Source organism: Kitasatospora sp. NBC_01539, assembly GCF_045040525.1.
Classification (GTDB): Bacteria; Actinomycetota; Actinomycetes; order Streptomycetales; family Streptomycetaceae; genus Kitasatospora.
The window spans coordinates 1,089,083-1,146,753 of the sequence record NZ_CP109390.1 but is presented as its reverse complement, the minus strand read 5'-3'; the positions used below and the strand labels follow the sequence as shown (position 1 = coordinate 1,146,753).

General features: G+C 72.3%; 30 protein-coding genes and 3 pseudogenes (2 of these 33 running past the window's edge). 15 read left to right on the top strand and 18 right to left on the bottom strand.

What is annotated here, in order from left to right:
- The 4 genes in view from OG335_RS04875 to OG335_RS04860 are tightly spaced (at most 35 nt apart) and all read right to left on the bottom strand, a layout consistent with a single transcriptional unit that may run on beyond the window.
- Window positions 1-12, bottom strand: partial view of an ABC transporter ATP-binding protein gene (locus OG335_RS04875; protein WP_405009740.1) — the 5' portion only. It extends 765 nt beyond the left edge of the window; 12 of the gene's 777 nt are visible here — the first part of the coding sequence; the start codon lies at window positions 10-12; its stop codon lies beyond the left edge, outside the window.
- Window positions 13-23: 11 nt separating this feature from the next.
- Window positions 24-1,856 carry a dipeptide/oligopeptide/nickel ABC transporter permease/ATP-binding protein gene (locus tag OG335_RS04870; protein ID WP_405015309.1) on the bottom strand — a complete coding sequence of 611 codons (1,833 nt, stop codon included), beginning with the start codon at window positions 1,854-1,856 and terminating at the stop codon, window positions 24-26.
- Window positions 1,857-1,891: 35 nt separating this feature from the next.
- Complete coding sequence (locus OG335_RS04865; RefSeq protein ID WP_405009739.1) at window positions 1,892-2,860, bottom strand: ABC transporter permease; 969 nt, start codon at window positions 2,858-2,860, stop codon at window positions 1,892-1,894.
- 12 nt (window positions 2,861-2,872) lie between these two features.
- On the bottom strand, window positions 2,873-4,453 hold the full coding sequence (locus OG335_RS04860; RefSeq protein WP_405009738.1) for an ABC transporter substrate-binding protein: 1,581 nt from the start codon (window positions 4,451-4,453) through the stop codon (window positions 2,873-2,875).
- 542 nt (window positions 4,454-4,995) lie between these two features.
- On the opposite strand from OG335_RS04860, the gene OG335_RS04855 reads away from it, so the two are divergent.
- The 8 genes from OG335_RS04855 to OG335_RS04820 all read left to right on the top strand — a co-directional run bounded on the left by OG335_RS04855 (window position 4,996) and on the right by OG335_RS04820 (window position 35,886).
- Complete coding sequence (locus OG335_RS04855; protein ID WP_405009737.1) at window positions 4,996-5,346, top strand: DUF5132 domain-containing protein; 351 nt, start codon at window positions 4,996-4,998, stop codon at window positions 5,344-5,346.
- A 191-nt stretch (window positions 5,347-5,537) separates the two neighbouring features.
- Entirely contained in the window at window positions 5,538-7,835 is a 2,298-nt protein-coding gene (locus OG335_RS04850) for an ABC transporter ATP-binding protein (RefSeq protein ID WP_405009736.1), read from the top strand.
- A 95-nt stretch (window positions 7,836-7,930) separates the two neighbouring features.
- A complete protein-coding gene (locus tag OG335_RS04845) occupies window positions 7,931-32,092 on the top strand; it encodes a non-ribosomal peptide synthase/polyketide synthase (protein ID WP_405009735.1) in 24,162 nt (8,053 codons plus the stop codon).
- Between the two features lie 3 nt (window positions 32,093-32,095).
- Window positions 32,096-32,311, top strand: coding sequence for an MbtH family protein (locus tag OG335_RS04840; protein WP_405009734.1), 216 nt, complete (start codon window positions 32,096-32,098; stop codon window positions 32,309-32,311).
- A 10-nt stretch (window positions 32,312-32,321) separates the two neighbouring features.
- Window positions 32,322-33,575, top strand: coding sequence for a cytochrome P450 (locus tag OG335_RS04835; protein ID WP_405009733.1), 1,254 nt, complete (start codon window positions 32,322-32,324; stop codon window positions 33,573-33,575).
- A 26-nt stretch (window positions 33,576-33,601) separates the two neighbouring features.
- Window positions 33,602-34,360: an SRPBCC domain-containing protein gene (locus tag OG335_RS04830; protein ID WP_405009732.1), complete on the top strand. Its 759-nt coding sequence runs from the start codon at window positions 33,602-33,604 to the stop codon at window positions 34,358-34,360.
- Window positions 34,360-34,566 (top strand): hypothetical protein, encoded by a 207-nt coding sequence (locus OG335_RS04825; protein ID WP_405009731.1) that lies wholly within the window; start codon window positions 34,360-34,362, stop codon window positions 34,564-34,566. The genes OG335_RS04830 and OG335_RS04825 overlap by 1 nt, the downstream gene beginning before the upstream one ends.
- Before the next feature lie 204 nt (window positions 34,567-34,770).
- A complete protein-coding gene (locus tag OG335_RS04820) occupies window positions 34,771-35,886 on the top strand; it encodes a transposase (protein WP_405009730.1) in 1,116 nt (371 codons plus the stop codon).
- A 36-nt stretch (window positions 35,887-35,922) separates the two neighbouring features.
- Here the strand turns inward: OG335_RS04820 and OG335_RS04815 are convergent, their stop codons facing one another.
- From OG335_RS04815 to OG335_RS04785, 7 genes and pseudogenes are all read right to left on the bottom strand, one after another.
- Window positions 35,923-36,249: an integrase core domain-containing protein gene (locus tag OG335_RS04815; RefSeq protein WP_405009729.1), complete on the bottom strand. Its 327-nt coding sequence runs from the start codon at window positions 36,247-36,249 to the stop codon at window positions 35,923-35,925.
- Window positions 36,230-36,829, bottom strand: a pseudogene (locus OG335_RS04810) (IS30 family transposase); the annotation flags it as partial. The pseudogene OG335_RS04810 and the gene OG335_RS04815, both read right to left, overlap by 20 nt.
- A gap of 38 nt (window positions 36,830-36,867) precedes the next feature.
- Window positions 36,868-38,120 (bottom strand): IS3 family transposase gene (locus tag OG335_RS04805; protein WP_405009726.1). Its coding sequence is split into 2 segments (ribosomal slippage): window positions 36,868-37,778 and window positions 37,778-38,120, totalling 1,254 coding nucleotides; the frame shifts between segments, so codons are not numbered across the junction.
- Window positions 38,121-38,192: 72 nt separating this feature from the next.
- A pseudogene (locus OG335_RS04800) lies at window positions 38,193-38,795 on the bottom strand (transposase); the annotation flags it as partial.
- Between the two features lie 74 nt (window positions 38,796-38,869).
- Window positions 38,870-39,655 (bottom strand): IS3 family transposase, encoded by a 786-nt coding sequence (locus OG335_RS04795; protein ID WP_405009728.1) that lies wholly within the window; start codon window positions 39,653-39,655, stop codon window positions 38,870-38,872.
- Between the two features lie 154 nt (window positions 39,656-39,809).
- A pseudogene (locus OG335_RS04790) lies at window positions 39,810-39,983 on the bottom strand (transposase); the annotation flags it as partial.
- Window positions 39,955-40,419 (bottom strand): hypothetical protein, encoded by a 465-nt coding sequence (locus tag OG335_RS04785; protein WP_405009727.1) that lies wholly within the window; start codon window positions 40,417-40,419, stop codon window positions 39,955-39,957. The pseudogene OG335_RS04790 and the gene OG335_RS04785, both read right to left, overlap by 29 nt.
- 46 nt (window positions 40,420-40,465) lie before the next feature.
- Here OG335_RS04785 and OG335_RS04780 point away from each other — a divergent pair.
- Window positions 40,466-41,718 (top strand): IS3 family transposase gene (locus OG335_RS04780; RefSeq protein ID WP_405009726.1). Its coding sequence is split into 2 segments (ribosomal slippage): window positions 40,466-40,808 and window positions 40,808-41,718, totalling 1,254 coding nucleotides; the frame shifts between segments, so codons are not numbered across the junction.
- Here OG335_RS04780 and OG335_RS04775 read toward each other — a convergent pair.
- From OG335_RS04775 to OG335_RS04760, 4 genes are all read right to left on the bottom strand, one after another.
- Complete coding sequence (locus OG335_RS04775; RefSeq protein WP_405009725.1) at window positions 41,702-42,088, bottom strand: hypothetical protein; 387 nt, start codon at window positions 42,086-42,088, stop codon at window positions 41,702-41,704. The genes OG335_RS04780 and OG335_RS04775 overlap by 17 nt on opposite strands.
- 288 nt (window positions 42,089-42,376) lie before the next feature.
- Window positions 42,377-43,381, bottom strand: a complete 1,005-nt coding sequence (locus OG335_RS04770; RefSeq protein WP_405009724.1) for an IS3 family transposase — start codon at window positions 43,379-43,381, stop codon at window positions 42,377-42,379.
- A gap of 20 nt (window positions 43,382-43,401) precedes the next feature.
- Complete coding sequence (locus OG335_RS04765) at window positions 43,402-43,785, bottom strand: transposase (RefSeq protein WP_405009723.1); 384 nt, start codon at window positions 43,783-43,785, stop codon at window positions 43,402-43,404.
- Window positions 43,786-43,884: 99 nt separating this feature from the next.
- Window positions 43,885-44,106 carry an integrase core domain-containing protein gene (locus OG335_RS04760; RefSeq protein WP_405015308.1) on the bottom strand — a complete coding sequence of 74 codons (222 nt, stop codon included), beginning with the start codon at window positions 44,104-44,106 and terminating at the stop codon, window positions 43,885-43,887.
- A gap of 258 nt (window positions 44,107-44,364) precedes the next feature.
- Here OG335_RS04760 and OG335_RS04755 point away from each other — a divergent pair, with 258 nt between their 5' ends.
- The 4 genes from OG335_RS04755 (at window position 44,365) to OG335_RS04740 (ending at window position 50,152) form a co-directional block, all read left to right on the top strand.
- Window positions 44,365-45,741, top strand: a complete 1,377-nt coding sequence (locus OG335_RS04755; RefSeq protein ID WP_405009722.1) for a DUF1254 domain-containing protein — start codon at window positions 44,365-44,367, stop codon at window positions 45,739-45,741.
- A gap of 585 nt (window positions 45,742-46,326) precedes the next feature.
- Window positions 46,327-47,715, top strand: coding sequence for a DUF1254 domain-containing protein (locus tag OG335_RS04750; RefSeq protein WP_405009721.1), 1,389 nt, complete (start codon window positions 46,327-46,329; stop codon window positions 47,713-47,715).
- Window positions 47,716-48,294: 579 nt separating this feature from the next.
- Entirely contained in the window at window positions 48,295-49,899 is a 1,605-nt protein-coding gene (locus OG335_RS04745; RefSeq protein ID WP_405015307.1) for an IS1182 family transposase, read from the top strand.
- A 73-nt stretch (window positions 49,900-49,972) separates the two neighbouring features.
- Complete coding sequence (locus OG335_RS04740) at window positions 49,973-50,152, top strand: hypothetical protein (protein ID WP_405009720.1); 180 nt, start codon at window positions 49,973-49,975, stop codon at window positions 50,150-50,152.
- A 301-nt stretch (window positions 50,153-50,453) separates the two neighbouring features.
- Here the strand turns inward: OG335_RS04740 and OG335_RS04735 are convergent, their stop codons facing one another.
- The 3 genes from OG335_RS04735 to OG335_RS04725 form a co-directional block, all read right to left on the bottom strand.
- Window positions 50,454-51,236 (bottom strand): SURF1 family protein, encoded by a 783-nt coding sequence (locus tag OG335_RS04735; protein ID WP_405009719.1) that lies wholly within the window; start codon window positions 51,234-51,236, stop codon window positions 50,454-50,456.
- A 96-nt stretch (window positions 51,237-51,332) separates the two neighbouring features.
- The gene (locus tag OG335_RS04730) at window positions 51,333-51,959 is read right to left on the bottom strand and encodes a TetR/AcrR family transcriptional regulator (protein ID WP_405009718.1); all 627 of its coding nucleotides are present in this window, start codon (window positions 51,957-51,959) and stop codon (window positions 51,333-51,335) included.
- Between the two features lie 32 nt (window positions 51,960-51,991).
- Entirely contained in the window at window positions 51,992-53,410 is a 1,419-nt protein-coding gene (locus OG335_RS04725; protein ID WP_405009717.1) for an MFS transporter, read from the bottom strand.
- 357 nt (window positions 53,411-53,767) lie between these two features.
- On the opposite strand from OG335_RS04725, the gene OG335_RS04720 reads away from it, so the two are divergent.
- Entirely contained in the window at window positions 53,768-56,017 is a 2,250-nt protein-coding gene (locus OG335_RS04720) for an MMPL family transporter (RefSeq protein ID WP_405009716.1), read from the top strand.
- A 156-nt stretch (window positions 56,018-56,173) separates the two neighbouring features.
- Window positions 56,174-57,671 carry the beginning of an amino acid adenylation domain-containing protein gene (locus OG335_RS04715; protein WP_405009715.1) on the top strand. The gene runs 2,108 nt beyond the window's last position, so 1,498 of the gene's 3,606 nt are visible here — the first part of the coding sequence; its start codon is at window positions 56,174-56,176; its stop codon lies beyond the right edge, outside the window.

Here is a 57,671-nt window from a genome sequence, read left to right as displayed (position 1 = left end):
GAGGTCGGTCACCCGGAGGACGGTCATGACGCGGCCGCCGTCTCCGGGGCCGCTGCCACCGGTACCGGGTACCAGCAGGCGACCCGGTGGCCGGCGTCGAGGTCCTCCAGCGGCGGGGCCTGCTCGGCGCAGTGGTCCCGGCGGTGCGGACAGCGGGGCTCGAACGGGCATCCCGGTGCGGGTGCCAGCGGGTCCGGCGGTGCGCCCCCGATCGTCGGCAGCGGCCGGTCGCGGTCGGCGGCGAGGTCCGGTACCGAGGCGACCAGGGCCCGGGTGTAGGGGTGCCGGGCGCGGTCGGCGAGGCGGTCTGCGGGCAGGGTCTCGACGATGGTGCCCGCGTACATCACCAGGACGCGTTCGCAGAACTCGCCCACGAGCGCGATGTCGTGGCTGATGAACAGGATCGCGGCGGAGGTGTCCCGCCGGATGTCGGTGAGCAGCCCGGTGATCTGCCGCTGCACGGTGACGTCGAGCGCGGCGGTGGGTTCGTCGGCGATGATCAGCCCGGGCCGCACCATCAGCCCGGCGGCGATCAGCACGCGCTGGCGCTGGCCGCCGGAGAGCTGGTGCGGACGCGAGCGCAGCAGCGCCGGGGGCAGGGCCACCCGGCGCAGGGCGTCGGCGGCCTGCGAGGCGGCCTGTGCACGGCTGGCGCCGCGGTGGGCCCGGACCGCCTCGGTGAGCTGGGTGGCGACCCGCAGGGACGGGTTGAGCGCCGAGGCCGGATTCTGGAAGACCACTGCGAGGCCCGTCGCGAGGTGCCTGTCCCGTTCCCCCGGGGGCAGGACGGCGAGGTCGGCCCCGCGCAGGCGCAGGGTGCGCCGGGAGACCCAGGCGCCGTGCGGGAGCAGGCCGGCGACGGCGAGCGCGGTGAGCGACTTGCCCGACCCCGACTCGCCGACGAGCCCGACGATCTCGCCCGGCCGCAGCGACAGGCCGACGTCGCGCACCGGCCGGATCGGGCCGTCCCGGGTGGGGAGTTCGACGGTGAGGCCCTCGACCTGGAGGACCAGCCCGTCCTCGGCGGGGCCGCTCGGGGCAGGCGTCGGCACGGGCGTGCGCGGCGCCGGGCCGCGCCGGGCGGCGCTCCCGGCCAGGACCTCGCCGAGCAGTTGGAAGGCCAGGGCCGCGTAGAGGACGGCCAGGCCCGGGGCGAGTGCGGGCACGGGCTCGACATAGATCCGGTCGAGCCCCTGGTTGAGCAGCTGACCCCAGTCGTAGCCGGGCGGTTGGACGCCCAGCCCCAGGAAGCTCAGCCCGGAGAGCGCGACCAGGGTGCTGCCCGCCGCCGTGGTGATGCTCAGCAGCAGCGGCTCGGCGATGTTGGGCAGGACGTGCCGCCACAGCAGCCGGTGGCGGCGCAGGCCGAGGACCCGGGCCGCGGCCAGGTGGTCGGTGCCCGCGACGCCGGCGGCGAGGGTCTGGGCGAGCCGGGCGTATCCGGCGACGCCCGCGGCGGCAAGGGCAAGCACCGCCCCGGCCGCGCCCGCGCCGGACACGACCGCGAGGAACACGGCGACGAGCAGCGCCGGGAAGGCGAGCAGGAGGTTGATCAGCCCGGCGGTCAGCCGGCGGGCGCGCCGGCCGAGGACGGCGGTGCAGGCCCCGAGGAGCACCCCCGCGGCCGCGCCGAGCAGGACCGCCGCCAGCGCGAGCAGCAGGGAGGGCCGGGTGGCCGTCAGGACCCGGGCGAGCAGGTCCCGGCCGAGGTTGTCGGTGCCGAAGGGGTGTTGCCCGGAGGGGCCCTGGAGCACGGCCGCGGGGTTCGGGCGGTCGGCTGCCGCGCCCCAGACCAGTGGGCCGATCAGCGCGAGCGCGACGAGTGACGCCAGCATGACGGCGGTGGTCCAGGCCATGGGCGAGCGCCGGAGGCCGGGTGGAAGGCTCATGGTCACATCTCCCGGATCGCCGAACGGGGGTCGAGCACGGCGAGCAGCACGTCGACCAGGAGGCCGGCGAGCAGCACGGCGGTGCCCAGCACCAGCACCACGGCCTGGACCACCGGGTAGTCCTGGGCGACCACGGACTGGGCCATGGCGGAGCCGATGCCGGGCCAGGCGAAGACCTTCTCGACCAGCACGGTGCCGGCGATCAGGGCGGGTAGCAGGTTCCCGGCGACGGTGAGTGCGGCAGCGGCCGTGTTCGGTGCCGCGTGGCAGAGGTAGCGGCGCGCGCGGGACAGCCGTTTGCTGCGCGCGGTGCGCAGGTAGTCCTCGTCCAGCACCTTCAGTGCCTCCACCCGCACGATGCGCAGCAGGACGGCGGTGGGGGCGAGCGCGAGCGCGAGGACGGGCAGCACGAAGGACTCGGCGCCGGTCGCGCCGGCCACCGGGAGCAGTCGGAGGCCGACGGCGAGCAACGCGGTGAGTCCGGTGGCCAGGACGAAGTCCGGTACTCCGGCCACGGCGGCGGTGGCCACGGTGAACACGAGCTCGGTGCGCGGGCGGCGGCCGTCGCGGGTGCGGACGGCGGCCAGCAGGCCGCCGGGCAGTGCGACGGCGAGGGTGGCCAGAAAGGCGAGCCCGGCGATCTCCAGCGTGGCCGGCAGCCGGCCGCGGACCAGTTCCGCGACCGGTGTCCCGGTGATCAGCGAGGTGCCGAGGTCGCCGTGCAGGAGGCCGCCGAGGTAGTGCCGGTACTGGGACAGGAAGGGCGTGTCGAGCCCGAGGGCGTGCCGGCGGGCGGCCACCAGGTCGGGGGCGGCGTCGACGCCGAGCGCGGCCCGGACCGGATCGCCGGGGATGAGGCGGACCATCGCGAACGACGCGGTGAGCACGGCCGCGAGGGAGAGGAGCAGCCGGATGCTGCGGCGGCCGAGGAACACCGTCCAGGGGTGCCGCAGCAGCTGGGGTACGGACATGGTGGCCCCGGGTCACTCGTGGAGGCGGATGCTGGTGGGAACGAGCTGGCCGCCGAAGGTGGTGGTGAAGGTGGTGCGGTAGCCGTACACACTGCTCCGCCCCTCGGCGATCGGCAGCGCGTCGGCCGAGCGGAAGAGCGAGGCGGCGGCGCGGTTCCAGGTGTCGCAGCCCGCCGTGTCGGTCTCCCGGAGGGCCCGGGCGACCAGGGCGTCGTACTCGGGGTTGGCCACGGCCGCGAAGTTGAGGCCCCGGGCGGGGGTGGGGCCGGAGAAGAAGGGGACGAAGCCGACCGGCAGGGCGAAGCCCGGGGTGCTGCCGACCACCACGTCGAAGTCGGCGCTCCGGTACATGGCGTTGACGAGGGCGGGCAGGCTCTCGGTGACCAGCTCGACCTCGGCACCGAGCGCCGTCCACTCCCGGGCCATCAGCTCGGCGACGGAGGCGAGGGTCGGGCCGAGGTCGGAACTGGTGATCAGGCGGAGCCGGAGCGGTCGGCCGTCCTTGGTCGGCGGGCCGTGGGCGGAGCGGGTCCAGCCGGCGGCGCGCAGGGCCTCGGTGGCGTCCTGCGCGGGCAGGTTGGCGTCGGCGAGGTCGGCGTGGCAGACGGCGCCCACCGCGCCGAAGTCGGTGGCGGGGCTGCCGGTGCCGCCGACGGCGACGTTGGCGAGCCCCTGGCGGTCGAGGGCGGAGACCAGGGCGCGGCGCAGCGCCGGATCGGCGAGTGCCCGGCCGGGGCGCTGGTTGAAGAAGGTCAGCCCGATGACGGTCGCCACGTCGGTGGTCGCCAGGCCGCGGCCGGTGAGCCGGGCCCGCTCGGGCCCGCTCACGCCCGCGATGTCGACGCCGCCGGTGAGCAGCAGGTTCGCCACCGTGGAGGCCTGGGGCACCACCGAGATGACGACCCGCGCGGGGAGCCCGGGCACGGCGGTCGTCGCCCCGGCGGGCCCCCAGGCGTAGCCCTCGCGGACGGTGAACTCGTACGGCCCGCCGGGGGTGTAGCGGGTCAGCACGTAGGGGCCGGTGCCCCGGGTGGCGCGGTCCAGCGCACGGGGCCGGTCGAGGCCGGCGGGGCAGACGATCGGCAGCAGGCCGAGGGTGCGGGTGAGGAACGGGAAGGGGGCGGCGGCGTTCACCGACACCGTGCCCGTCCCGTCGTCGGCGCTCGCGGTGAACGGAACGTCCGGGAGGACCGTCCGGGCGCCGGCGAGCTGGTGGGCCGGGTCGCCCGCGTAGGTGAGTGACCCGGCCACGGCCGAGGCGGTGAGGGGGGTGCCGTCGGAGCAGGTGATGCCCGGGCGGAGGGTGAAGACGGCCGCGGTGGCCGTGGCCTGCCAGGAGGAGGCCAGGCCGGTGACCAGGGTGCCGTCGGGGGCGAGATTGACCAGCGAGTCGTAGGCGTAGCGGGCGTGGGAGGCGCCGAAGGCCGAGTACGGGTCGAAGCTCGGCGTCTCGCTGGACTCGGCGATCCGGACGGTGACGCGGTCCGCCAGGGGGGTGGTCGTCGAGGAGGCGGCGCCGCCGCAGCCGCCCAGTGCGAGGGCCGAGGCGGTGAGGGCGGCTGTCAGGACGACCGGCGGGGTACGTCGGGGCATGACGTCATGGTGTCACCGGGTCCTGGTCGTGGTGAATCAACTGACGTGCACGGCAGAAGTGTTCGAGCATCCGAAGGTGCCTGGTGGCTGGGCCGCGAGCCGTCCGGGGCGGCGGGGCGGGCGATCCTCGTTCACCCTCACGAGGGGGTGGCGGGGCTCGCTGCCGCGAGTCCGACGGGGGCGGGAAGCCGCCGTTCCCGGGGGCTGCGGCGGTGGGCGGCGCGGCAATGTGATGCTCATTCGAAGCGGATAACCGGGTCATAGTACAAAATGGCGTTCGAGTGCGCGGGGATTCGAATTTCACGGGAAAGTCGTGACCACTCGCACGAGTGAACCCGGCCGAATCCATTTGGCTCAGGCCGGCATGGTTCGAGTACGGTGGCCACGGGATCGGACGGCGCGTTCCGGTGTCCGGGAAGCCGATTCGTTAGGTGATTCCCGGATTCCGAGATGGAATGCTTCCATCCGCCCGGCTGTGCGCTGCTCCGGTGTTCGCCGTGCCCGGGTTCCCTGTCATACATGCGTAGAGAGGACGGAGCATCATGCCACCCCTGGTACCCCCATTCCTGGTCGGTCTCATCGTCGCGCCGCTGGCCAAGCGACTTCTCAAGCCACTGGTGCGCGGAGTCGTCAAGACATCCGTCGGCATCGCGATGGAGGTGAAGAAGGCGGCCCAGGAGGCCGGGGAGAACATCCACGATCTCGCGGCGGAAGTGGCCGCCGACGTGGTGGCCGCCCAGATCGCCGCCGATGAAATCGAGGACCACTCCGGTGACGGCCGGCACGCCGCCGGGAACGGTGCCAAGGGAGGGGCTGTTGGCCACGCCGAGGGGGACGCGAGGACCCCGAAGATCCGGGCGACCGCCGGCACCGCCGCCGGAAAGTCGCACTGACGGTCCGTGAGGACCGCGGCCGCCGCCAGGCGCGCCCGCCGATCGAGTTCGGCGGAACGCGCCCCGGCGGCGGCCGTTCGCAGGCCGTTCGGCCGCAACAGAACCGCTCTCCAGAATCTCCCGCTCCGTCGCCGTGATCCGTCGTTCCCGTGACAGTTCTCCGTGACCTCCGCAAACAGGTGATCGTACACATGCCATCGCTACGAGGTGCCGCAGCCGGATTCGGCTCCGTGGAACCGGGCGCGAGCCCCCGCTCGGTCACCCCGGGCCGCCAGCGCTGGGACGTCAGGCTGGTGCTCGGACGGCCCCGGACGGCCGAGGCCCTCGCCGCCGCGCTGCGCCGCGTTCCCGGGATCACCGAGGCCCGGGCCAACCCGGTCACCGGCGGGGTGCTCGTCCGGCACGACGCGCGGCTGCGCGCCGCGGAGGTCGGCCGGATCGTCCGCAGGGTCGTCGCCCGGGTCGCGGAGGATCCGACCGGGGCGCGAGGCCAGGCGCCGGCCCGGCCCGCCTCGGCGTCGGCCCCGCAGACGGGCCGCGGCCTGGTCGTGCGCCCCGTGCTCGCCGTCGGCGGCGGGGTCGCGGCCGGGGTCGCGCTGATCAGAGGATCGGCCTTGAGCAGGCAGCTGGTGGCGGTGGGAGGGGTGGCCGTGGCGACCGCGGTCGTCCTGCGGAAGGCATGGAACAGAACGGTCGACGCGCCCCGGGACGCGGCCGCGCCTGGCACCGAACGCCACCCCCTGCTGGAGATCGTCGGACCGCACCGCCGCCGCCTCCACCGGGCCGCCGCCCTGTCCGTCGCCTGCCAGGCCGCGGAAGTGGCACTCGGCACCTTCCTCGGATGGACCGGCCTGGTCCTCATCAAGGGTGAGGCGGCTCCCCTGGTCAGCCTCGGCCTGACCACGGCCTCCGCCCAGCTCTGGGGGCTGGCCGGGCTGGTGGCTGCCGCCTGCGCCGCGGTGGCGGGCCTCTCGTACGCCTCGAACCTCCAGTGGCGCCGACTCGGCCAGGACATCGAGCACGACTGGCGCGGACGCACCTACCGACACGTCCAGCACCTCGAACTGGGACACCTGGAGGGCGAGCGGACCAGCCGGGTGGCCGGCGCGCTCACCAACGACGTCGGCCAGCTGGGCGCCTTCTTCGCCGGCCCGGCCAACGACGTGCTGCAACTCGGCACCAGCCTGGCCCTCCTGGTACCGGCGTTCCTCCTGCTGGCACCGCAGATCGCGTGGATCGCGTTCCTGCCGATCCCGGTCATCGCCTGGCTCTCGCTGCACCACCAGGACAAGGCCGCCGCAGACTACGCCGCCGCCGGCGAGCACCGGGCCAGGCTGGGCAGCCAGGTGATCAACTCGCTCGAAGCCGGCGCGACCGTCAAGAGCTTCTGCACCGAGGACTACGAGGCCGAGCGCATCGACGGGCTGAGCGAGGAGGTCCAGGAGAGCGGTCGGCAGACCGATCGGAGCACGATCCGCCACGCCGAGACCGTCCGGGCCTGCACCACCGCGTCGATGGCCGGCACCCTGCTGATCGGCGGCCGTGCGGTGCTCGACGGCACCCTGCGCTTCGAGGTGTTCAGCCCGCTGATCGGGCTGCCCCAGATGCTGCTGATGCGGATGAGCCGGCTCGGCGGCATCGCCGACCAGTACCAGCGCACCCTCGCCTCCTACGACCGGGTCCAGCGGCTGCGTGCCCTGCCCGTCGAGGCGGACGGCGGCGACGGGACACTCGACCCCGCGGACGTGCGGGGCGAGATCGTCCTCGACGGGGTCACCTTCGCCTACCCCGGCCGACCGGCGACCCTGGAGAACCTCTCGCTGACCATCCGGGCCGGGCAGGTGACCGCCCTGGTGGGTGCCACCGGATCGGGCAAGACGACGATCGCCAGACTGCTGATGCGCTTCCAGGACGCGGAGTCCGGCCGGGTGCTGCTCGACGGACAGGACGTCCGGGACCTGCGGCGGCACGACCTGCGCCGCGCCATCGGCTTCGTCGCCCAGGACCCGTTCCTCTTCGACGGGAGCATCGCCGACAACATCCGCTACGGCAGCTTCGGAGCCCCGGACGAGGCCGTGGTCCAGGCCGCCGCCATGGCCGAGGCGCACACCTTCATCGCGACGCTGCCGGACGGCTACGACACCCTGATCGGCGAACGCGGCACCGCGCTCTCCGGCGGCCAGCGGCAGCGGATCGCCCTGGCGCGCGCGATCCTCAAGGACTCGCCGGTCGTCATCCTCGACGAGGCCACCTCCGCCGTGGACAACGAGACCGAGGCCGCCATCCAGCGCACACTGCGCAGCTTCGCGTCCGACCGGACGATGGTCGTCATCGCCCACCGCCTCTCCACGGTCCGCCACGTCGACCGGATCTACGTCATGGACAAGGGCGGCATCGTCGCCGAACAGGGCACCCACGACGAACTCCTCGCCCAGCACGGACTCTACGCATCCCTCTGGCAGCTCCAGGCCGGCGAACTCGCCGCCTGACCGTACAGAGCCGCCCCCCGGCCGCCGACCGCGTGACGCCACCGCGGTCGGCGCGGCCCTGCGCGCCCGCCCGCCCACACTTCTGGAGGTACCCCATGTCCCGCCCGCCCCGCCGCGACGGCGACGTCCTGCCCCTGACCGCGGCCCAGCGGGAGATCTGGCTCGCCGAGCAGAGCTCCCGGACGGCGGTCCCGGGCTACCGCGTCGGTGAGTGTCTGGAGATCCACGGACCGGTCGATCCGGAGCTGTTCGAAGCCGCGCTGCGCCGGGTGGTCGACGAGGTCGACGCCCTGCACGTGACCTTCGTCGACGGCGGTGAGGGCCCGCGCCAGATCCTCCGCGAGACCTGGGACTGGGCACCCGCGCACCTCGACCTCGGCGCGGAACCGGACCCCCGGGCGGCGGCCATGGCATGGATGGAACGGGACCTGGCCCGCCCGCTGGACCTCACCCGGGACCCGCTGTTCGGCCACGCGCTGATCCGGCTGTCGCCGACCGAGTTCCTCTGGTACCTCAACTACCACCACGTGGTGCTGGACGCGATCAGCAGTTCCATGGTCCGGCAGCGGGTCGGCGAGGTGTACTCGGCACTGGCCGAGGACGTCGCGGTTCCGCCCTGCCCGTTCGGCCCGCTGCGGGACCTGGTCGACAGCGACGCCGCTTACCGTTCGTCGGCCGACTTCACCGCCGACCGCTCCTACTGGACCGGGCGCTTCGCCGACCTGCCCGCCCCGACCCGGCTCGCCGGCACCTCCGTGACCGACCCGCACCAGGCCCTGCGCCTGGCCGGGGAACGGGAACTGCGCAGCCCCGAGGCGCTGCGGGCGGCGGCGGGCCGGGCCGGTGTCCGGTGGTCCCGGCTGGTGGTCGCCGCGACGGCGCTCTACGCCCACCGGCTGAGCGGCGCCCGGGACGTGGTGCTCGCCCTCCCCGTCACCGCCCGCCGGGGCACCGACCGCCAGCTGATGTCCGTGCCCGGCACGATGTCCAACGTGGTGCCCCTGCGGCTGACCGTGCGACCGGACATGCCGTGGGGCGAACTCGTCGCACAGGTGGCGGGGGAGGTCGACGCGGCCGTCGCGCACGAGCGCTACCGCAGCGAGGACCTGCTGCGCGACCTCGGCGCGTCCGGCGGCATCGGGACGGCGTTCCCGCTGATCGTCAACATCATGGCCTTCAACGCCAGGCCGAGCTTCGCCGGGCACCCCGCCTCGGTGCACCACTTCGTGTCGGGGTCGACCACCGACCTGGCCGTCTGGGTGTTCGACTACCGGGACGGCAACCCCCCGCTGCTCAGGCTGCACGGCGCCCCGGAGGGGTACGGCGACGACGACCTCGCCGCACACCAGCAGCGGCTGCTCGCCCTGCTCGACGCCGTCGCGGACTGCGACCCGGACGAGACGGTCGGCAGGATCGGCCTGCTCACGGCGGAGGAGCGTGGTGAGTTGGCGGTGCTGGGTACCGGGCCGGTGGTCCGTGACGTCGGCGCGAGCCTGTCGGGGTTGTTCCGGGCGCAGGTGCGGGCGGTGCCGGATGCTCTGGCGGTGGTGGGGCCGGAGGTGTCGTTGACGTATGCGGAGTTGGATGCGCGGGCGAACCGGTTGGCGCACGCGCTGATCGGGCGGGGTGCGGGGCCGGAGCGGCTGGTGGCGGTGGTGCTGCCGCGTTCGGTGGAGCTGGTGGTGGCGATTCTGGCGGTGCTGAAGAGCGGTGCGGCGTACGTGCCGGTGGATCCGGGGTATCCGGCGGCCCGGGTCGGGTATCTGCTGGAGGATGCCCGGCCGGCTCTGGTGGTCACCGACACGGCGTCCGTGGAGCGGTTGCCGGGGGTGGGTTCCGTCGACCGGCTGGTGCTCGACGCCCCGGAGGCGGCCGCTCTGGTGGCGTCCTGCCCGGGGACGGACCCGATGGCGGTCGTCGACCCGAGCCACCCGGCGTACGTCATCTACACCTCCGGCTCCACCGGCCGGCCCAAGGGCGTCGTGGTGACGCACGGCGGCCTGCTCAACCTGCTCACCGACCTCCGGCAGGTGCACCTCCCACCCGTGGTCGACGCACGGCGGCGGCAGCGGGTGGCCCTGACCACGTCGGTGTCGTTCGACGCCTCGTGGAACCAGCTGCTCGCCCTGTTCGCGGGCCACGAGCTGCACGTCCTGGACGAGGCGACCTGGACCGACCCGGACGCCTTCGTCGATTACGCGCGGCGCTGCGGCCTGGACTACGTCGAAGCCACCCCCTCCTACCTGCACGACCTCGTCGACCACGGCCTGCTGGGCAGCCGGGGGTGGCGGCCGTCGGTGGTCGCCGCGGGCGGCGAGGCCGTCCCTGAGGGGCTGTGGGAGCGGCTGCGGGCGGCCGAGGGAGTGTCCTGCCTCAACCTCTACGGGCCGTCCGAGTGCACCGTCAACCCGGTGACCGCGTCCGTGGGTTCGAGCTCGCGCCCGGTCATCGGCCGACCCGTCACCAACACCCGGCTGTACGTGCTCGACGGTGCGCTGCAGCCGGTGCCGGCCGGTGTGCCGGGTGAGTTGTACATCGCCGGGGCGGGCCTGGCGCGCGGCTACCTGGACCGGCCGGGTCTGACGGCCGGGCGGTTCGTGGCGGATCCGTTCGGTCCGGCCGGGGATGGGCCCCTCCTGCCCGATGGCGGGCGAGGAGGGAGGATGTACCGCACCGGCGACCTGGTGCGCTGGAACGCGGACCGGAACCTGGAGTTCCTCGGCCGCACCGACGACCAGGTCAAGGTCCGCGGCTTCCGGGTGGAGCTCGGCGAGATCGAGGCCGTCCTCGCCGAGCACCCGCAGGTCGCCCGGGCCGCCGTGATCGTCCGGCAGGACCGGGCACAGGACCCCCGCCTGGTCGCCTACCTGCAACCCGCCACCGGTGCGGAGCTCCGGCCCGAGGAGCTGCGGGCGCACCTGCGCGAGCGGCTGCCGGACTACATGGTGCCCGCCGCGTTCGTCTGCCTCGACGTCCTGCCGCTGACCCCGAACGGCAAGCTGGACCGGCGCGCCCTGCCCGAGCCCGAGTCCACCGCGACGCCGACCGGCCGGGCACCCCACACCCCGCAGGAGCAGGTGCTCGCCGGGCTGTTCGCCGAGGTGCTGGGCCTGCCACGGGTCGGTGTCGACGACGACTTCTTCGACCTCGGCGGGCACTCCCTGCTCGCCACCCGCCTGGTCGCCCGGGCCCGCTCGGTGCTGGGCGTGGAGTTGCGGCTGCGCGACCTGTTCGACGCACCGACCGTCGCGGAACTGGCGGCGGCGGTGGACGTCGCGGGCCGGGCGCGACCCGCGCTCGCGGCGGGCGAGCGGCCCGAGGCGGTCCCGCCGTCCTTCGCGCAGCGCCGCCTGTGGTTCCTGCACCGCATGGAGGGCCCGAGCGCCACCTACAACATCCCGCTGGCGCTGCGGCTCTCCGGAAGCCTGGACCAGCACGCCCTGCAGGCCGCCCTGGCGGACGTGGTCGAACGGCACGAGAGCCTGCGCACCGTCTTCCCGGTGGTCGACGGCGTGCCGTGCCAGGTCGTGCTCGACCCCGACGCGGCCCGGCCGCGGCTGAGGGTGACCGAGACCGGCGAACACGACCTGGCGGACCGGCTGGCGGAGGCGGCACGGCACGGCTTCGAGCTCGCCGAGGAGCCGCCGCTGCGCGCCGAACTGTTCGAGCTCGGCCCCGAGCAGCACGTGCTGCTGCTGGTGGTGCACCACATCGCCGGTGACGGCTGGTCGACGGGTCCGCTCTCGCGGGACCTGGCGGCCGCCTACGCGGCCCGCAGCGAGGGGTCGAAGCCGCAGTGGCAACCCCTGCCGGTCCAGTACGCCGACTACACCCTCTGGCAGCGGGAACTGCTCGGTGACGCCACCGACCCGGACAGCCTGATCAACAGCCAACTGAACTACTGGCGCCAGCAGTTGGCCGACCTTCCCGAGCAGGTCGAGCTGCCCTTCGACCGGCCCCGGCCGACGGCGATGTCCTATCGGGGCGCCCAGCTGCCGGTGCGGATCGACGCCGAACTGCACCAGGGCCTGCGCGCCCTCGCCCGCGACGGCGGAGCCAGCCTCTTCATGGTGCTCCAGGCCGGCCTGGCCGCCCTGCTGGGCAAGCTCGGCGCCGGCACCGACGTCCCGATCGGCACACCGATCGCGGGACGCACCGACGAGGCCCTGGACGACCTGGTCGGCTGCTTCGTCAACACCCTGGTGCTGCGCACCGACCTGTCCGGCGACCCGTCGTTCACCCAACTGCTGGGCCGGGTGCGCTCCGACGCGCTGGCCGCGTACGCACACCAGGACGTGCCGTTCGAGCACCTCGTCGAGGCCCTCAACCCGACCCGGACGCTCGCGCACCACCCGCTGTTCCAGACCATGCTCACCCTGCAGAACACGCCGTCCGGCACCTTCGACCTGCCGCGGCTGCGGGTGGCGGCCGACCTGGTCCCCACCGGGACGGCCAAGTGCGACCTGACCTTCGTCCTGGCCGAACAGCCCGGCGCGGACGGCCTGTCGGGCGTGGTGGAGTACAGCACCGACCTGTTCGACGCGGCCACCGTCAGCGGGATCGTCGAGCGCTGGCTGCGGCTGCTGCGCGCCGTCGCCGCCGACCCCGACCGGCGGATCGGCCGGGTGGACGTGCTGTCCGCCGACGAACTCCGGGCCCTGCTGCCGACCGCCGCCGACCGGGCCGGGAAGCTCCCGGAGAACGGCCTGCCCGCGCTGTTCGAGCGGCAGGTGCGGGCGAACCCGGGCGCGACCGCCCTCACCGACGGCGAAGTCCACCTGACGTACGGCGAGTTGAACGCCCGCGCCAACCGGCTGGCGCACGCCCTGATCGACCGCGGGGTGGGGCCGGAGCAACTGGTGGCGCTGGCCCTGCCGCGCTCGGCGGAGCTGGTCGTCGCCGTGCTCGCGGTGCTCAAGGCCGGCGCCGCGTACGTCCCGGTGGACCCGGAGTACCCGGCCGCCCGGATCGCCTACCTGCTCCAGGACACCCGGCCCGCGCTGCTCGTGACGACGAGCCGGACCGGAGAGCTGCCGGGGGCCGAGCACGTGGACCGGCTGCCGCTGGACACCGCGGACCTGGACGGGCTGCCGGACACCGACCCGGCGGTCGCCGTCGACCCGGGCAGCGCCGCCTACGTCATCCACACCTCCGGCTCCACCGGCAACCCCAAGGGCGTGGTCGTCCCGCACCGCAACGTGGTGCGCCTGTTCGACACCACCCGGGAGCTGTTCGGCTTCTCCGCCGAGGACGTCTGGACGTTCTTCCACTCCTACGCCTTCGACTTCTCGGTGTGGGAGCTGTGGGGCCCGCTGCTGCACGGCGGCCGCCTGGTCGTCGTGGACCACGAGACCAGCCGCTCGCCAGGACGGTTCCTGGAACTGCTCGCCCGCGAGCGGGTGACGGTGCTCAACCAGACGCCGTCCGCCTTCTACCAGCTCATGCAGGCGGACGCGGAGGCCCCTGAGACGGGCCGCCGACTCGCCCTGCGCACCATGGTGTTCGGCGGCGAGGCGCTGGAGCACGCCCGGTTGGCGAGCTGGTACGACCGGCACCCGCAGGACGCGCCGCTGCTGGTCAACATGTACGGCATCACCGAGACCACCGTGCACGTCACGTACGCGGCGCTCGACCGCTCCGGCACCGCCGCCGGCCAGGTCGGCACACCCCTCCCGGACCTGCGGGCGTACGTGCTCGACGCCGGCCTGCGGCCGGTGGCCCCGGGCGTGCCCGGCGAGCTGTACGTCGCGGGCCCGGGCCTGGCACGCGGCTACCTGAACCGGCCCGGCCTGACCGCCGGGCGGTTCGTGGCGGACCCGTTCGGGCCGCCGGGGTCGCGGATGTACCGCAGCGGCGACGTCGTGCGCCGAGGGGCGGACGGCAGCCTGCGCTACGTCGGCCGCGCCGACCAGCAGGTGAAGGTGCGCGGCTTCCGGATCGAGCTCGGCGAGATCGAGGCGGCGCTGGCCGCCCATCCCGGCGTCGCCCAGGTCGCCGTCCTGGCCCGGCAGGACCGGGCCGACGACACCCGGCTGGCCGCCTACCTGGTGCCCGCCGCGGGCGCCGCGCCGAGCCCGGCCGACCTGCGGGCGCACCTGCGCGAGCGGCTGCCAGAGTACATGCTGCCGTCGGCGTTCGTCGCGCTGGACGCGCTGCCGCTGACCGTCAACGGCAAGCTGGACCACCGGGCCCTTCCCGCCCCCGACCTCGCCCCGGCGACCGCCTCCCGCGCGCCGCGCACCCCGCAGGAGCAGATCCTCTGCGAGCTGTTCGCCGAGGTCCTGGGCGTGGCGTCGGCCGGCGTCGAGGACGGGTTCTTCGACCTGGGCGGGCACTCGCTGCTCGCCACCCGCCTGGCCGCCCGGATCCGCGCGACGCTCGGCGTGGAGATGCCGCTGCGCGCCCTGTTCGAGGCGCCGACCCCGGAGGGCCTGGCCGCCGCCCTGGCGGCGGCCAGGCCTGCCCAGACCGCCCTGGTGCGGCGCGAGCGCCCCGCGGTGGTGCCGCTGTCCTTCGCGCAGCGGCGGCTGTGGTTCCTGCACCAGCTGGAGGGCGCCGGCGCGAACTACCACATCTCACTGGCCTGGCGGCTGTCCGGCGCACTGGACCGGCGGGCGCTGGAGGCCGCCGTGGCGGACGTGGTCGAGCGGCACGAGAGCCTGCGCACCGTCTTCCCGGCGGTGGACGGTGTGCCGCACCAGCGGGTGCTGGACGCGGTGGCGGCCCGACCGCGGCTACGCGTGCACCGGACCACCGAAGCCGAACTGCCGGCCGCCATGGCGGAAACGAAGGACCGCCTGTTCGACCTGGCGGCCGACGTGCCGCTGCGGGTCGAGCTCTTCGAACTGGCGCCGGACGAGCACGTCTTCCACCTGGTGCTCCACCACATCGCTGGCGACGGCTGGTCACTGGGCCCGCTCGTGCAGGGGCTGACCGCCGCCTACGCGGCGCGCCGCCGCGGCGAGGAGCCGCGGTGGGCACCGCTGCCCGTGCAGTACGCCGACTACACCCTGTGGCAGCACGAACTGCTCGGTGACGCGGCCGACCGCGGCAGCCTGTTCGCGGGCCAGGCGGACTACTGGACCCGGCAGCTGGTCGGCCTGCCGGAGCGGATCCAGCTGCCCACCGACCGGCCCCGCCCGGCGGTCGCCTCGCACCGGGGCGGCTCCGTGCGCGTCGGGCTGGACGCCGAACTGCACCGCGGCCTGCGCGAACTCGCCCGCGCGCACGGGACCAGTCTGTTCATGGTGCTCCAGGCCGGCCTGGCGACGTTGTTGAGCAAGCTCGGCGCGGGCGACGACATCCCCGTCGGCAGCCCCGTCGCCGGCCGCACCGACCAGGCGCAGGACGAGTTGGTCGGCTACTTCGTCAACACCCTGGTCTTCCGCACCGACACCTCGGGCGACCCGACGTTCACCGAGCTGCTGGGCCGGGTCCGGGACACCTCGCTGGCCGGATACGCCCACCAGGACCTCCCGTTCGAGTACCTGGTCGAGGTCCTGAACCCGTCCCGGTCGCTGGCGCACCACCCGCTGTTCCAGGTCATGCTGGTGCTGCAGAACGCGCCCCGGGCCGACTTCGCGCCGCCCGGGCTGCACGTCGAGGACCTGCCGTCGGCGTCGACCACCGCCAAGCTCGACCTGATCTTCACCATGTCCGAGCGGCACGCGCAGGACGGTCCCCTCGGGCCCGACGGCCAGGGAGGTGCCCCCACCCCGGGAGGGATCGAGGGGTCCGTCGAGTACACCGGCGACCTGTACGACCCGGACACCGTCGAGACGATGATCGGGCAGTGGGAGCGGCTGCTGCGGGCCGCGGTCGCCGACCCTCGGCGGCGGCTCAGCCGACTCGGCCTGCTCACGGCGGAGGAGCGTGGTGAGTTGGCGGTGCTGGGTGCCGGGCCGGTGGTCCAGGATGTCGCCGAAAGCCTGTCGGGGTTGTTCCGGGCGCAGGTGCGGGCGGTGCCGGATGCTCTGGCGGTGGTGGGGCCGGAGGTGTCGTTGACGTATGCGGAGTTGGATGCGCGGGCGAACCGGTTGGCGCATGCGTTGATCGGGCGGGGTGCGGGGCCGGAGCGGCTGGTGGCGGTGGTGCTGCCGCGTTCGGTGGAGCTGGTGGTGGCGATTCTGGCGGTGCTGAAGAGCGGTGCGGCGTACGTGCCGGTGGATCCGGGGTATCCGGCGGCCCGGGTCGGGTATCTGTTGGAGGATGCCCGGCCGGCTCTGGTGGTCACCGATACGGCGTCCGTGGAGCGGTTGCCGGGGGTGGGTTCCGTCGACCGGCTGGTGCTCGACGCCCCGGAGGCGGCCGCTCTGGTGGCGTCCTGCCCGGGGACGGACCCGATGGCGGTCGTCGACCCGAGCCACCCGGCGTACGTCATCTACACCTCCGGCTCCACCGGCCGGCCCAAGGGCGTCGTGGTGACGCACGGCGGCCTGCTCAACCTGTTCGCCAACCAGGGCCCGCTGGTCTCCCCGACGGGAGCGCGGGTACGGATGGGGCTGACCACGTCCGTGTCCTTCGACGCCTCCTGCGACCAGCTGTTCGCCCTCTTCGCGGGCCACGAGCTGCACGTCCTGGACGAGGCGACCTGGACCGACCCGGACGCCTACCTCGCGTACGCCGTGCGGACCGGGCTGGACACCGTCGGCGGCACTCCCTCCTACCTGCAGGTCCTCGTCGACCACGGCCTGCTGGACCACCCGCAGTGGCGCCCCTCGATGATCGGGCTGGGCGGGGAGGCCGTCCCCGAGCAGCTGTGGGAGCGGCTGCGGGCCGCCGGGGGAGTGTCCTCCGTGAACTACTACGGGCCGTCCGAGTGCACGGTGGACTCGGTCTTCGCGCCGCTGGGTTCGAGCCCGCGGCAGGTGATCGGCCGACCGCTCGGCGGAGTCCGGCTGTACGTGCTCGACGGTGCGCTGCAGCCGGTGCCGGCCGGTGTGCCGGGTGAGTTGTACATCGCCGGGGCGGGCCTGGCGCGCGGCTACCTGGACCGGCCGGGTCTGACGGCCGGGCGGTTCGTGGCGGATCCGTTCGGTCCGGCCGGGGATGGGCCCCTCCTGCCCGATGGCGGGCGAGGAGGGAGGATGTACCGCACCGGCGACCTGGTGCGCTGGAACGCGGACCGGAACCTGGAGTTCCTCGGCCGCACCGACGACCAGGTCAAGGTCCGCGGCTTCCGGGTGGAGCTCGGCGAGATCGAGGCCGTCCTCGCCGAGCACCCGCAGGTCGCCCGGGCCGCCGTGATCGTCCGGCAGGACCGGGCACAGGACCCCCGCCTGGTCGCCTACCTGCAACCCGCCACCGGTGCGGAGCTCCGGCCCGAGGAGCTGCGGGCGCACCTGCGCGAGCGGCTGCCGGACTACATGGTGCCCGCCGCGTTCGTCTGCCTCGACGTCCTGCCGCTGACCCCGAACGGCAAGCTGGACCGGCGCGCCCTGCCCGAGCCCGAGTCCACCGCGACGCCGACCGGCCGGGCACCCCACACCCCGCAGGAGCAGGTGCTCGCCGGGCTGTTCGCCGAGGTGCTGGGCCTGCCACGGGTCGGTGTCGACGACGACTTCTTCGACCTCGGCGGGCACTCCCTGCTCGCCACCCGCCTGGTCGCCCGGGCCAGGACGACCCTCGGGGTCGAGCTGGAGCTGCGCGCCCTGTTCCGCACCCCCACCGTGGCCGGGCTGGCCGCCGGGCTGGGCGGCGCGGACCGGGCCCGGCTCGCCCTGGAGCGGGCGGAGCGGCCCGCGACGGTGCCGCTGTCGTCCGCCCAGCGGCGGCTGTGGTTCCTGCGCCAACTGGAGGGCGCGGACTCGGTCTACAACATGCCGCTCGCGTGGCGGCTCACCGGACCGCTGGACCTGGCGGCCCTGGAGGCGGCGCTGGGCGACCTCGCCGACCGGCACGAGACACTGCGCACGGTCTTCCCGGCCGTGGACGGCGTGCCCCACCAGCAGGTGCTGGCCGTCGGGGAGGCGCGGCCCACACTGGCGGTCACCCCGACCGACGAGCGGTCCCTGCGGGAGCTGCTGGCGGGAGCCGCCGCGCGCGGATTCGACCTCGCGGCCGAACCGCCGCTGCGCGCCGAGGTGTTCGAGCTCTCGGCGGACGAGCACGTGCTGCTGCTGGTCATGCACCACATCGCGGGCGACGGCTGGTCGCTGGGCCCGCTGGCCGCCGACCTGGCCACCGCGTACGCGGCGCGCCGCCGGGGCGAGGAGCCGGGGTGGGCGCCGCTGCCCGTGCAGTACGCCGACTACACCCTGTGGCAGCAGCGGCTGCTCGGCGACGCGGCCGACCCGCACAGCCTGTCCGCCCGTCAGACGGCCTACTGGACGAGGACGCTGGCGGACCTGCCGGAGCAGATCCGGCTCCCCGCCGACCGGCACCGTCCCGCGGTCCCCTCCCACGCCGGCGGCCACCTGGCGGTCGAACTGGACGCCGACCTGCACGCCGGACTGGTCAGGCTGGGCCGGGAGCACGGCGCCAGCGTCTACATGGTGATGCAGGCCGCCCTGGCCTCGCTGCTGGACAAGCTCGGCGCGGGCACGGACATCCCGGTCGGCAGCCTGATCGCCGGCCGGACCGACCAGGCGCTGGACGACCTCGTCGGGTTCTTCGTCAACACCCTCGTGCTCCGCACGGACACCGGCGGCGACCCGTCCTTCGCCGAACTGCTGGTCCGGGTCCGGGAGGCCGCGCTCGGCGCGTACGCGCACCAGGACCTGCCGTTCGAGCACGTCGTCGAGGCGCTCAACCCCTCCCGCTCGCTGGCCCGCCAGCCGCTGTTCCAGGTGCTGCTCGCGCTGCAGAACGTGCCCGGCACCGAGTTCGCGCTGGACGGCCTGGCCGCCGAGATCGTCCTGGTGCGGACGCCGACCACGATGTTCGACCTCGGCTTCCACCTGCTGGAGCGCGGCGGCACCGGCGGCCCGGCCGAGGGCATCGTCGGACGGGTCGAGTACAGCACCGACCTGTTCGACCCCGCCACGGTGGAGGCCCTGGTCGCCCGGTGGCTGCGGCTGCTGGCGGCGGTCGTCGCCGAACCGCAGCGTCCACTGAGCCGGATCGACGTCCTCACCGCCGAGGAGCGGCACGAGCTGCTGGTCGCCCGCAACGACACCGGCCGTCCGGCTCCCGAGACCACCCTGCCCGCGCTGTTCGAGGCGTGGGCGCGGGAGACCCCGCAGGCCCCGGCGGTCGTCCTCGGGGACACCGTCCTGACCTACCGCGAGCTGAACCGTCGGGCCAACCGCCTGGCCCACGCGCTGATCGCGCGCGGCGTGGGCCCGGAGCAGGTCGTCGCGCTGCGGCTGCCGCGCTCGGCCGAGCTGGTGGTCGCCGTCCTCGCGGTGCTCAAGACGGGCGCGGCGTACCTGCCGGTCGACCCGGACTACCCGGCCGCCCGCATCGCGTACATGCTGGAGGACGCCCGCCCCGCCGTGGTGCTCGACGACCCCGCGGCCGCCACCCCGGCCGGGGACCTGCCGGAGCACGACCCGGCCGTCCCCGTGGACGCCCGGCACCCGGCGTACGTCATCTACACCTCCGGTTCCACCGGCCGTCCCAAGGCCGTGGTGATGCCCGCCGCCGGACTGCTGAACCTGCTGGCCTGGCACCACCGGACCGTCGGCGGCGAACCGGGCACCCGCACCGCGCAGTTCACCGCGATCAGCTTCGACGTCTCGGTACAGGAGGTGCTGTCCGCGCTGCTGTACGGCAAGACCCTCGTGGTGCCGACCGAGGAGCAGCGTCGCAGCGCCGAGCTGTTCGCGCACTGGCTGGACCGGCACCGGGTCGAGGAGCTGTTCGCCCCCAACCTGGTGGTCGAGGCGCTGGCCGAGGCCGCCGAGGAGGCCGGGCTGGACCTGCCGCACCTGCGGCTGGTCGCCCAGGCCGGCGAGGCGATGCGGCTGGGCGGTGCCGTGCGACGCTTCCGGGCCCGCCGACCGGGCCGGGTGCTGCACAACCACTACGGGCCCGCCGAGACCCATGTCATCACCGCCTACGCGCTCCCGGCCGACCCCGACTGCCCGCTGCCGGTCCCGATCGGCCGACCGATCACCAACTGCCGGGTGTACGTGCTGGACCAGGCCCTGCGACCGGTCGCCCCGGGCGTGCTGGGCGAGCTGTACCTGGCCGGAGCGGGCCTGGCCCGCGGTTACCTGAACCGGCCCGGGCTCAGTGCCGGGCGCTTCGTCGCCGACCCGTTCGGTCCGCCCGGCACGCGGATGTACCGCACCGGCGACCTGGTGCGCTGGCGCGCCTGGGGGTCCCCCCGGCCGGAGGCCGGGGGAGGCGAGCTGGAGTTCGCCGGCCGGGTGGACCACCAGGTCAAGGTCCGCGGGTTCCGGGTCGAACCGGGCGAGATCGAGGCCGAGCTGACCGCGTACCCGGGCGTCGCCCAGGTCGCGGTGCTCGCCCGCGAGGACCGGCCGGGGGAGACCAGGCTCGTCGCGTACGTCGTCCCCTCGGACGGGAGCGGGACGACCGCGGCGGCACTCGCCGCGTACCTGCGCGAGCGGGTGCCGGACTACCTGGTGCCGTCCGCGTTCGTGCTGCTGGACGCGCTGCCGCTGACCCCGAACGGGAAGCTGGACCGGGCGGCGCTGCCCGCGCCGGAGCCCGGTGCGGCGGCAGGCGGCCGGGCGCCGCGCACGCCGCAGGAGCAGATCCTGTGCGCGTTGTTCGCCGAGGTGCTGGGCCTCGCCCGGGTCGGCGTCGACGAGGACTTCTTCGCGCTGGGCGGCCACTCCCTGCTCGCCACCCGGTTGGCCTCCCGCGTCCGGGTGACCCTCGGGGTCGAGCTGGAGCTGCGCGCCCTGTTCCGCACCCCGACCCCCGCCGGGCTGGCGTCCGGACTGCACGACGCCGGCACCGCCCGGCAGGCCCTGGTGCCCCGGCCCCGCCGCGAACCGATGCCGCTGTCGTTCGCCCAGCGCCGGCTCTGGTTCCTCCAGCAGTTCGGCATGCCCAGCGCCACCTACCACATGCCGCTGGCCCTGCGGCTGTCCGGCGACCTCGACCGGGCCGCGCTGGACGCCGCGCTCGCGGACGTGGTGGCCCGGCACGAGACCCTGCGCACGGTCTTCCCGCACACCGCCGGAATCCCGCACCAGCGGGTGCTGGCACCCGCCGAGGCCGCCGTCCCGCTGGCCGTGCGCGCGGCCGCCGAGGCGGAGGTGCCCGCCCTGCTGCGCGAGGCGGCGGTGCGCGGCTTCGACCTGACCTCGGACGTGCCGCTGCGGGCGGAGCTGTTCGAGCTCTCGGCGGACGAGCACGTGCTGCTGCTGGTCATGCACCACATCGTCGGGGACGGCTGGTCCATGGGCCCGCTGGCCCGCGACCTGGCCGCCGCCTACACCGCCCGGCAGGGCGGCCGGGCACCGGAGTTGCCGCCCCTGCCGGTGCAGTACGGCGACTACACCCTGTGGCAGCACGAGATCCTCGGCGACGAGCACGACACCACCAGCGTGTTCGCCCGCCAGGTCGGCTACTGGAGGCAGGCGCTGGCCGGACTGCCCGAGCAGCTGCAGCTGCCCGCCGACCGGCCGCGCCCGGCCACCATGTCGTACGGCGGCGACCTGCTGGAGCTCCGGATCGACGCCGAACTGCACACCGCGCTGGTGGAGTTGGCGCGCCGCTCGGGGACGACCATGTTCATGGTGCTGCAGGCGGCGCTGGCCGCGCTGTACACGCGGTTGGGCGCGGGCACGGACATCCCGATCGGCAGCCCGGTCGCCGGCCGCACCGACGAGGCGCTGGACGACCTGGTCGGGTTCTTCATCAACACGCTGGTGCTGCGCACGGACACCGGTGGCGACCCGTCCTTCGCCGAACTGCTGGGCCGGGTGCGGGAGACGGCGCTGTCGGCGTACGCGCACCAGGACGTGCCGTTCGAGCACCTGGTGGAGGCACTGAACCCGTCCCGCTCGCTCTCCCACCACCCGCTGTACCAGACCGGGCTGGTCGTGCAGAACGCGCCCGGTGGCGACTTCGACCTGCCCGGCCTGAAGGTCTCCGGGATGGCCGTGCTCACCGGGACCGCCCGCCTCGACCTGACCTTCGGGTTCGCGGAGGAGCACGCCCCCGACGGCACGCCGGCCGGACTCAGCGGCGCGGTCGAGTACAGCACCGACCTGTTCGACCGCCCGACGGTCGAGGCCCTGGCCGCCCGGTGGCTGCGGCTGCTGGCCGCGGTCGCCGCCGCGCCCGACCGGCCGATCGGCGGGATCGACCTGCTGTCCGCCGAGGAACGCCGCGAGCTGCTGCCCGCCGCCGAGGCCGGGACGGCCGGGGCGAGCCTGCCGGAGCTGTTCGCGGCGCGGGTGGCGGCGACGCCGGACGCGGTGGCGCTGGTGGGCGACGGCGATGAACTGACGTATCGTCAGTTGGATGTGCGGGCGAACCGGTTCGCGCATGCGCTGATCGCCCGTGGGGTGGGGCCGGAGCGGGTGGTGGCGGTGGCGCTGCCGCGGTCGGTGGAGTCGGTGTTGGCGGTCCTGGGCGTGCTGAAGGCCGGGGCGGCGTACCTGCCGGTGGATCCGGCGTACCCGCGGGCGCGGATCGCGTACATGGTGGAGGACGCCCGTCCGGCGCTGGTGGTCGACGACCCGGCGATGGTGAACGAGGGCGACTGGCCGGAGAGCGACCCGCAGGTCGTGTTCGACGTCCGGCACCCGGCGTACGTGATCTACACCTCGGGTTCGACCGGCCGCCCCAAGGGCGTCGTGGTGAGCCACGCCGGCGTGTCGGGCCTGGTGGCGGCGCAGGCCGAGCGGCTCGGCGTGGCGCCGGGCAGCCGGGTGCTCCAGTTCGCCTCGCCCAGCTTCGACGCGTCCTTCTGGGACCTGTGCAGCGCGCTGCTCACCGGTGCCGCCCTCGTCCTGGCACCCGCCGAGTCCCCGCTGGAGGCCCTGACGGACCGCCGGCTGGACGTCACCCACGTGACGCTCCCGCCTTCGGCCCTGGCCGCGCTGGAGAGCACCGACCTCACGGCCACCACCCTGGTGGTGGCGGGTGAGGCGTGCCCGCCGGAGCTGGTGGCGCGGTGGGCGCCCGGTCGGCGGATGATCAACGCGTACGGTCCGACCGAGACCACGGTGTGCGCGACCATGAGCGACCCGCTGTCCCCGGGCTCCGGCGTGCCGTCGATCGGCCGGCCGGTCGCGGGCTTCCGGGTGTACGTCCTGGACGACCGGCTGCAGCCGGTACCGCCGGGCGTGGTGGGGGAGTTGTACGTCGCGGGCGCGGGTCTGGCGCGCGGCTACCTGGACCGGCCGGGCCTGACGGCCGGGCGGTTCGTCGCCTGCCCGTTCGGCACGGAGGGCGCGCGGATGTACCGCACTGGGGATCTGGTGCGGCGCCGGGCCGACGGGCAGTTGGAGTACGTCGGCCGCGCCGACGACCAGGTCAAGGTCCGCGGCTTCCGCGTCGAACTCGGCGAGGTCGAGGCCGCACTGGCCGGGCACCCCGCCGTCGCCCAGGCCGCCGTCCTCGCCCGGGACGACCGGCTCGTCGGCTACGTGACGGTCCGTCCGGGCCGGTCCGTCCGTTCCGCAGAGCTGGCGGCGCACCTGCGTGAGCGGCTGCCGGACTACCTGGTGCCGACCGTCCTCGCGGTGCTGGACGCGCTGCCGCTGACGCCGAACGGGAAGCTGGACCGGGCGGCGCTGCCCGCGCCCGAAAGCGCCCACACCGGCAGCGGCCGGGCGCCGCGCACTCCGCAGGAGCAGATCCTCGCCGAGCTGTTCGCCGAGGTGCTCGACGTGCCACGGGTCTCGGTCGACGACGACTTCTTCGACCTGGGCGGGCACTCCCTGCTCGCCACCCGGCTGGCCGCCAGGGTGCGCTCGGTGCTCGGCGTGGAGCTCGGGCTGCGCACCCTCTTCCAGGCACCCACCGTGGCCGGCCTGGCCGGGCAACTGGCCGGGGCCGGTCGCACCCGCCCGGCACTGACCGCGCAGGAACGGCCCGAGGCGGTGCCGCTGTCCTTCGCCCAGCGCCGCCTCTGGTTCCTGCACCGCATGGACGCCGCCGCCGCGACCTACCACATCCCGCTGGCACTCCACCTGACCGGAACGCTCGACCGGCCCGCGCTGGACCAGGCGCTGGCCGACGTGGTGGCCCGGCACGAGAGCCTGCGAACGGTGTTCTCCGAGGTCGACGGCGTACCCTGCCAGCGCGTGCTGGACCCGGACGCGGTCCGCCTCCGGACCCGGCCCACCGCGGTGACGCAGGACGAACTGCCGCAGCGGCTCGCCGAGTCCGCCCGGCAGCCCTTCGACCTGGCGACGCAGCCGCCGTTGCGGGCGGAGCTGTTCGCCCTCGCGCCGGACGAGCACGTGCTGCTGCTGGTCATGCACCACATCGCCGCCGACGGCTGGTCCACCGGGCCGCTGGCCCGCGACCTCGCCGAGGCGTACGCGGCCCGCTGCGAGGGCCGGACGGCGGACCGGGCGCCCCTGCCGGTGCAGTACGGCGACTACACCCTGTGGCAGCGCGAGCTGCTCGGCGACGCTGCCGACCCGCACAGCCGGTTCGCCGAGCAGCTCGACTACTGGAAGCGGCAGCTGTCCGACCTGCCGGAGCTGCTTCCGCTGCCCGCCGACCGGCCGCGCCCCGCCGTCGCGGGCTGGCACGGAGACCACCTCGGCCTGGAGCTCGGCGCCGAACTGCACGCCGCACTGGTGGAGTTGGCGCGCACCACCGGCACGAGCCTGTTCATGGTGCTGCAGGCGGCGCTGGCCGCGCTGTACACGCGGTTGGGCGCGGGCACGGACATCCCGATCGGCAGCCCGATCGCGGGGCGCACGGACGAGGCGCTGGACGACCTGGTCGGGTTCTTCGTCAACACGCTGGTGCTGCGCACGGACACCGGTGGCGACCCGTCCTTCGTCGAACTGCTGGGCCGGGTGCGGGAGACGGCGCTGTCGGCGTACGCGCACCAGGACGTGCCGTTCGAGCACCTGGTGGAGGCGCTGAACCCGTCCCGCTCGCTCTCCCACCACCCGCTGTTCCAGACCATCCTGGCCGTGCAGAACGCGCCGATGGGCCGCTTCTCGCTGCCCGGTCTGGACGTCGCCACCTACGCGGTCGCGACCGGAACCGCCAAGTTCGACCTCGGCGTGAGCATGGTCGAGCAGTTCGGCCCGGACGGGAGCCCGGCAGGCATCGCCGGCGCGGTCGAGTACGCCACCGACCTGTTCGACCGCTCGACGGTCGCAGCCCTGGTCCGGCGCTGGACGCTCCTGCTGGAGGCCGTCACCGCCGACCCGGAGCAGCCGATCGGAGGGATCGACCTCCTGGACGCCGACGAGCGGAACCGGCTGCTGGAACGCGACAACGCGACCGCCCGGAACGTGAACGCCGTCCCGGTGCCACAGGCCTTCGCGGCGCGGGTGGCGGCGACGCCGGACGCGGTGGCGCTGGTCCGTGGTGACGTCGAGTTGACGTACGCGGAGGTGGATGTGCGGGCGAACCGGTTCGCGCATGCGCTGATCGCTCGTGGGGTGGGGCCGGAGCGGGTGGTGGCGGTGGCGCTGCCGCGGTCGGTGGAGTCGGTGGTGGCGGTCCTGGGCGTGCTGAAGGCCGGGGCGGCGTACCTGCCGGTGGATCCGGCGTACCCGCGGGCGCGGATCGCGTACATGGTGGAGGACGCCCGTCCGGCGCTGGTGGTCGACGACCCGGCGATGGTGAACGAGGGCGACTGGCCGGAGAGCGACCCGCAGGTCGTGTTCGACGTCCGGCACCCGGCGTACGTGATCTACACCTCGGGTTCGACCGGCCGCCCCAAGGGCGTCGTGGTGAGCCACGGCGGTGTGGCGAGTCTGGTCGCCGCCCAGATCGAGCGCTTCGCGATCGAACCCGACAGCCGGGTGCTCCAGTTCGCCTCGCCCAGCTTCGACGCCTCGGTGTCGGAGATCTGCACCGCCCTGCTGGGCGGCGCCACCCTGGTGCTGCCCCCTGCGACCGATCCGCTCGCCGCACTGACCGACCCGGCCCTGCGCGTCACCCACGCGACGGTGCCCCCGTCCGTCCTCGCCGCCGTGCCGGACGGCTCGGTGACGGTGTCGACGCTGGTGGTGGCGGGTGAGGCGTGCCCGCCGGAGCTGGTGGCGCGGTGGGCGCCCGGCCGGCGGATGATCAACGCGTACGGTCCGACCGAGACCACGGTGTGCGCGACCATGAGCGACCCGCTGTCCCCGGGCTCCGGCGTGCCGTCGATCGGCCGACCGATCGCCAACGCCCGGGTGTACGTCCTGGACGACCGGCTGCAACCGGTACCGCCGGGCGTGGTGGGGGAGTTGTACGTCGCGGGCGCGGGTCTGGCGCGTGGCTACCTGGACCGGCCGGGCCTGACGGCCGGGCGGTTCGTCGCCTGCCCGTTCGGAGCTGGTGGGCCCCTCCTGCCCGACGGCGGGCAAGGAGGGAGGATGTACCGCACCGGCGACCTGGTACGGCGCCGGGCCGACGGGCAGTTGGAGTACGTCGGCCGCGCCGACGACCAGGTCAAGGTCCGCGGCTTCCGCGTCGAACTCGGCGAGGTCGAGGCCGCACTGGCCGGGCACCCCGCCGTCGCCCAGGCCGCCGTCCTCGCCCGGGACGACCGGCTCGTCGGCTACGTCGTCCCGCGCCAGGACGCGGCCCGGGACAGCGGGCTGGAGGCGGACCACGTGGGCGAGTGGCAGGACATCTACGACGCCCTGCCCATCGCCCCCGAGGAGGCCGCCTTCGGCCAGAACTTCGTCGGCTGGAACAGCAGTTACGACGCGAGCCCGATCCCCGTCGAGCAGATGCGGGAGTGGCGGGACGCCACCGTGGCCCGCATCCTGGCCCTGCGCCCGCGCCGGGTGCTGGAGGTCGGCGTCGGCACCGGTCTGCTGCTCTCGCAGGTCGCGCCGCACTGCGAGACCTACTGGGCGACCGACTTCTCCGCCACCGCGATCGACGCCCTGAGCGCCCAAGTGGCTAGGGAGGAGCGGCTGGCCGGGCGCGTGGTGCTGCAGACCCGGCCGGCGCACGACACCGACGGGCTGCCGGCCGGGGAGTTCGACACCATCGTGGTCAACTCGGTGGTTCAGTACTTCCCGTCCGCCGACTACCTCGCGGACGTGATCGGGAAGCTGATGCGGCTGCTCGCCCCCGGTGGCGCGCTCTTCGTCGGAGACGTCCGCAACCTGCGGCTGCTGCGCCCGCTGGCCACCGCCGTCCAGCTGCACCGCACCGGCGACGGCGCCGACCTCGCGGCGGTGCGCCGCGCGGTGGAGCAGGCCGTCCGGGTGGAGAAGGAACTCCTGGTCGACCCGGACTTCTTCACCGCCCTGCGCGAGCACGGCCCGGACATCGGGGCGGTGGCGGTGGAGGTCAAGCGAGGACGCCACCACAACGAACTGACCCGCTACCGCTACGACGTGACGCTGCACAAGCCGCCGGTCGCCCCGGCGGCCCGGGGCCGGACCGTCGAGCTGGCATGGGGACGGCAGGTCGCCGGACTGGACGAGCTGCGCGAACTCCTCGCCCAGCCGCCCGCCGAGGTGCTGCGGATCACCGGGGTGCCGAACCGCCGCGTCGTGCGGGAAGCCGCCCTGGCCCGGGCCGTGCAGGACGGCGACGGGACGCTCGCCGAGCTGCTGGAGCGGCTGCACGCCCCGGAGGACGGAGACCTCCCCGACCCGGACGACTTCCACGCCCTCGGCGCGGAGTTCGACCGCCGGGTGGGCGTCACCTGGTCGGCCACCGCGGCCGACGCCCTGGACGTCGTCCTCGCCGACCCGCGGACTCACCACGGCTCCCCGGCCGTACCGTTCCCGTCGGCCGGCACCGCCGGCCGGGCGCTGTCGGCGCTGACCAACCGCCCGGTCGGCAGCCGCGGCACCGGCACCCTGCTCGGCGAACTGCGTGACTGGCTGCGCGGGCGGCTGCCCGACCACCTGGTCCCGGCTGCGTTCGTGGCGCTGGAAGCACTGCCGCTGACGGCCAACGGCAAACTCGACCGCCGGGCCCTGCCCGCCCCCGACCCCGGCCCGGCCGGAGCCGGGCGGGCGCCGCGCACCCCGCAGGAACAGCTCCTCGCCGAGCTGTTCGCCGAGGTGCTCGGCCTGGCCCAGGTCGGCGTCGAGGACAGCTTCTTCGACCTCGGCGGGCACTCGCTGCTGGCGACCCGCCTCGCCTCCCGCGTCCGGGCGACCCTCGGCGCGGAGCTGGAGGTCCGCACCCTGTTCGAGACCCCGACCGTGGCCGCCCTGGCGGCCCGCCTCGACGGCTCCGGCACGGCGCGGCCCACGCTCACCGCCCGGCCCCGCCAGGAGCGCGTCGAACTGTCCTTCGCCCAGCGCCGCCTGTGGTTCCTGCACCGGATGGACGGGCCGAGCGCCACCTACAACATGCCGCTCGCGCTGAGCCTGACCGGTCGCCTCGACCGGCCGGCCCTGCACGCCGCACTCGCCGACGTGATCGCCCGGCACGAGAGCCTGCGAACGGTCTTCCGTGAGACCGACGGCGTCCCGTACCAGGTCGTGCTGGACGCCTCCCAGGCCCGTCCGGCGCTGCCGGTGGTCGAGCTCGACGAGAGCCGGCTGGCCGATCGGCTGGCGGCCGCCGCCCGGCGCGGCTTCGACCTGGCCACGGAACCACCGGTGCGGGCCGAGCTGTACGCCCTCACCCCCGACCGGCACGTCCTGCTGGTCGTGGTGCACCACATCGCCGCCGACGGCTGGTCGATGGGGCCGCTCTCCGGCGACCTCGCGACCGCCTACGCGGCGCGCTGCCGGGGCGAGGAGCCGCAGTGGCCCCCGCTGCCCGTGCAGTACGCGGACTACACGCTGTGGCAGCGCGACCTGCTCGGCGACACCGCCGACCCGGACAGCCTGTTCGCCCGCCAACTCGGCTACTGGAAGGGCGAGCTGGCCGACCTGCCGCAGCAGCTGCAACTACCCGCCGACCGGCCCCGGCCGCCGGTGGCCTCCCAGCGGGGCGACCGGGTCGTGGTCCGGATGGACCCCGAACTGCACCAGGCCCTGCGGGATCTGGCCGCCGCGCGCGGTGCCAGCATGTTCATGGTGCTCCAGGCCGGCCTCGCCGCGCTGCTCACCCGGCTCGGCGCCGGCACGGACATCCCGATCGGCAGCCCGATCGCCGGCCGTACCGACCAGGCGCTGGACGAGCTCGTCGGGTTCTTCGTCAACACCCTGGTGCTGCGCACCGACACCGGCGGCGACCCGTCCTTCGCCGAACTGCTCGGCCGGGTCCGGCAGAAGGCGCTCACCGCGTACGACCACCAGGACGTGCCGTTCGAGTACCTGGTCGAGGTGGCCAACCCGGTGCGGTCGCTGGCCCACCACCCGCTGTTCCAGGTCATGCTGGCCCTGCAGAACGCGCCGCTCGGCGAGTTCGCGCTGCCGGGGCTGGAGACCGGCCACCTGGAGGCGCCGACCGGGACCTCCCGGGTCGACCTGACGTTCAGCCTGGCCGAGCAGTTCCGCCCGGACGGTCCCCCCGGGCCTGGCGGCCCGGGAGGTGCCCCCATCGCGGACGGCCTGGTCGGCGCGGTGGAGTACGCCACCGACCTGTTCGACGGGCCCACCGTGGAGCTCCTGTTCGAACGCCTGGCCCGCCTGCTGCGCGCGGCCGCCGCCGACCCGGACCGGCCGATCAGCCGGATCGACCTGATGTCCGGTGCGGAACGCCACCGCCTGCTGCACGGCTTCAACGACACCGCCGCACAGCTGCCGACGGCCCCGCTCCCGGAGCTGTTCGCCCACCAGGTGCGGGCCAGCCCGGACGCACTCGCGGTCGTGGCGGGCGGTACCGGGCTGACCTACGCGGAGCTCGACCGGCGGGCCGGCCGCCTGGCGGGGACGCTGGTCCGCCACGGCGTGCGGCCGGAGACGCCGGTCGCGGTCATGCTGCCCCGCTCGGCGGAGCTGGTCGTGGCGATTCTGGCGATCGTCAAGGCGGGCGGCGCCTACGTGCCGCTGGACCCGCGTTTCCCCTCCTCCCGGATCGAGCTGATCATGCGGGAGAGCGGAGCCGCCCTGGTGCTCACCCCGGAGGTGCTCACCGCACTGGAGCAGTCCGCGGCCGCCGACCCGTCCGACGCCGAAGTCCCCTGCGAAACCGACCAGTTGGCGTACATCATGTACACCTCCGGCTCCACCGGGCGGCCGAAGGGCGTGGCCGTCACCCACCGCGACGTCGCGGGCCTCGCACTGAGCTCCGAATGGCGCGGCGGCGGGCACGAGCGGGTACTGATGCACTCCCCGACGGCCTTCGACCTCTCGACCTACGAGCTGTGGGTGCCGCTGCTCAACGGAGGCCGGGTCGTGGTCGCCCCGCCCGAGCAGCTCGACCTCGACCTGCTGCAGCACACGATCGCCACGCACGGGGTGACCGGACTGTGGCTGACCGCCGGACTGTTCCGGCTGGTCGCCGAGGAACGCCCGGCCCTGCTCGCCGGGGTGCGCGAGGTGTGGACCGGCGGCGACGTGGTCTCCCCGGCCGCCGCCGCCCGGGTGCTCGCCGCCTGCCCCGGCATCGAGGTGGTCAACGGCTACGGGCCCACCGAGGCCACCACCCTGGCCACCCGCCACCTCGTGAACGACCTCCCCGAGAACGCCGCGACCGTGCCGATCGGCGGCCCGATGGCGAACATGCGCACCTACGTGCTCGACGACCGGCTGCAACCGGTGCCCACCGGCATGGTCGGCGAGCTGTACCTCGCGGGGACGGGCGTGGCCCGCGGCTACCTCGGCCGACCCGGCCTGACGGCGGAGCGCTTCACCGCCGACCCGTACGGGCCGGCCGGACGCCGGATGTACCGCACCGGCGACCTCGCCCGGTGGCTTCCCGACGGGACGCTCGACTTCGCCGGACGCGTCGACCACCAGGTCAAACTGCGCGGTCTGCGAATCGAGCCCGGAGAGATCGAAGCCGTCCTGGCGGCCTGCCCCGACATCGCCCAGGCGGCGGTGGTCGCCCGCGAGGACCGGCCGGGCGACAAGCGGCTGGTCGCCTACCTGGTGCCCGCCCCCGAAGGCGGGCCCGAGACGGCCGAACTGTCCACCCGGCTGCGCCGCGACCTGCCCGACTACATGGTGCCGGCGGCGTTCGTCGTCGTGGACGCGCTGCCGCTGACCGCCAACGGCAAGCTCGACCGGGCCGCCCTGCCCGCCCCCGACTACGGAGTGTCGAGCGCCGGACGCGGCCCCCGGACGCCGCAGGAACAACTGCTGTGCGGCCTGTTCGCCGAAGTCCTCGGCCGGGAGCAGGTGGGCATCGACGACGGCTTCTTCGACCTGGGCGGGCACTCGCTGCTGGCCGCCCGGTTGGCCTCCCGGGTCCGCGAGACCCTCGGTCTGGAACTGGGGCTGCGGATGCTGTTCGAGGCGCCGACCGTGGCCGGGCTCACCGAACGCCTCGCCATGGACGACCAGGCCGACGCACTGGACGTGCTGCTGCCACTGCGCTCGACCGGGCCGGACACCCCGCTGTTCTGCGTCCACCCCGGCGGCGGCATCAGCTGGTCCTACAGCGGGCTGCTGAACCACCTCGGCCCGCAGCACCCGGTCTACGCGCTCCAGGCGCGCGGCCTCGGCCGGCCCGAACCGCTGCCGACCTCCTACGAGGGGATGGCGGCCGACTACGCCGACCACGTCCAGAAGGTCCAGCCGCAGGGCCCGTACCTGCTGCTCGGCTGGTCCGCGGGCGGACTGATCGCCCACGCGCTGGCCTGCGAACTCCAGGCGCGCGGCGAACGGACCGCACTGCTGGCGATCCTCGACGCCTACCCGGTGAAGGACGTGCGGTTCGAGGAGGAGCCGGTACCCACCGTGCGGGACGTGCTCGTCGGGGTGCTCGACGTCGACCCGGACGAACTGGGAGACCGGGAGATCACCTACGCCGAGGTCGCCGAGGTGCTGAACCGGCGCGGCAGCGCGCTGGCCGGCCTGAACGAGCGGCAGATCGAGGTGATCGTCCAGATCATGATCAACAACGCGAAGCTGGCGGTCGACTTCGTCCCCGGCCGGTACGACGGGGACCTGCTGCTGTTCAACTCCACGATCGACCGGGGCGACGACGACGCCGGTCCGGAGGTCTGGCGCCCGTACATCGCGGGCCGGATCGAATCGCACGAGATCACCACCCGCCACGACCAGATGACCCAGGCGGGCTCGCTGGCCCAGATCGGACCGATCCTGGCCGCCAGGATCGCCGGCGCCACCCGCGACGCCCGTGACACCACCCTTTCCCCCCAGGAGGACTGACCCATGACCAACCCCTTCGACGACCAGGACGGCACCTTCCTCGTCCTCGTCAACGACGAGAACCAGCACTCGCTCTGGCCGCAGTTCGCGGACGTCCCGGACGGCTGGGCCGTCGTCCACGGCCCCGACACCCACGCCGCCTGCCTGGAGTACGTCGAGGGGGCCTGGACCGACATGCGGCCCAGGAGCCTCGCCGACGCCATGGACGCCCAGCGGTAGCGCGGCCGACATGACCTCCACCGACACCCTGGACGGGGCCCGCGACACCGCGGGCCCCGCCCGGCCCGGCGACCTTGCCGCGGCCCTCTTCACCCCCGAGGCCCGGCGCGACCCGTACCCGTTCTACGCCCGCATGCGGCGCGAGGACCCGGTCCACCGCAGCACCCAGGGCATCTGGTACCTCACCCGGTACGCCGACGTCGAGGCGGCGCTGGGCGACCCGCGGCTGTCCAACGACCGGGACCGCATGACCCGCGCCTACACAGCGCTCGGCGGTGACCTCAAAGCACTCAGCCGGCTCACCGACCGACTCGGCCGGGTGATGACCAACACCGACCCGCCGGACCACGCCAGGCTGCGCAAACTGGCCAACAGAGCCTTCACCGCCCGGCGCGTCGAGGCCCTGCGCGACGGCGTCCAGCGGATCGTCGACCACCTCGTCGACGAGGCGGTCGCGGCCGGGCCGACCATGGACCTGATCGAGGCGGTCGCCTCCCCACTGCCGATGTCCGTCGTCTGCGAGCTCTTCGGCATCCCGGACGAGGACCGGCCGCAGGTCAAGAGCTGGTTCCAGCGCTTCGGCCGCCTGGCCGAGGACATCGACGAGTCCGAGGCGGCGATCGAACAGTACGAGGAGTACCTGTCCGGGCTCATCCGGCAGCGCCGGCGCGAACCGGGCGACGATCTGATCAGCGCCCTGGTCGCCACCCAGGCGCAGGACGACCGGCTCACCGACTCCGAACTGCTGTCCACCTGCTTCGTCCTCATCACCGCCGGAGACGAGACCACCACCCACCTGATCGGCAACGGCGCGCTCGCCCTGCTGCGCCACCCGGACCAGCTGGCCCGGCTGCGCGCGGACCCGCACCTGATCCGCGACGCCGTCGAGGAACTGGCCCGCTACGACACGGTGACCCAGGCGATCGTCCGGGTCGTCGCGCAGGACCTGGAGATCGGCGGGCGGACACTGCGGGAGGGCGAGCTGGTGTACCTGTTCCTCGGTGCGACCAACCGCGACCCCGAACGCTTCGAGGACCCCGACCGGCTCGACCTGTCCCGGCCCGGCAACCGCCACCTGAGCTTCGGCCACGGCCCGCACTTCTGCCTCGGCGGCCCGCTGGCCAAGCTCCAGGCGGAGGTCGCCGTCGGCACGCTGGTACGCCGGCTGCCCGAACTGCGGCTGGCCGACGGAGCGGAGCTGGACTGGCGGCCCAACCCGCTGCAACGGCGGCTGTGCACCCTCCCGCTCGCCCACCGACCGTGAACCACGACGAAGGAGCAGTACCGACCATGGCCCGAGAGTTCGAGGTCCGCCGGGAACAGGACCTGCCCGCCACGCCCCAGCAGGTCTGGGACGCGGTGGCCACCGGCGCCGGCAACCTGGGCTGGCTCTACCCGATGGAGGTCGAGCCGCGCGTCGGCGGAAAGGCCACCCGGGGCGACGCCACCGTCGTGGCCTGGGAACCGCCGCGGCACTTCGCCGTCCGGGCCACCCAGGACGGCGGATTCTCCAACACGCTCAGCTACCGCATCGAGCCGGCCGACGGCGGATCCAGCCACCTGCGGATGGGGATCCACTGGGTGCACACGGGCGTCGTCGACGAGGCGTGGGCCTGGGACGCCAAGACGGACGCGGCCGAGAAGCACGTCGACTTCTACCAGCACGGCCTCGCCGAGTACCTCCGGCACTTCGCCGGCCGCCCCGCCGCCTACGTCAGGGCCCAGCGCCCCGAACCCACCGCCGAGCCGGCCGACTTCGCCGCCCTGCGCCGACGCCTCGGCCTCGCCGACGACGCGGCCGTCGGCGACCGGTTCACGCTTCTCTCCCCCGGCCCGGGCAGTGACCCCGTGGACGTGGTCGTCGACTGGCTCAGCGACGACTTCGTCGGCCTGCGCGGCCCGGACGCCCTGTACCGGTTCTTCAACGGCAGCACCTGGAACGTGCCGATCTGGGTCGGCCACCACCTGTTCGCCGAGGACACCGACGAGCAACAGGACACCAAGGCGTGGACCGCCTGGCTCAACGACACCCAGAACCAGGAGCACTGATGGGAACCTCCACACAGACGCTGCTCTTCGCCGCCGAACTCATCGAGGAGAACGGCACCTACGCCCTCGTCGTCGAGGACGTGAGGAGGGGCACCGTCCAGACCACCCCGGTCCCCAAGAACATGGTCGACAAGCTCCCCACCTTCCTCTCCGCGCTCGCCGCCAAGCTCAACCCGCCGCCGCCGCCGCCGCGCCGCCGCTGGTAGCCGCTCCGGGTCCGCCGGCCCGGGCGCCACCGCGCTCGGGCCGGCCCCGCACCCGGAGAACGCCCACGGCGAAATGAAAGAGGCTCAACCTTGGGTATTCAACCGGGCAGGGTGATCTGACGCAAAGTTAGAGAAGGGTACTGCTGACCTGCAAGGATGTGATTGCGACGTCATATCCGAGCAAGGATCAGGAGCACCCTTCTGGTGAGCGAGCGTACAGGGTGGGACCGGCGGCTGTCTGTGGCCGCCGACGGGAAAGGGCTGGTCGGGCACGCCGGGGTGGTGCTGCTGCACCAGGTCGCGGACCGCGTCGGGCTGACCGCCGCGCTGGGCCGCCTGTGGCCGGGCGGCGGTAGTGCGACTTGGCGCGACCGCGCGCATGTGCTGCTCGGGCTGGCGGGCGCGATCGTGCTCGGGGCGAAAAACCTGTCCGAGGCCGAGCAGTTGCAGATCCACCACACCGCCCTCCTCGGCACTGCGGCCTCGGACACCACGACGCACCGAGCCCTGGCCGTACTGGACGAGCCGCAGTTGAACCGGATCGCGAAGGCCCGCGCCCGGGTCCGCCGGCACGTGTGGGGCCTGCTGCACCTGCGGCCCGGTGGCTTCCCCTGGCTGGCCGTGGCGGGCAAGCGGCTGACCGGGTGGATCGTCATCGACGTCGACGCCACGATCATCCTGTCCTCCTCGAACAAGATCGGGTCGGCGGTCACGTTCAAGAAGACGTGGGGCTTCCACCCGCTCGCGTGCTGGTGCGCGAACACGCAGGAGTCGCTGTCGATGCTGCTGCGGCCGGGCAACGCCGGTTCCAACACCGTCGCCGACCACATCACCGTGCTCACGGCCGCGCTCGGGCAGATCCCGGGCTCGAGCGCCGCGAAGATCCTGGTGAGGATCGACGGCGCGGGCGCCACCCATGACCTGCTGGAACACCTGGAGGCGTTGAACACCGCCCGACACACGGTGCGCTACCTGGTCGGCTGGACGATCACCGAGGACGACGAGAAGGCGATCGCGAAGCTGCCGGACAGTGCGTGGGAGACCTCCCTACGGCAGAGCGGAGAGGTCCAGGAGGGCTACAGCGTCGCGGAGTTGACCGGCCTGAACACCCGGCCCGGCTGGCCCGTCGGCATGCGGCTGCTCGTGCGCCGGGTCCGCCCTGCCGGGCGGCACCAGAAGAAGCTGACCGCCTTCGAGAAGCGGACCGGCTGGAAGTACTCGGTCATCGCCACGAACGTCCGGCACATGTGGGGGATCGCCGGCTCGCACCAGCCGCAGTGGCTGGACGCGCTCGCCCGCGCCCACGCCGTCGTGGAGTGAGCTGCCCCGAGTTTCGTGGAGTCCGCGATCGTGTGATCAAGCGGTCTGCGGGACTGGCTCCAGGCTCGCCCGGTACGCCTGTTCGTACTCGTCGGGCGGGACGTAGCCCAGGGCGGAGTGGAGTCGTTCACCGTTGTACCACGCGACCCACTGGAAGAGGGCCCGCTCGACCTCGTCGAAGTCCCGCCATGGCCCCTGATGTTCGATCAGTTCGGCCTTGAATGTGCCGTTCAGGGCCTCTGCCATCGCGTTGTCGTACGAGTCCGCGACGGATCCGACCGACGCTGAGGCGCCGACCTCGGCCAGTCGCTCCGTGTAGCGAATGGACACGTATTGGGTGAGTTCAACCAGTCGTTGCAACACCGGGGTGTTGCAACGAGCGTAGCTGCTCTTCGAAGACCTCGGCCGGTGTCCGCCAGCCGAGGACTTTGCGGGGCCGGTTGTTGATCGCCATGGTGACGGCTTCGAGGTCCGTGGACGACCAGCGGGAGAGATCGGTGCCCTTCGGGAAGTACTGACGCAGTAGCCCGTTCGTGTTCTCGTTCGTCGGTCGTTGCCAGGGTGAGTGCGGATCGGCGAAGAACACCTTCGTCCCGGTATCGAGAGCGAACTGGGCATGACCGGAGAGTTCCTTCCCGCGGTCCCAGGTGAGGGTCTTGCGTAGCTGCTCGGGCAGCTGCGTCATCGACGTGGTGAGCGCCGCGTTCATCGCGATCGCGCCATAGCCCCCGAGCGAGGGGCCGTTCTTCGCGGGCGGGCTGTCGCCCCAGCCGTCGAGCCGGGGCAGGTGCACCAGGAGCGTGGAGCGGCTGCAGCGCTCGACAAGCGTGCCGATCGCGGAGCGGCCCGTCCCGATGATCAAATCGCCTTCCCAGTGTCCGGGGACCGCCCGGTCCCCGGCCTCGGCGGGGCGTTCGCTGAGGACGACGTTCGCGGTGACATGGGGCCTTCCCCCGCGGAGGTGGACACGCGTCGGGTTGGTTATGCAGCCAGCGTGAGCCTATCGGACTCCCGCCGGTACTGGTTTTCGTAGGCTATGGGGCTGAGCTGTCCGTTGGCGGAGTGCCTGCGGCGGGTGTTGTAGCGGGTGAGCCACCGGAAGACGGTGCGTCGGCAGAGTTCCGTTCCCGGGTAGTGGTGGGCCCCGCGTAGGGTCTCGCGCTTGAGGGTGGCGTGGAAGCTCTCGCAGGCGGCATTGTCGGCGGAGGTGCCCACCGTGCCCATGGACTGGGTGACGCCCAACTCGCCGCACAAGTCGGCGAATTCACGCGATGTGTACTGGGCTCCGTGGTCTGAGTGAAAGATCGCGCCGCCCAGGCCGCCGCGGGTGGCGGCAGCCATCCGCAGGGCATCGGCAACGAGTTCGGTGCGCATGTGGGCGGCGACGGACCAGCCCACGACCCGGCGGCTGAAGCAGTCCAGGACGGTGGCCAGGTAGAGGAAGTCGCCTTCACCGGTGGGGAGATAAGTGATGTCGCCCATGTACTTCAGGCCGGGCGCGGGGGCGGTGAAGTCCCGCTGGAACAGGTCCGGCACCGGTGTCGCCGACGGCTCGGGGATCGTGGTGCGGACCCGCTTGCGCAGGCGTATGCCCTGGATGGAGAACTTGCGCATCACGCGGGCCACTCGTTTCTCGTTGATTTTCCGGCCGTCGGCGCGGAGCTCGGCGGTGACCCGCGGGGAGCCGTAGGCGCCGTCGGAGTCGGCGTGGACGGCCCGGATCTGTTCGGCCAGGGCCTGGTCGGCGGCCTCCCGCGCGGTCCGCGCGTCGGCCCCGCCCCGCCACTTGTAGTAGCTGGAGCGGTTCACGCCCAGCACCTGGCACAACCGCTTCACGCCGAAGGCGTCCCGGTGGTCGTGGACGAACTGGAAGCGGTTCACCAGTTCGTCTCGCCGGCGAAATACTTGGCCGCCTTGCGCAGGATGTCCCGCTCGGTGGCCAGCTTCCGCTCGCTCGCCTCAAGCTCGGCCACCCGGGCCTCCAGCTGCCGGATCCGCTCGTCCGAGTCGGCGGACGGTGCCGGCTGTCCCGTCCGGGCCGGCGCTGCCCCACCTGCCCGAGCGGCCGCCGGGGCCCCGACGCGACGTTCCCGGTCCCGCAGCACCCAATCGCGCAGCGTCGCCCTGTTAATGCCCAGGTCGGCGGCGATGCTCTTGTAGGTCGCCCCGGGCGTGGACTCGTACAGGGCCACGGAATCGGCCTTGAACTCGTCCGAGTAGTCCTTCATCGCCATCGGCGGTGTTCTCGCTTCCTCCGGATCAAGCAGATCCAGTATCAGCGTGTCCGCTACTCAGGGGGAGGCCCCATGCCCCTGGGGTTTGTTCTGCGACCGTGCGCGGGGAGTCCGCAGCGCCCGGCCGGTGCGCAGACACGTGACCAGTTCCCGCTTGAGCGCGCCACGGCCCTCAATGAACAGGGCCTGGTAGATCGCTTCATGGCTGATGCGCATGGACTCATCATCGGGGAAGTCGGCACGGAGCCGGTGCGAGATCTGTTCCGGGCTCCATGCCGTTGCCCATCGTCGGTCCTGCCGATGCGGCTTGTTCAGCCCCTTCCACGTCTTCGTCTCCGGCCCGCTGACGATCGTGCCGTCGGGGCGACGGACACTGCCGGCGAGCCGGTCCTGCACGTACTCACGCAACCGGTCGTTGCCTGCGAGCTTCGCGGTCTTCGGGCGCTTCGCCGCCTGCTGGGCCTTCCACTGCGCCACCAAAGCCCGGTAGACCGGCTTGCCGCCCCGGGTCGCCGCATTGCGGCGCAGCTCGCGTGAGATCGTGCCCGGGTCGCGGCCGATCCTGCGGGCGATCTCGCGCACGCCGAACTCCTGGGCGCGTAGCAGCGCGATCTCCTCACGCTCAGCGAACGACAGATAGCGGCCCGTGGGCTCATCCAGGCTGATCGGCGGCATCCCCCCAGCGTGACGGAACCACCGGGATCCGACCGGCCATGAAACACCGACAGCCGCCGCGGCCTCTGCCGTCGTCACTCCCGACGCGATCCGCTGCCAGAAGTCCCGCTGCACTGCACGAGACGGCTCCGGCCGCCCCGGTGAACGCATCGGTGGTCGCATCGCCCGATCCGCTGCCCACTGACGTCGCGCTCCCGCCGGCACCTTCTGCCTCTGGCCCCGTCCCATCGCAAACCTCCGTGATCAAGGTGTTGCGACGACCGGTTGAATCCGCCTTGCGACCCGCGGTCGCTGTGGTGGATGAGTTCGGCGTCCTTCTTGATCTTCTGTCGCCACAGTGCCATCTCCAGCGCGTCCAGCGGCAGGTCGGTTCGCATGTGATCGGCGATCTGCCAGCCCACGATCCGGCGGGAGTACGCGTCCAGGACGAACGCGACGTAGACCCAGCCCGACCAGGTCCGCACGTAGGTCAGATCGGCCAGCCACAGCTGGTTCGGGCGCCCGGCGGCGAAGCGGCGGTTGACCAGGTCCGGCGGGCGGGGTGCGGCCGGCTCCGGGATCGTGGTGCGGCGGCGCCGGCCTCGGATCACGCCCTCGATGCCGAGCTCGCGCATCAGCCGCTCGACGGTGCAGCGCGCCACCTCGTGCCCGGCCCGGACCAGCGCGCGGGTGATGCGGCGGGCCCCGTAGGTGCGACCGGAGTCCTCCCACACCGCTGTGACCAGCACAATCAGCTCCTCGTCGCGCAGACGGCGGGCCGACTTCGGCCGCACCTTGCGCGCGAAGTACGTCGACGCAGACAGGTCCAGCACCCGGCATACGGGATCGACCCCGAAGCCCTCTCGCAGGTGGTCTATCACTCCCCCAGAGGGGGTACCCCCAGCTCGGCCTCGTCCGGGGACGGTCGATCTCCTGGGCAAAAAACACGCTGGCGGCCTTGAGAATCTCGTTGGCCCGTCTCAACTCGGCATTCTCTTTGCGGAGTTCCTTCAGCTCGTCCTGCTCGACGGTGGTGAGGCGGTCGTCACGCTCACCGGCGTCGGCCTCGGCCTGACGGACCCAGGACCGCAGGGCCTCCTTGTGGATGCCCAGGTCGCGGGCCACATGGGCGACGGGCCGGCCGGTCGAACGGACCTCCCGAACGGCGCGCTCGCGGAGTTCATCGGGGTACTTGCGTGGTGCTGGCATTGCTCGTGGTTCTCCTTACGCCTGGATCGTAACAAACCCAGACATCAGGGACTCCACGAAAGCCGGAGCAGCTCAAGGTGAGGATCACTGGCGCACTGCCTGTCGGCGCCTGATAGGCGTTGAGCTGCTTCAGAGCCCGAACGGCACGACGCCGCGCAGCGGGGGCAGTGGCGACATCCATCTCGTCCAACCCGTCCAGTACGGGCAGCACCTGGTGGCGGTCGACGAGGTGCTGTGCATCGCGGCGGGTGATGCCCTGACTGCGGAACTGCTCGTGGATCTGCTCGACGAGAAAGGTCTGCAGGGACAGCGCCGGATCCCACCCGGCGAGCGAACAGCGCACCGGGACGCGTTCGTTCGGGATCCGATCAGGATGGATGAGCAGGCCGAGCACGAGCTCGATCGCCAGCGGGGCCTCCCCCTGAGTAGCGGACACGCTGATACTGGATCTGCTTGATCCGGAGGAAGCGAGAACACCGCCGATGGCGATGAAGGACTACTCGGACGAGTTCAAGGCCGATTCCGTGGCCCTGTACGAGTCCACGCCCGGGGCGACCTACAAGAGCATCGCCGCCGACCTGGGCATTAACAGGGCGACGCTGCGCGATTGGGTGCTGCGGGACCGGGAACGTCGCGTCGGGGCCCCGGCGGCCGCTCGGGCAGGTGGGGCAGCGCCGGCCCGGACGGGACAGCCGGCACCGTCCGCCGACTCGGACGAGCGGATCCGGCAGCTGGAGGCCCGGGTGGCCGAGCTTGAGGCGAGCGAGCGGAAGCTGGCCACCGAGCGGGACATCCTGCGCAAGGCGGCCAAGTATTTCGCCGGCGAGACGAACTGGTGAACCGCTTCCAGTTCGTCCACGACCACCGGGACGCCTTCGGCGTGAAGCGGTTGTGCCAGGTGCTGGGCGTGAACCGCTCCAGCTACTACAAGTGGCGGGGCGGGGCCGACGCGCGGACCGCGCGGGAGGCCGCCGACCAGGCCCTGGCCGAACAGATCCGGGCCGTCCACGCCGACTCCGACGGCGCCTACGGCTCCCCGCGGGTCACCGCCGAGCTCCGCGCCGACGGCCGGAAAATCAACGAGAAACGAGTGGCCCGCGTGATGCGCAAGTTCTCCATCCAGGGCATACGCCTGCGCAAGCGGGTCCGCACCACGATCCCCGAGCCGTCGGCGACACCGGTGCCGGACCTGTTCCAGCGGGACTTCACCGCCCCCGCGCCCGGCCTGAAGTACATGGGCGACATCACTTATCTCCCCACCGGTGAAGGCGACTTCCTCTACCTGGCCACCGTCCTGGACTGCTTCAGCCGCCGGGTCGTGGGCTGGTCCGTCGCCGCCCACATGCGCACCGAACTCGTTGCCGATGCCCTGCGGATGGCTGCCGCCACCCGCGGCGGCCTGGGCGGCGCGATCTTTCACTCAGACCACGGAGCCCAGTACACATCGCGTGAATTCGCCGACTTGTGCGGCGAGTTGGGCGTCACCCAGTCCATGGGCACGGTGGGCACCTCCGCCGACAATGCCGCCTGCGAGAGCTTCCACGCCACCCTCAAGCGCGAGACCCTACGCGGGGCCCACCACTACCCGGGAACGGAACTCTGCCGACGCACCGTCTTCCGGTGGCTCACCCGCTACAACACCCGCCGCAGGCACTCCGCCAACGGACAGCTCAGCCCCATAGCCTACGAAAACCAGTACCGGCGGGAGTCCGATAGGCTCACGCTGGCTGCATAACCAACCCGACGCGTGTCCACCTCCGCGGGGGAAGGCCCAGCAACGTCTTGCCGGCCCCCGGCTCGCCGGTGATGACAAGCCGAGCCGGACGCAGCCTCTGGTAGTAGTCGACAACATCAGTCAGCGTGCCTGCCAATTGCGCGCCTTGAGCATTGTTCGCAGGCTCGACCCGATGACTGAACGCCAGATCGATGCGATGCGCGCCGGGACCGATCAGCTGCGCCCGCTGGCGGGTCTCGGCGGTGAGCACGGCACTGGCGAGAACCTGCACCAGGGTGCCCGGGTCTGCGGCGGCCTCCGTACGGCGGAGCATGTAGAAGGACAGGAGAAGACCCGCGGGGGCACTCAGGGCGCCGAGCACACTGGCCACCGGATCTGCCGACCCGAACCCTGAGACGAGCGCTACTGTCGTCAGGCCCACGACGGGGACGACGCAGAGCGCGACGGCGGATCTCCAACCCCATGAACGTAACACGACCAGATTCCTCAACACGTCTGTTCTGCAAGGACGATGACATTTTCGACAGGCTGGCACGGTAGCGTGTGGGTGAAGCGGATGCGAGTGACCTTGAGCTGCTCCGTCCACCGTTATGAAGGCGTGAGCTTGCTCCGCTTTGACGGGCCGGAAGATTTCAAGTCCAGTGAGACGGTCGTGAGGCTATGAGGTTTGTGGTGCGGGCTCGCGGCGCTTGGCGGGGTCGTTGATCCACGCCGTCGGCGGGATCTCGGGTGGTCTGGGGCGGCGGCCGAAGCGTTCGGGGTGGTGTGCGTAGGCCTGGGCGAGGGTGACGGCCCGCTGGTCGCGGATCTCCTCGGCGGTGCCGAAGTGGACGCTGGCGGGCGTGTGAAGTGCGATGCCCGAGTGCCGGTGTTCGTGGTTGTAGTACGAGATGAAGGCGTCGAACCATTCGCGGGCGTGGGCCAGGGAGTCGAACCGCTCGGGATAGTCGGCCATGTACTTGGTGGTCTTGAACTGTGCCTCGCTGTAGGGGTTGTCGTTGGAGACCCTGGGGCGTGAGTGGCTCCGGGTGACGCCGAGATCGATCAGCAGCTGGGAGACCTTCTTGGAGGTCATGGAGGTGCCGCGGTCGGCGTGCACGGTCTCGGGGACGATGCCGTTGCGCGCGATGGTCTCGCGGATCAGCTCCTCGGCCCGTTCGGCTGATTCGGCCGCCTCGACGGTGTGGCCGACGATGTAGCGGCTGAAGATGTCGATGATGACGTAGGCGTGGTACCAGATGCCCTTGCCGGGGCCGGCTGCTTTGGTGATGTCCCAGGTGAACACCTGGGATGGGCCGTCGGCGACGAGTTCGGGCACTGTCTTGGCCGGGTGGGTGGCCTGGCGGCGGCGCTCACCGGACTGCCCCCGTTCGCGCAGGATCCGGTACATCGTGGAGACCGAGCAGTGGTAGCGCCCGGTGTCCAGTTCACGGGCCCAGATCTGCGCGGGCGGCAGCTCGGCGTACTCGGGGCTGTTCATCAACGCCAGTACCGCATCACGCTCTTCGGCTGTCAGGGCCGACGGCTGGACCTGCGGGGACCTGGGCTGGCGCGCGGGCGGCGGCTTCAGCCTGCGGTAGTGGGTGGCCCGGGAGCGGCCGGTCAGCCGGCACGCTGCCGTGATGCCCAGCTCGTGTTCGACGGCGGTGAAGGCCTCGTCCACGACGGGATCGGCGGCGTGCCTCAGTCCGCGCTCTCGGAGATCATTTCCAAGAGCGCCGACGCTTTTCCCAGGACCTCCAATGCGGCCTTGTTCCGGGCGAGTTCCTTCTCCAGCCGTTCCACCTGCCGGCGCAGTTTCTCGTTCTCGGCCTCGGCGGCGGACTTCTTCGGGCGGACCGGGCTCGTGCGGCGGTCGGCCAGGTTTTCCAGGGCGCCGGCATCGCGCGCGGCCCGCCATTCGGTGACGTGGGAGTGGTACAGGCGCTCGCGGCGCAGGACCGCACCCTTCTCACCCTCGGGCGCGGCGTCGTACTCGGCGACGATCCGCAGCTTGTACTCGGGGCTGAACGTGCGGCGCTTCGGCTTGGGAGCCGGGCTGGCAGCGGACGGATTGGTGCTGGTCATCAGGGGTGGAACTCCTACTCGGGGCCCTCTCAGGCTAACCCGACAAAGCGGGATGTCTCACCCAAGGCTGACAGAGAGGGGGCACCATCGGTGTGGTGGTCAGGCCGCGAGGGCGGTCTCGTACTCGGCGGGACTGCGGTAGCCGAGGCTGCCGTGCAGCCTTCGTATGTTGTACCAGGCCTCGATCCACTCGAATATCGCGGAGCGGGCTGCTGCCCGGCTCGGCCACGGCCGGTTGCCGAGCAGCTCGTGCTTCAGCGTGACGAAGAAGGACTCGGCGAGCGCGCTGTCCCAGCACTGTCCGGTGCGGCCAACTGGCAGTCGGATTCCGAACTCGCGTGCAAGGTAAGAGAATTCACGACTGGTTGAATCCGCCTTCTTCCCCCGTGCTCTCCATGATGGACATCATCCTTCCGGGGCCGAAGCCCCTGATCAGGAGTGTCCGTCAAAGCGAATCAAGCCCGGTCCGGATCTTCCGTGAATCCGCCGCGCCGGTCCCCGGGCGGGGCGCCCGGGGACTGCCCGGTTGCCGTCGGTTCGGTGACCGCCGAGGGTGGGGGCAGGTTTTGTCCTGATTCGGTGGGGTCGATCGGAGTGGACGTGGGCGTGGAGTCGTTGCTGGAGCAGATCGCGCAGGGGCACGGGAAGGCCCGCGGGGACGAGGGGTACTGGGTGGGGATGGCGGCGTTCCGCTACGGCTACCCGCTGGTGGAGATGCACCGCAGCCTGTGGGAGTGGCACGTCGACACGAGCGCGCCCACCCACATGGGGGCGATCAACGAGGTGCACCACACCCCGCGCCGGGCGGAGCCGGAGGACACCTACTTCGTCACCCCGATCGTCGATGCGCCGTACTCGCGCACGTTCGTGGACCTGAGTGCCGGGGCGGTGGTGCTGTCGGTGCCGCCGGTCGAGGACCGGTACTTCACCGTGCAACTGCTGGACATGTACACCAACAGCTTCGCCTACGTCGGCACCCGCACCGGCGACACCGTCGGCGGTGACTACCTGCTCACCGGCCCCGGCTGGCGCGGCACCGCACCCCCCGGCATCACCCGCGTCATCTCCGCCCCCACCGCGCTGATCTGCCTGCTGGCCCGGGTCGCCATCCTGGACGACGACGTGCCCGCCGCCGTCGCAGTCCAGGGGCGGATCGCCCTGCGCCAAGCCGACCCGCGGGCGCCCGCCCCCGACCCGGCCGGCAACCCGCCGGCACGCGACTTCCGCACCGGCGACCCGCTGGACTTCTACCGGATGCTCGCCGACTGCCTCACCGCCAGCCCACCACCCGCCACCGACGCCGGCGTCCTGGGCCTGCTCGCACCGCTGGGCATCGCTCCGCACCGGTCCTTCGACCCGGACGTCCTGCACCCGGCCGCACTCGACGGCCTGCGGCGCGCGGTCGCCGACAGCCTGCGCGACCTCTACGCGGACATGCCCTTCGCCGGCCCGGCCCGCAACGGCTGGGTCATGGTCGACCCCGGCACCATCGGTGACTGGGGCACCGACTACTACTCCCGCCTGGAGGTCGCCCAGCTCGGCCTGCTCGCCAACAAGGCCCAGGAGGCGTACTACGTCGGCGCCATGCTGGACGCCGACGGCCGGCCGATGTCCGGCGACCACACCTACGAGATCCGCTTCACCCCCGGAGACTTCCCGCCGGTGGGCGCGTTCTGGTCGGTGACCATGTACCTCAACCCCGAAGGGTTCCTGGTCGAGAACCCGATCGGCCGCTACCACCTCGGCTCCCTCACCAAGGGCCTGCAGTACGGCACCGACGGCTCACTGACCTTCTACCTCCAGCGCGAGAACCCCGGCCCCGACAAGGAGGCCAGCTGGCTGCCCACCACCGGACCCGGCGCCCTGTTCCGCCTCATCCTGCGTCAGTACCTGCCCCACCCCGACATCCTCACCGGCCGCTACACACCCCCTGCCATCACCCGCACCGACACGTGACGCGAGCACCTGTCCTCCGGGAGAGGGCGTCGGGCAACTCGCTTGTCAGGCAAGCCGGTTGCGCCGGGGTGTGACCATGGTCGACTTCGTCGGCCGTTGATCCGCCCCGGCGATGGCCGAGCGATCTCCAGCCCCTTCGCCCGGGTCCGGACACGACTCGACGAGTTCATGCCGGCAGGTCCGCCCTCACCCGTCGGTGCGGTTGAAGGCAGTGGGGTGCCGGTTCGGCATGTTGGTATCGCATGCCGGGGGGCAGGCGTGCCGGATTCGAGGTCGTGTTCCGCCTCTACGGCCCCGAGGACGCCTACGCCCGGAAGACCTGGACCCTGCCCGGCCTCCAGCGCGTCTGACACCACCACCATCCGTTCGTCCCGGTCCCCGGGAGGGCTGGGGGCGATCGCCCGGGCGCTCCACCATCGGCGTGCTCGGCCGGGTACACGAGAACGTGTGCTCGTACAGTGCGCCGATCAACCGTTCGGCCGTGCGCGATGGCGGCCCGTCCTCCGGGCCGGAAGGGTGGCGCGCAAGGCGTGGCTGTCGTCCGCACCGCGTGCGGCGGCCCGGGAGCACGCGGAAGGGGTCGTCGTGGCGGATCAGGTGGAGTTCGAGGGCGGGTACCCGGCGATGCCGAGCGCGCGAGCGGCGCTGGAGCGCCGGGACCGGCGCCGGGCGGTGGAGGCGTACCGGTTCTTCTACCCGACGGTGTCGATGGAGGGCATCTTCCACGGCACCCGGCAGGCCGGGGCCGTGGACAACGAGACGGCCCTGCTGTTCGTCGCCCGCCCGCACCACCTCGGCTTCACCCTGAACTCCGACACCCCGTACTCGGGCGGCATCCTCGACCTGCGCAAGAGCGGCCCGATGGTGATCGACCTGCCACCCGGTCCGCTGGTCGGGCTGGTGGACGACCACCACCACCGCTGGATCACCGACCTCGGCCTGCCCGGCGTGTACGGCCCCAAGGGCGGCAAGCACCTCCTGCTGCCTCCCGGCTACGACGGCCCGGTGCCGGCCGACGGCTACGAGGTGGTCCGAAGCGACACCTGGACCGTCTTCGCCCCACTGCGGGCGCTGCCCCTGGGCGGCGACGTGGACAAGGCCAAGCAGCTCCTCACCTCGGTCCGCTTCTACCCGCTCGCCCAGGCCGGCAGCCCGCCGCCGTACGCCGTCACCGACTTCAGCGACCGGAGCATCGACTGCACCTGCCTGAAGTGGGAGGACAACCTGGAGTACTGGCGCGTCCTGCACCAGGTGATCGACACCGAACCCGCCATCGAGGAACTACGCCCCGTGCTCGGCCTGCTCGCCGAACTCGGCATCGAGGCCGGCAAGCCCTTCGACCCCGACGAGCGCACGGCCGCGCTGCTCACCGACGCCGCCCGCCAGGGCCGCGACGAGATGCTGGTCACCGCCTTCGCCTCCGACCGCCCCGACCGCATCGCCTGGCCCGACCGCACCTGGGAGTGGGCGAGCCTGCGCCCGGAGAACGGCACCTTCGAACGCGAGGGCTCCCTCGACGTCGAGGCCAAGGACCGCTGGTTCATCCAAGCGATCATCGCCTCACCCGCGATGTTCGGCCGCGCCGTCGGCCAGGGCTCGGTGTACTGGCTCGGCCTGCGCGATGCCGACGGCACCTACCTCGACGGCGGCCGGAGCTACCGGCTCACCGTGCCCCTGCCCGTACCGGCCGGCCTGTTCTGGTCACTGACCGCCTACGACGCGCAGACCCGCTCCGAGGTCGACGCCGACCAGGGCCAGCCCGCGCTCCGCTCGCTCTTCGACAAGCTCGAACCGGACGGCACCGACAGCGTCGACCTGTACTTCGGCCCCACCGAACCGGACGGCGCCGACGGCCGCTGGATCCAGACCGTGCCGGGCCGGGGCTGGTTCAGCTACTTCCGCATCTACGGCCCCCAGCAGGCCGCCTTCGACGGCACCTGGAAGCCCGGCGACTTCGAACCCCTCGCCCCGTAGCGGCAACCCCGCACCCACGACGGGCGGCCCGGTCGGCCGCGGCCGACGCAGGCATCGGCCTCCGCGCCGATGACTTCGCAGCAACCCTGCGCCGGTTGACCGACGCAGCGAAGCTCGGCCCCTTACCGTGTGCTCGGACAGCCGGCGGCCCGGTTCCACCGGGTGTCAGGGGCGCGGGTACCGGCCTGCGGTGAGCCGGAGCGTCCAGATCCGCCCGCAGCATCTGGTCGATCAACGGATCCAGACGAGCCTGACGGGGCGCCGCCTTCTTCCGAGGCTCCGGCCACGCCGACGACAGCGCCTTCTGCACCGTCAGGAACCCGATCTCGTACTTGCGCTGCAACGCGCGGCCGGACAGACCCTTACCCAGCGAGAAGAAGGCCGCCCTGAGCTTGACTCTGTCGGTGATCTTGGTGGTTCGTGGCTGGGCAGTGTGATCAGTGGGCAGGCTCGCGGCTGGTGATGCAGGTCGACCCAGTGGTGAGGTGCGCGTTGTCCGTCCGTCCCCGTTCGGGTGAACAGGTCCCGTCTTTGACCGCCCAGATCGCACGGGCGAGCAACCCGAGGGGGACAACGGCGATGTGGGTGCGGGACCGACTGGACGGGCTGTGGTGCGACGAGGACTTTGCCGGCTGGTATCCGCGCGATGGCCGTCCCGGTCTCTCGCCGGCCCAGTTGGCCACCGTGTGCGTGCTGCAGTTCCTGCTCGGCCTGTCGGACCGTCAGGCGGCGGAGGCGGTCCGCTGTCGCATCGATTTCAAGTACGCCATGGCCATGGAGCTGGACGATCCCGGCTTCCACCACAGCGTGCTCACCGACTTCCGCGAGCGCCTCACCCATGACGACCGTGCCGACCGCCTCCTCGATCTGGCGCTCGCGCGCCTGAAGGAGGCCGGACTCGTAAGCGAGCGCACCACGCAGCGCACCGACTCCACCCACGTCCTGGCCGCGGTGCGCGACCTGACCCGCCTGGAACTGGTCACCGAGGCGGTCCGTGCCGCGCTGGAGGAAGTCGCCCGCACGGCCGGACATCTGCTGGTCGACCTGGTCGACGAGGACTGGGGCCGTCGCTACGGCCGTCCGGTGCGTCTGGGCAAGAACCCCACCCGGCCCAAGACCAGGATCCTCACCACAGGCGACGACGCCCACCGACTACTGGAACACCTCCACCAGAACGGTCCCGGCTACCGGCCCGGACCGCAGGTCGAGGCCCTGCGACAGGTCGTTGTGCAGAACTACTACCGCGACGCGGCAGGCCGCCTGCGCTGGCGCACCCCTGATGACGGCGGGTTGCCGCCTTCCTCAGCCGCGATCGTCTCTCCCTACGACACCACAGCGCGCTATGTCCGTCACGGCCACATCATCCGCTGGAAGGGCTTCGCCGCCCACCTCACCGAGACGTGCGCCGCCGACAGCGTCAATGTGATCACGGACGTGGCCACCACCTCGGCCGCCACCAACGACGGCCAGGCCCTGCCCGGCATCCACACCCGCCTGGCCCGTCGCGGACTGCTGCCCGCCGAGCACCTGGTCGACGGCGGCTACACCTCCCTGGTCCACCTGGAACGAGCCGCCCGCGAACACCAGGTCACCGTCACCGGGCCGCTACCAGGCAACCCCACCAGCCAGCACCGCAAGAACGAGGGCTTCGACCGGGACGACTTCCACATCGACTTCGACCGCCGACAGGTCACCTGCCCGCGCGGCCAGGTCAGCGCGGGCTGGCACGGCCCCTACCCGACCTCCTCACCCGCCGCGGCGCCCCTGATCGTGGCGCGGTTCACCGAGAGCCAGTGCCAGCCGTGCCCGGACCGCCCCCAATGCACCAAGGCCCGCGCCCGGAACGTGGGCTTTCCCCCGCGAGAGCTCCGTGACCTGCAAGCCCACGTCCGCACTGAGCAGCAGACACCAGAGTGGAAGGCCCGCTACGCGGTCCGCTCCGGAGTGGAGGGCACCATCAACGAGTTCGCCCATGGACACGGCATGCGCCGCTGCCGCTACCGAGGACAGCCGAAGGCCCACCTGCAACACGTACTCACGGCCATCGCCGTGAACATCGAACGACTCAGCAGCAGACCGACAACCGAGGAAACCTCCCCGTCGAGACAACCGACCGCCTTCCAGACCTTCCTGGACCAGCAGAGGATCCCCCGATCACGGTCCTGGCGAACCCTCGGCACCTGACCGCAGCCATCAAGATCACCGACAGAGTCAAGCTGAACCAGATGCTCGACACCTGCACCACCGGAGCCCCCCGATGAGCCCCGCCCCAACAACACCGCCTCCGGCCCCGGACCCGGCCCCGAGGGGCCGCCCCGTCACCCGGCACGCCACCGCCGGCCCCGGCGGCGTCATGACCGTCGAGGTCGGCGTCGTCACCGGCGACCTCACCCTGCGCACCATCCTGCACGGCAGCCAGGTGGTGCTGGAGGTGTAGTACGACGGCGCCGAGGAGTGGTACACCGTCGTGGGCAGCCTCGTCGCCGCACCCGCTGGCACCGGTCTGCACACCATGAACCAGGCCATGACCGACGCCATCGAAGCGGGCAATGCAGCCACCGCACCCTACTGAGACATCCCCTGACACGGTGCCGGACAGCGAGGGACGAGGGTCGGCCGCGCCGCCGGCACGGTCGGCTTCGGTGGTGTGGGCGACTCTGTTGCGCGGTTCGGGGCTGTTGCTCAAGCCGTGAGCTGGTGGGCGAGTCGGGTGAGTTCCTTAAGGACCGTGCAGACCTTCAGTGTGGAGTGCTGGCGGCCAGGTCGAGACCGAGGGCACGGTCCTCGGCTGCCTCCGCCTCGTGGCGGGCCAGGCGAAATCCCATGAAGGCGACGAAGCCTGCGAAGACGAACCACTCCAGTGTGTAGCCGAGGCTTTGGAATGCCCGCAGGTTCAGGCCGTCGCCGCTCTGGGGCTGCAGGGATGCCAGGGACATGAGGCCGGTGGGCGCGGTGTCTGCTGCGACCCAGCCGTCGTGCACGGCGTACGGAAGGATGTTGACCAGTGCGGCGGGGGTGAGCGTGCCCAGTTGGCCCGGTGGTAGGCCGCCGGCCACCGCGCCGTTCCTGCCGCTGTTCTCGGAGGGGTGAAGGCGCCCGGTGACGGTCACGTGTCCGCTGGGCGGTGAAGGCGGTCGGGCGTTTGTCGGTGAGCTGGCCGCCCAGCCTCGTACGACGGCTACGGCCTGCCCGTCGCTGGTGCGGAGGGGGGTGAGGACGTAGAAGCCCTTCACGCCTTCCACGGTGCGGTTGGGTACGAGCAGTTGGTTCGGCGTGTCGTATGTGCCGCTGGTCGTAACCGCGCGTCCGGCTGTGTCGGTGCCCACCAGTGGCTGTTGTGGCGTCAGGATCTGGCTGAGCGGGACCGGCGGTGCGCTTGGAAGGGGTACTGCGTGCTGGGCCGCGGCCTTCTCCTTGAAGCGGCCGAGCTGCCACGAGCCGAGCCAGAGGCAGACGGCGACGGCCGCCAGTGCGAGGAGGATGCCGGCAAGCCAGCGTGGGGTGAGGAGGAACCGGTACAAGGGTGTCACCGTGGCCGTTCGTCGTGCGCCGACCGCCGTGGAACCGCCTGGTCGGCTGCCGGGCTCGTGCGCGTGGGCGCGGCGGCCTGGCCGTCGTCAGGGAGTCGGGGGCCGGAGGGCGGAGAGGAGGGTCGCGTCGAGGGCTTCGAGTGCTTCTTCGGAGGTGAACTGACCCGCTTCGACCTGGTCGCCGGCGGCCTGGACCAGGGCGTAGACGGTGCTGACGAGCCAGTGGGAGGGGAGGTCGTCGCGGAATGCTCCTTCCTGCCGTCCCCGGGTGATGAGGTGTTCCATCGTCGAAAGGATGCCGACGTGATGGTCGTGGACCGCTTCCGCCGGCAGGGCCCGGCGGGCGGCGTGCAGCATGCGCAGGTTGCGGTCGAGCAGTTGCCAGGAGGATCGGATGAAGGCCCGGAGTTTGTGGTCGGCGGGTCCTTCGTCGAGGTCGGTGGCGTCCAGAACGGTGGCCACCTCGGCGAGGGCGCGCTCCATCAGTTCGCTGAGGAGCGCCTCCCGTGAGGAGAAGTGGCCGTACAGGGTGACGCGGCCGACCCCGGCTGCTGCGGCGATCTCGGTCATGCTGGCGTTGGGGTTCCTGCCGAAGCACGTGGTGGCTGCGGCGAGGATCGCGGTGATGTTGCGCTCGGCGTCGGCCCGACGGGGGTGGTGGGCGGGTGTGCCCCGTCGGGCCTTCGCGGCGCCGTTCTGCTGTTCGGAGTCCATGGACGGAGTCTAGGGATCGTCGGTGGTCCGTCTCAGTGGACGTGCACGCCCTCGGGGAGGTCGGGCTTTCCCCGGGGGATCACGGCCAGGGCGATGGCCGAGGCCACTGCCGCGGCGATGGCCAGGGTGGTGTAGGCGGCGGGGAAGCCGGCTGCCGAGTGCCGGGCGATGCCGGTGGCGGCGACGGTCGAGACGACGGCCACGCCGACGGCGCCGCCGACCTCGTGGAAGGTGTTCACCACGCCGGAGGCGATGCCTGCCTCCTGGTGAGAGACGAAGCCCAGCGCCGTGGTGGTAGCGGACACGAAGACCGGGATGATGCCCACGGCTCCGACGGCCAGGCCCAGGATGGTGCCGGCGGTGCTGTCGGAGGTGGCGAGTACGAGGCTGCCGCATCCCGAGACGACCAGGCCGCCGGCGGCCACCAGCCGGGTGCCGGCGTGGGCGATGAGGTGGCCGGCGAGGTGGGCGCCGACCGCCGTGGCGACGGCGACGGGCAGGAGGAGTGCTCCGGTGGACAGGGCGGAGAGCTCCTGCACGCCCTGGAGGTACAGCGAACCGAGGAAGACGAATCCGAGCAGCAGGCCGGTGGCGATCAGCATCAGGAACGAGCCCGCGGCGACCGGGCGCTTGGCGAGGATGCGCAGGTCCATGAGCGGTGCGGAGGTCTTGCGCTCCACGACGGTGAAGGCGGTGTAGAGGACGGCGGAGCCGATCAGGGGCACCAGCGTGGCCGTCGAACTCCAGCCTGCGTCACCGGCCTTGATCAGGCCGTAGATGAGTGAGCCGGTGGCGGCCGTGACCAGGACGGCGCCGGGCAGGTCGATCCGGCGGCCGCCGTGTGAGCTCGAGGCGGGAAGCAGCCGGGGAAGGGTGAGGAGGATCCCCAGGCCCACCGGGACGTTGATGAAGAACACCCAGCTCCAGCCGGGGCCCGCGGTGAGGACGCCGCCGAGCATCGCTCCGACCGCGAATCCGATGCCGCCGAGCATGGCCCAGATGCCCAGCGCCTTGTTCCGCTCCGGGCCGTGGAACGTGCGGGTGATGGTGGCGAGGGCGGCCGGTGACAGCAGTGCCGCGCCGACGCCCTGGGCGAGACGGCCGCCGATCAGGACGGGGGCGTTCCCGGCCAGACCGGTCACGAGCGAGGCGCTCGTGAACAGGACGAGGCCGGTGATCAGGAGGCGCCGGGCGCCGAACGCGTCGGCTAGGCGGCCGCCGAGGAGCATCAGCCCGCCGAAGCAGAGCGTGTAGGCCGTGACGGCCCAGGTGAGGGTTGCGCGGGTCAGTTGGAGATCGGCTCCGATGCTGGGGAGCGCAACGTTGATCACGGTGACGTCCACGATCAGCATGAACTGGGAGAGGCACAGCAGTGTGAGCAGCGTCCAGCGCTTCGGGTCGGCGGTTGGCTCGGGATGGGTTCCGGCGGAGGCGTGCGTGGCGTGAGCCATGGGAGGAGCTCCTATCTCGTACAGGGGTGTACGGGATATGGATACCGCAAAACGGCTAAGTTGAACAGTCGTGTATGAGTTACTCTCCTTCCGGAGAGTCCGCCGGGGGTTGTCCGGGCGGCTCGAAGTGTCTCCAGGGCTGCGAAGTGAAGCCTTGACCCTAAGCGTCATAGTAGTTAAGTTGGACAGTGTGTTCGACTTGATGCGCAGTCAGTTGCGTCCATCTCCTCGAGCCGACCTCGGACTGCTTTTATCGCAAGGCCCTTGAGGACTCTCCGTTGCCTGGGTGCGTTCCCGGCCCGGGCCCGAGCAGAGCGTCAGTGCGACCGCGGTGGCGCGCCCTCATGAAGGAGCTTCGTGAACGTCATTGCTCAACTGGCTGTGGCCAGAAGGGGCCTGATCCTGGCTCTGGCCGTGTTCGTCGCCTCGCTGGCGGCGTTCTACGGCGCAGGTGTGCAGGAACACCTGGCCAACGGAGGTTTTCAGGACCCGTCGTCGGAGTCGATGCAGGTCGACGAGGCGCTTGCCGCCGACTTCGCCACGGGAGCGCCCAACCTGGTGGTGATCGCCTCCGGGACGGGCGGTCGGGCGCCGGAGGATCCCGAGGTCGCCGAGGCCGCCGACGCACTGGTCCGCCGGATCCGTACTTTCGACGGTGTGGTCTCGGCGGACTCCTACTGGACGGGAGGCCGGCCCGCCTCGCTGCGTTCCAAGGACGGTTCCGGTGGCCTGCTGCTCGTCCGGCTCGGCGGGAACGAGGGCACCTACCAGGCCACCGCGAAGCGGGTCGTCCCGCAGATCCACGACGAACGGCTGGATCTGCGGTTCACCGGGATCGCGCAGACCTATGTCGAGGTCGAGCGGGTGTCGGCGGACGACCTGCTGAGGGCCGAGTTGATCGTCGCCCCGATCACGCTGCTCCTCCTGGTGCTCGTCTTCGGCAGCCTCGCTGCCGCTCTGGTGCCGCTGGCGGTCGGCGGGATCTCGGTGGTCACCACCACCGCGGTTCTCCGCCTGCTCACGGAGGCCACCTCCGTCTCCGTCTTCGCGCTCAACGTCACCACCGCCCTGGGCCTGGGCCTCGCCATCGACTACAGCCTCTTTGTGATCAGCAGGTTCCGGGACGAGCTGGCCGCCGATCCGGACGTCGGCGCGGCGGTGCGGACGACGATCCGAACAGCCGGCATGACCGTCCTGTTCTCGGGTGTCACCGTGGCCCTCTCGCTCTCGGCGCTCCTGGTCTTCCCCATGTACTTCTTCCGCTCGATCGCCTACGGGGGCATCGCGGTCGTGCTCGTGGCCGCCCTGGTCTCCGTCGTCGTCCTGCCGGCACTGCTGGCCCTCCTGGGTCACCGGGTGAACAGCCTCGACGTGTTCGGACGGTTCCGGCGCCGGACGCCGAGTGGATTCTGGCGGCGCCTCGCGCTGGGCGTCATGCGGCGTCCGATCCCGGTCATGACCGCGATCAGCGCTCTCCTGCTCCTGCTGGGCAGTCCCTTCCTGTCGGCATCGTTCAGTCTCGCCGACGACCGGGTCCTGCCCGCCTCCTCCCCGGCCCGCCAAGCCGCCCAGTACCTCAGGGACAACTTCGACGTGGGGGAGACCAACCCCATTCCCGTCGTCGTCCCGGGTGTGACCGGCGACGGAGCCCTGCAGGCCCTGCCGCCGTATGCGGCGAGGCTCTCGACGCTCGATGGCATCCGGCGGGTGGACACCCTTACCGGCTCCTACGCCGATGGCCGGCCGGTCGCTCCACCGGCAGCCGCCTCCAGCCGGTTCACCGGTACAGCGGGAAGCTGGCTGTCGCTCGTGCCGTCGGTGGAACCCTACTCACCCGAAGGCCGTCAGCTCGTGGCGGCCGTCCGCGCCGCGGACGGGGCGCCCGCCGCGGTGAAGGTCGGCGGACAGGCGGCCCAGCTGGTCGACACCACACGCACCACCGGCGGAAAGCTGCCTGCGGCACTGCTCATCATTGCGGTGGCGACAGCCGTTCTGCTCTTCCTCTTCACCGGCAGCGTCCTCATCCCGGTGAAGGCGATCGTGTTGAACCTGCTCAGTCTCACCGCCACTTTCGGATCCATGGTGTACGTCTTTCAGGACGGACACCTCAAATGGCTTGTGGGCGACTTTGTGACCACCGGCATGATCGATGCGACGATGCCGGTACTGATGTTCTGCATCGCCTTCGGGCTGTCCATGGACTATGAGGTTTTCCTGCTTTCGAGGATCCGAGAGGAATACGTTCGGAGTGACGACAACGCGCATTCTGTGGCGCTCGGCCTTGAGAAAACCGGGCGTGTCATGAGTGCGGGCGCATTGCTGATCGGAACCGTGTTCGTCACATTCGCTTCATCCGGGCTCACCCTGCTCAAGCTGCTAGGCGTCGGCCTGGCCCTGGCGGTCGTGGTCGACGCGACGCTGGTCCGCGGCCTGCTCGTACCGGCATTCATGCGGCTCGCGGGAAGGGCGAACTGGTGGGCGCCGCCGCTGCTGAGGCGGCTGCACGACCGGTTCGGCCTGAGTGAGCACCCGGAGAATCCGGCAGGGACATCGGCCACTGTGGATGCGCAGGAGCGGAGCGTCGAGATGGCGAACCCACTGAATTGACTGTTTTGAGGCAGGGCGCGGCCGTCCGACGGCAAAATTAGTTTGACGCCGACCTGACCGGCTTGTAGTGTCTCGGCCGACGCTGATTCCAGCCGGCGCGTCCGCCCCGAGCTGGACGGGGAGATTTCGAAAGTGTCAGAACGGGGAGATTTCGAAATGCTGCACGATCTGCTGAGAATCCCGGCGAACGGGATCGAGCTGCGCCTCCCGGATGACCAGTGCGCACCTGAACTGCCACTGGCTCCGTACGAGGGCCAGGAGCCGTCCCACGCCGGACGTGTCACCCGCCGAGGACAGGTCGACCGGAAGTCCTGGACGGCCCTCCGGCAGGAAGCCCAGCGCCGGGACATCTCCCCGGTCGCCGTACTCGTCACCGTCTACGCGGACGTGCTGAGCCTGTGGTCCAAGCGGGCCGACTTCACCCTCGACCTGGCCGCCCCGGGCCAGGAAGCGGTGCTGGGCCTCGCCGTCGACAACCTCCCCGGCCGTTCGTTCGCGGCCCGCGCCGAGCAGCTTCACCGGCAGCTCGCGCGGGCCGCCGAAGGCCGACGGGAGATACGGCAGCCGGCCCGATGTCGTCTCAACCATCGCATCGCCGAAGAAGAAGACGGGCTTGCCCTCACCTGGGATATCCAGGAGACGGAGTTCCCGGACGGTCTGACCGGCGATCTGGTCGCCGTCTGCCTTGCAACCCTTCACCGCCTCGCGGACGACACCGGCGCCTGGGACCTCCAGGAACGCCTCACCGACCTGCCGCTCTGGCAACGCGAGGAACGGGAGAGCGCCAACAGCACCGCCGCCGATCTGCCCGTCACCACCCTCTGCCGACTCGTCGAGACCCGGGCCGCCGAACGTCCGGACGCCATCGCGGTGATCGCGGAGGACGGACGGCTCACCTACCTCGAGACCGTGACCGCGGCCCGCCGTCTGGCCCGCCGGCTGATCGCGCTCGGAGCGAGCCCCGGCAGCCTCGTCGGCGTCGTCGTGGACAGGGGCCTCGCCCAGATACCCGCTCTGCTCGCCGTGACCCTTTCCGGCGCCGCGTACCTGCCGGTCGATCCGCAATGGCCCGCCGCACGGCGGGCACAGATCCTGGCCCAGGGCGGTGTCCACACCGTCGTCACCACCCCCCGACTGCGGGACGAAGAAGCCTGGCCCGCCGGCATACGGCTGGTGACCCCGGACGACGCCGACGTGCACGGGGAGAGCGCCGAACCGCTCCCCACCGGCCCTTCCCCGGAAGACCTCGCCTACGTCATCTTCACCTCCGGCTCCACGGGCCGGCCGAAGGGAGTGATGATCGACCACCGCGGCGCCGCCAACACCGTCCAGGACATCAACGAGCGTTTCCGCATCGGCCCGGACGACCGGGTGCTCGCCCTCTCCTCCCTGAGCTTCGACCTCTCGGTCTACGACGTCTTCGGCACCCTGGCCGCCGGCGCCACCGTGATCACGCCCGCCCCCAACCGGGCCCACGATCCCGCACACTGGTCCGCACTCGTCGCGGACCACGGTGTCACCGTCTGGAACTCCGTCCCCGCCCTGATGCGCCTGTGGCTGGACGCTCCCACCACCGCCCCCGCGCCCACGCTGCGAGTGGTCATGCTCAGCGGCGACTGGATACCCGTCACACTGCCGGACGCGATCCGCTCGA

What these genes read in the sequence shown, in the direction of transcription:
- OG335_RS04860 (WP_405009738.1), bottom strand. Translation starts at nt 4,453, where the DNA reads ATGCCCCGACGTACCCCGCCGGTCGTCCTGACAGCCGCCCTCACCGCC.
- OG335_RS04830 (WP_405009732.1), top strand. Translation starts at nt 33,602, where the DNA reads ATGGCCCGAGAGTTCGAGGTCCGCCGGGAACAGGACCTGCCCGCCACG.
- OG335_RS04865 (WP_405009739.1), bottom strand. Translation starts at nt 2,860, where the DNA reads ATGTCCGTACCCCAGCTGCTGCGGCACCCCTGGACGGTGTTCCTCGGC.
- OG335_RS04870 (WP_405015309.1), bottom strand. Translation starts at nt 1,856, where the DNA reads ATGGCCTGGACCACCGCCGTCATGCTGGCGTCACTCGTCGCGCTCGCG.
- OG335_RS04835 (WP_405009733.1), top strand. Translation starts at nt 32,322, where the DNA reads ATGACCTCCACCGACACCCTGGACGGGGCCCGCGACACCGCGGGCCCC.
- OG335_RS04730 (WP_405009718.1), bottom strand. Translation starts at nt 51,959, where the DNA reads ATGGACTCCGAACAGCAGAACGGCGCCGCGAAGGCCCGACGGGGCACA.
- OG335_RS04855 (WP_405009737.1), top strand. Translation starts at nt 4,996, where the DNA reads ATGCCACCCCTGGTACCCCCATTCCTGGTCGGTCTCATCGTCGCGCCG.
- OG335_RS04845 (WP_405009735.1), top strand. Translation starts at nt 7,931, where the DNA reads ATGTCCCGCCCGCCCCGCCGCGACGGCGACGTCCTGCCCCTGACCGCG.
- OG335_RS04825 (WP_405009731.1), top strand. Translation starts at nt 34,360, where the DNA reads ATGGGAACCTCCACACAGACGCTGCTCTTCGCCGCCGAACTCATCGAG.
- OG335_RS04850 (WP_405009736.1), top strand. Translation starts at nt 5,538, where the DNA reads ATGCCATCGCTACGAGGTGCCGCAGCCGGATTCGGCTCCGTGGAACCG.
- OG335_RS04840 (WP_405009734.1), top strand. Translation starts at nt 32,096, where the DNA reads ATGACCAACCCCTTCGACGACCAGGACGGCACCTTCCTCGTCCTCGTC.
- OG335_RS04740 (WP_405009720.1), top strand. Translation starts at nt 49,973, where the DNA reads ATGAGCCCCGCCCCAACAACACCGCCTCCGGCCCCGGACCCGGCCCCG.
- OG335_RS04745 (WP_405015307.1), top strand. Translation starts at nt 48,295, where the DNA reads ATGTGGGTGCGGGACCGACTGGACGGGCTGTGGTGCGACGAGGACTTT.
- OG335_RS04725 (WP_405009717.1), bottom strand. Translation starts at nt 53,410, where the DNA reads ATGGCTCACGCCACGCACGCCTCCGCCGGAACCCATCCCGAGCCAACC.
- OG335_RS04765 (WP_405009723.1), bottom strand. Translation starts at nt 43,785, where the DNA reads ATGACCAGCACCAATCCGTCCGCTGCCAGCCCGGCTCCCAAGCCGAAG.